Below are 57671 nucleotides of genomic sequence, written 5' to 3' on the forward strand. Positions count from 1 at the left end.
CCGACGCTGCTCTCACCGCACCCGACGAGGCCCGGCACCGGCTCGGCCCCTCTGCGCTGCTCCGGGTCGACGGTGTCGGCTCCTTCATCCGCTGCCTGCTGCCCGTCAGGCTGACGCACGAGACCGAGCTCGTCCTGGGCATGTGGCTGGAGGTTGACGACACCGTCCTCCAGAGGGCCCACGGCCTGTGGGAGGGCAGCGGCTACGCGGATCTCGCCTTCACGGGGAGGGTCGCCAACAAGATCCGACCCTGGGGCGATGACCTGCTGGGTGCCCCGTTCACTGCCCGGGTCGGCGACCCTCAGGAGCTGCCCCACCTCGTCGCCGGCCACAACGCGACGGCCGCCGGAGTCCTGGAACACACATGGGACCGGGACCACGTGCTCAGCCGGTTCCCGCACCAGCTCCCGGTCGATGTGCGAACCAGCCTCGGCGACCACTGGTCCGTCGTCCGCACTGCGGGCCTCACCGCCCGGGTTGCCGACGGAGCGGACCAGTTCGCCGGGCCGGACCGCAGCGCCGCCGTGACCGTGTTCACGGACGACAGCTCGGGGCGTACCCCCGAGGACTTCCTCTCCGCCCTGCTCGCCGGCGCCCCTGACAAGCTTCCCGGGCAGCGGCTCACCGAGCCTCTGCCCGTCGGCCGCCGCCACGCCTTCTGGCTGACCCCCGACGACCACGGCCGGGAACGGCACGAGTTCTACGGCTTCACGGCGCCGGCCTCCGGTACCGCTGCCGGGGTGTTCTGCACCCACGAGGACGCCGCCGACCTCGCCTGGGCGCAGCAGGTCTGGCGGTCCCTCGAATGGTCTGCCCCGTCCTGATCGGAAACGGCCCGGGTCCTGCCACCTGCGAAAACTGGCAGGGGAGAGATTGCCGCCGGGCCGTCCCCGGGCCGCCGGAGGGGGCCCAGGGACGGCCAAGGGCGACCCATGACGGCCACGACCGTCAGGCCCCCTCCGGTCGGTGCCCAGGTCAGGGCGCCGGGACCATACGGGTTTCCCCCCGGGGATGGACGTCAGGCAAGATGGGGTGTATCTGCCCACCCATCGATCTGCCGGACGGTTTCTCTTGGCTGAGTTCATCTACACCATGCGCAAGACGCGCAAGGCGCACGGCGACAAGGTGATTCTTGATGACGTCACCCTGAACTTCCTGCCCGGCGCGAAGATCGGTGTGGTCGGCCCGAACGGCGCCGGTAAGTCCACCGTCCTCAAGATCATGGCGGGGCTGGAGCAGCCGTCCAACGGTGAGGCGTACCTGTCTCCCGGCTTCACCGTCGGCATCCTCATGCAGGAGCCCAAGCTCGACGAGTCCAAGACGGTCCTGGAGAACGTCCAGGACGGCGCCGCCGACGTCATGGCCAAGCTGAAGCGCTTCAACGAGGTCGCCGAGGAAATGGCGACCGACTACACCGACGCGCTGCTGGACGAGATGGGCAAGCTCCAGGAAGTCCTGGACCACGCCAACGCCTGGGACCTCGACGCGCAGCTGGAGCAGGCCATGGACGCCCTGGGCTGCCCGCCCGGCGACTGGCCCGTCACCAACCTCTCCGGTGGCGAGAAGCGCCGCGTCGCGCTCTGCAAGCTGCTGATCGAGGCCCCGGACCTGCTCCTCCTCGACGAGCCCACCAACCACCTCGACGCCGAGTCGGTGAACTGGCTGGAGCAGCACCTTTCGCAGTACAAGGGTGCCGTCGTGGCCGTCACCCACGACCGTTACTTCCTGAACAACGTCGCCGAGTGGATCCTCGAGCTCGACCGCGGCCGCGCCCACCCGTACGAGGGCAACTACTCCACCTACCTGGAGAAGAAGGCCACCCGTCTCAAGGTCGAGGGCCGCAAGGACGAGAAGCGCCAGAAGCGCCTCAAGGAAGAGCTCGAGTGGGTGCGGTCGAACGCCAAGGGGCGCCAGACCAAGTCCAAGGCCCGCCTCGCCCGCTACGAGGAGATGGCCGCCGAGGCGGACAAGATGCGGAAGCTGGACTTCGAGGAGATCCAGATCCCGCCGGGCCCGCGTCTGGGCTCGATCGTGGTCGAGGTCAACAACCTCAACAAGGCGTTCGGCGACAAGGTCCTGGTCGACGACCTGTCCTTCACGCTGCCGCGCAACGGCATCGTGGGCATCATCGGCCCGAACGGCGCCGGCAAGACCACGCTCTTCAAGATGCTCCTGGGTCTGGAGGCGCCGGACTCCGGCTCCGTCAAGATCGGCGAGACCGTCAAGATCTCGTACGTCGACCAGAGCCGCGCCAACATCGACCCCAAGAAGTCCCTGTGGGCCGTCGTGTCGGACGAACTGGACTACATCAACGTCGGCCAGGTCGAGATGCCGTCGCGCGCGTACGTCAGCGCCTTCGGCTTCAAGGGTCCGGACCAGCAGAAGGCCGCCGGCATCCTCTCCGGTGGTGAGCGCAACCGACTGAACCTGGCGCTGACGCTCAAGGAGGGCGGCAACCTGCTGCTCCTCGACGAGCCCACCAACGACCTCGACGTCGAGACCCTGTCCTCGCTCGAGAACGCGCTCCTGGAGTTCCCGGGTGCGGCCGTGGTCATCTCCCACGACCGCTGGTTCCTGGACCGAGTCGCCACGCACATCCTGGCGTACGAGGGCGAATCCAAGTGGTACTGGTTCGAGGGCAACTTCGAGTCGTACGAGAAGAACAAGGTCGAGCGGCTCGGCGCGGACGCGACCCGTCCGCACCGTGCCACCTACAAGAAGCTCACCCGAGGCTGAGGGCCGAGGACACGGGCCATGGCCAGACACCACTACCGATGCCCCCTCCGCTGGGCGGACATGGATGCCTTCGGGCACGTCAACAACGTCGTCTTCCTCCGCTATCTGGAGGAGGCGCGGATCGACTTCATGTTCCGCCTCGCGCCGGGGGAGGGCAGTGAGTCCTTCACGGGCGGTTCCGTCGTGGCCCGTCACGAGATCGACTACAAGCTGCCCCTCGTGCACCGGCACGAGCCGGTGCTCATCGAGTCCTGGGTGACCCGGATAGGCGCCGCGTCCCTGACCATCCGCTACGAGGTCAAGGACGAGGCGACCGAGGACGCGCCCGAGACGGTCTACGTGCGTGCCGAGACCGTGGTCGTGCCCTACAACCTCGCCGAGGGGCGGCCCCGCCGCATCACGGCCGAGGAGAAGCTCTTCCTCCAGGAGTACCTGGACGAGCCGAAGAAGGCACAGGGCATCGCGGCATGAACGAGCAGCTGCACTTCGCCGACTCCGGGGAGGCGGCGGACCTCGCCGCCTTCCTGGGCCGGCTGGTGCACTACGACCGCGCCGCCGCCGTCCGCCTGCAGGCGCAGGCCGGCGGTGGCGCGCTCGCCGTCTTCGGCCGGCCGCCGTCCTTCGACGTACTGGCCGTCCGCACGGTGCGGCTCGCCGCGCCGCTCTCCGCTCCGCTCGACCTGACCGTCTCGGCCGGGGAGCTGCTGGAGTCCGTCGACGAGGGCGAGCGGGCCGGCGCCGTCGTCCCCGCGGCCGTCACCGGACCGCCCTGGGCGGGCGTGCTCCCGCCCCGCGGCGGCTGGGCCCCGGTGGCCGGGCTGCCCGGTCCCGAAGCCATGGCCAAGGCCCTGGCGGCGGCCGTCGCCGAGTTCCGGGCCCGTGACGAGGCCCTGCCCCCGCAGCACCGGACCCGCTCCGAGCGCGACCGCATCGGCCGCGAGATCTGGTCCCGCACGCTGGGGGACACCGAACTTCCGCTGCGCGCCGTGCACGCCGCGCAGTCCCTGGGCTTCCTGCGGCCCGTACGGTCCACCGTGCCCGCGCCGCCCACCGTGCCTGCCGGGGCCGTTGCCCCCGAGCCCGTGGCGCTGTTCGCCTCCGGGGGCTGGCTGCGGCTGCGCACCCCCTACGGTTCCGTGGCCATGCGCCGCCCGGGCGGCCTCGGCACCCTGCTCGTCCGCCCCGTCTAGCCGGCCGCGCCGTACGGGACCCCGCGCGGGATTCCGTACGGGACCCCGTAGTACCGGCTAGCCCGCGGTGTTGATCATCGAGGCGGCGGCGTACGTCAGGTACCGCCACAGCTGCGCCTCGTGCTCCGGCGCGAGGGCGAGCTCGTCCACCGCCACCCGCATGTGGGCCAGCCACGCGTCGTGCGCGGCGGCGTCCACCTGGAACGGCGCGTGCCGCATGCGCAGGCGCGGGTGGCCGCGGTTCTCGCTGTAGGTGTTCGGGCCGCCCCAGTACTGCATCAGGAACAGCGCGAACCGCTCCTCGGCGGGACCGAGGTCCCCCTCCGGGTACATCGGCCGCAGCAGCGGGTCCTCGGCGACCCCCTGGTAGAAGCGGTGGACCAGACGGCGGAAGGTGTCCTCGCCGCCCACCAGTTCGTAGAAGGTCTGCTCCTGGACCGTGCCCCGCGGAATCTCATTCACCCGACCATCGTCTCAGACGCCCGGACGGAGGACCCCGGTCCTAGGACCTCCGCACCGGCACGGTGCGGCCGCACCGCGGTCGCACCCGGGCGGTGTCCGCAGGACAGTGGAGGCATGGGCGCACACGCCGAGGTACGCGACGTGCGGCAGACCGCGCACGCCGCCCAGGTACGGGAGCTGACCGCAGCCGGGGCGCTGGAGGATCCGCGCTGGCGGGCGGCCTTCGCCGCCGTGCCCCGGCACGTGTTCGTCCCGTACTACTACACGGGCCGCGGCGCCGGCCACGAGCGGCTCTGGGCCGATGACCCCGACCCCGAACAGCGGGCCCGCTGGCTGCGCGGGGTCTACACCGACGCCCCGCTCGCCACCCGGCTGCGCGACGGCGAACTGGTCTCCTCCAGCAGTCAGCCCTCGCTGATGGCCAGGATGCTGGAGGCCCTGGACGTGCGCGACGGGGACAGCGTGCTGGAGATCGGCGCGGGCACCGGCTACAACGCGGCCCTGCTGTGCCACCGGCTCGGCGACGGGCTGGTCACCACCGTGGACCTGGACGAGGAGATCACCGAGTCGGCGCGCACGCACCTGGACCGGCTCGGCTACCACCCGGCCGTCGTCACCGGCGACGGGGCGCGCGGCTGCCCCGCCCGCGCCCCCTTCGACCGGATCCTGGTCACCTGCACGATCCCGCTGATCCCGCCCGCCTGGCTGGGCCAGTGCCGGCCCGGGGCGCGGATCCTGGCTCCGCTGTCGACCGGGCTGATCGCGCTCACGGTGCGGGACGCCGCGTTCGCCGAGGGCCGCTTCCTGCACACCCCGGCCTACTTCGTGCCCCTGCGCGGGGCCACGGCCGCGCCGCCGGGCACGTACGGAACGCCGCGGGGGCTCCCGTACGAGCTGGTGGAGAACGAGCGCTTCCAGTTCATGCTCGTGCTCACCTCGGGCGCGCTGCACCCGAGGGAGGCGCTGGACCTGTGGCGGCGCGAGGGCAGGCCGGCGCGGGAGCGCTTCGGGGTGACGGTCGGCGAAGCCGGGCAGTGGTCCTGGCTCGACGATCCCCAGGGTCCCTACGTGTGGCCGCTGGGGGAGGCCGGGGAGTCGTAGGCGGCGTCGTCATGGGCGGCGGCGTCATGGGCGGTGTCACCATAGGTCGGCTATCGACATATGTCGGCTACCGAGCTATGGTGCGGATGTGAATGATCAAGCTCTTCGCGAGCCGACCCTGCTGATCCTCACGGCGATCGCCGATGCCCCGCGGCACGGATACGCGATCGCCCAGGAGGTCGAGAAGATTTCGGAAGGCCGCACCAAGATGCGCACCGGAACGCTCTACGGGGCCCTGGAGCGGCTCCTGGAACAAGAACTCATCGCCGTCCACGAGGAAGAGGTGGTCGACGGACGACGGCGGCGCAGCTACGCGCTCGCCCCGCGCGGCCGTGAGGTCCTGGCCGCCGAGGCGGCCCGGCTCGCGCGCACCGCGCAGGAGGCGACCCGGCGGCTGGGGCTCGGCGGGGCGGGTGCCTCCTTCGGCACCACCCTTCGCACCGGGCTGCTCGGCCGGGCGGTGAGGAACGCGTGACCGCGCTCGTGAGGCTGTATCCCGCTGCCTACCGGCGGGAGTTCGGGGACGAGATCTCCGAGGCGTACCGGGAGGCCACCCGGGAGGCGGGGACGCCCGCCCGGGTGCGCGAGGGCGCCGATGTCCTCGGGCACGCCCTGCGCATGCGGCTCGGGCTGGGCTCCGCCGGGCGGGCCGGGAGACTCCTGGCCGCGCTGGCGCCGTTCGCCCTGGTCGCGATCGGGGCGGCCTCGTTGAGTTGGGCCGGAGTGTTGCGCTACGCGCTCTTCCTCGTGGGACCGGGCGAGGTCGGCCCGAGTTTCCTCGTGCTGGTGGCGGCGTACCTCGTCACCGTGTTCGGCGTGTTCCTCGCACTGGCCGGGCGCTGGTCGGCCGGTAGCTGGACCGTGCTGGCGGGCATGGCCGTGCTGCTCGCGGCCAGTACGGTCCGGCTGGGCATCGGCAGTATCGGGATCTCGGCGCCCTCCACCGGGCCGATGCTCGTCCTCGCCCTGGTGGCGGTGGCGTGCCCGCCGGACCTGAGGCCGGCTCCGCGGATCCGTACCCGGGCCGGGGTGGCCGCCGTGATGGCGTGGACGGGGGTGCTGGTGGGCGCGGTGCTGATGGTCCCGCTGTCGTACCCGTTCACCCAGCTGCGCTTCCTCGTACCGATGGTCGCCGGACTGCTGGTGGCCGGACGTCCTGCGTTCGCCCGGCTGCGCACCGCGCCGGCCGTCCTCCTCGCGGGACTGCCTTTCCTGTTCTTCGGCGCCATGCCCGGGACGCTGCTCCCGCTCGGGCTCGCTGGAATGCTGGCCCTGCTGCTGGTCGCCGCCGTGGTGGTCAGCGTGCGGCGCCGGCGGGGTGCGCGGGACCCCCTGGTCGGCGGCTGAGCATTCCCCGGTCCCCAAGGCGAAGCCCTCCGGTGATCACCGGAGGGCTTCGCCGCGTTCAGGATCGGTGGCCGCGCGGGGTCAGCCGCGCCGGACGGTGATCGTGGTCCAGGCGCCGACGTGGACGCGGTCGCCGTCGGCGAGCGGAACCGGCACGTAGGGCTGGATCGACTCCTCGCCGTTGTTGATCGTGGTGCCGTTGGTGGAGTTCTGGTCCACCACGGCCCAGCTGCCGTCCGGCTGCTGGACGAGCACCGCGTGCTGGTGCGAGACGCCCGGGTCCTCCGGCGGCACCGACAGGTCGATGTCGGGGGACTCGCCCGTCGAGGCGCGGCGGCGGCCGATGGTGATCTGGCCGCCGGCGAGCGGGAGGTGCTGCTCGGGGGAGTACGCGGGCAGGTCGAGCCCGGCCGCCTCGGGGCCGCTGCGCTGCATCATCGCCATGAAGTACGTGCGGTCCGGACCGATGGTCGCGGTCCAGGACCCGCCGCCCTGGGGCTGGTAGGGCTGCTGCTGGTAGGGCGGCTGGGCCTGCGGCGCCTGGTGCTGCTGATGCTGCTGCTGGTGGTGCGGCGGCGGCTGGGGCGGCTGGTACTGCCCGGTCCGGGAGGGCTGCTGCTGGTACGGCGGCGGAGGCTGCTGCGCCTGCGGCTGCTGGTGCTGCTGCTGTGCCTGCGGGTGGTGCTGCTGCGGGGGCGGCGGCTGCTGCTGGTACGGGGGCTGCTGGAAGTCCTGGCGCGCCGGAGGCGGCAGCATCCAGTCGTCCTCGCGCTGCAGCGGCTCGGCCGGGCGGTTGACCCGGGAGGGCCGCGAGCCCTGGTAGTCGAAGTGGTCCTGGGAGTACGCCGGCGGGGCCGCGGGCGCGCCCGGGGAAGGGGGCTGCGGCGGCGGGGGCATGTCCGGGGAGAGCGGTGCGTACGAGGTCGCCGTACGGGTCAGGAAGTTGTACCGGCACTCCTCGCAGAACGGGGCCATGGCCTCGCGCGGGGTCCGGCACTGCGGGCAGAGCTCGGCCTGTGCCGTCGGCTCGCCGGACGGAGGGTAGCCGTAGCCGTAGGAGGGCGCCCCGGGGGTGCCCGTAGGGGCGGCCATGCGGTGGCCGCAGACCTCGCACCAGTCGTCGGAGGCGGACTGGTGCCCGTTCGGGCAGGTCGGCATCGCGGCGCTTCCTCCTTCTTCCTGCGTCAACGAGGCAGGGTCTGCTTCTGCTGCTTCTTCTTCTGTGCGTCCGATCGGCGTCTGGTCTGGTTCGCGTCTGATCAGAGCGTCAAGCTTTACGTCAAGATTTTCGCACTCGAACGGTTTGAGTGGAACGCGTTTCTAGTGTCATCTCGTCCGCGTCGGCGACCTTTGCCTTCAGGCGCACAGTACCCGCCGCCGCATCGACGACATCCACCACCTTGGCGAGCAGCTTGGCGGTGTCGGCGTTGCCCGAGGAGCTCGCCAGCTGCACGGCCCGGCCGAGCTTGGCCGTGGCGCCGCCGACGTCCCCCAGTTTGCGGGCCTCCAGGCCCTGCTGGATGGCCTGGGCGAGCTCCGCCTGTCCGGTGTAGTGGGCCACCTGGGGGTTGATGGCGGTGGAGGCGGCGAGATCGTCCGTCCAGACGGCGCGGACCAGGCCCTGGGCGAGAACGGCCGGGTCCTCGCCGGGGGCCCCGGGCATGACGAGCGCGGCGCGGGCGGCGAGCATCTCCTGGCCGACGGACGCCCCCGGTACCCGTACGCACACGTGGTACTCGCGGGACTCGTCGCCCCAGGAACCCGTCGGATAGTCCCCGGCGCGCGGGGACGCCTCGGTGCGGCGGCCGGTCAGGTCCTGCACGGCGGGAGCGACCTGCTTGACGTACATGACCTCGGCGCCGACCGGGGTCCACAAGCGCAGTGAGACGTCCGCCACTTCCTTGCCCATGACCTTCTCCATCATGGTCGTGAAGTCGGCGCTCAGCCGGGCCGGATCGGCCACGATGTCGGCCGTGCCGAGCAGTGCGCTCGCGATGCCGGTGACCTCCTTGACCTCCCAGTCGGTTCCCACGCCGCGGGCGTCACAGGTGAAACGGCCCGCGCAGGCGTCGAGCGTGGCCCGGAGCACGGCCGGGTCCTCGTGCTCGTTGCGGCCGTCGGTGAGCAGGATCCCGTGCCGGATCGCCGCCGTGGACCCGCGCAGCAGGCCGTCGGCGAGGCGCAGCCAGGTGCCGATGGCGGTGCCGCCGCCGGAGGAGAGGCCGCGCAGGGCCTCCTTGGCCTGGGCGCGGGTGGTCGCGTCGGCGATGGCCAGGTGCCCCCGGCGGGGGAACACCTCCTTGGCCACGTGGGTCCCGGCGATCACGGCGAAGGCGGTGCCGTCGCGGAGGGTGTCGACGGCGGCGGCGGTCGCCTCGCGGGCGCCGCGCATCTTGTCGGGCGGGTACTCCATGGAGCCCGAACAGTCGACCATGATCACCACGGCGGCGCCGCCCGGGGCGACGGCCGTCCGGGTGGCCGTCGCCCCGCCGGTGGAGGTGACCGTGACGATGGCGTGGACGTCGCGGGCGCCCTCGGCGAGGAACTCGTTCTGGTACACCTCCACGCTGAAGCGGGGGGCGCTCGGCTTGGCGAAGTTCGCCATCGGTCGCTACTCCTCGAGGACGGGCATCAGGCCTGGGCCTGCGGGCCGGCGGCGCTTGCGGTGCTTACGGGGCTTGCGGTGCTTGCGGCGGGGTCGCCGCGAAGGGGACGACGGCCACGGTGACGTTGTCGTGCCCGCCGCCGTCGAGGGCGTGCCCCACCAGGACCTGCGCACTGTGCAGGGGCCGGACGGCGGCGTCCTGCGGGAGGACCTGGGCCATGTCGCGCGCGGACTCGGCGTAGTTCCACAGCCCGTCGGTGCAGACCACGACCACGCCGTCGTGGTCGGGCTTGAAGGTGGCGGTGTGCGGTTCCAGGTCGTACGCGTCGGCCCCGAGCCAGCCGGTGATGGCGTGCGCGCGGACGTCGGCGTAGGCCTCGGCCTCGCCCATCAGGCCCGCCGCGACCATCTGGGCGGCCCAGGAGTCGTCCTCGGTGAGGCGGCGGGGCAGGGCGGCGCGGTCGTCGGGGACCCAGTACGCACGGCTGTCGCCGACCCAGCCGATGGTCAGCAGGCCGCGGCTGACCACGGCGCCGACCAGGGTGCAGGCGGGGGCGTTCTGGGCGCCGGGCACCTCGGGGGCCAGCGCGTTCACGGCGGCCGCCGCGGCCAGGATCGCCTCGTGCATGGCCTCCTGGGGGTGGGCGCCGCGGGGGAGGGCGTCGAGCAGCGCCTCGTTGGCGGCTCCGGCGGCGGCCGCGGAGGCCTCGTCGGGGCGGCTGGCGGAGGAGACGCCGTCGCAGACGATGGCCACGGTGGCGGTGGACCCGTCGGGCAGGGCGGTGGCCGCCACGGCGAAGGAGTCCTCGTTGCGGTGGTGGCGCAGCCCGCGGTCACTGACGGCGGCGACGCTCCCGAGCTCCTCTTCGAGGTGGTCCCGCTCCCGGGGCTGCGCGTGGCCGCAGTGCTCGCAGTACCCGTCGGTGTCCACCCGCCCGGCCCGGCAGGCCACGCAGGTCTTCCCCCCGGCGTCCCCCTGCGGGGCGGCCCCTTGTCCTGCGGGGCCGCCGTACGGGGCTTCGCCCTCGGGGTGGTGGCCCTGGCCCACGGGGCCGCCGTACGGGGCTTCGCCGCCGGGGTGCGGGCCCTGCTGGGCGGGGTCGCCGTACGGGGTCTCGCCCTCGGGGTGGTGGCCTTGGGGGGCGGCGTTGCCGTACGGGGCTTCGCCCTCGGGGAAGTGGCCCTGCGGGGCGGCGTTGCCGTACGGGGCTTCGCCGCCGGGGGCGTAGCCCTGTGAGGAGGGGTCTCCGTACGGGGCTTCGTGCCCCGGGCCGGGGCCCTGGGGGGCGGCGGCGGGCCGGGCCGGGTCGGGCCCGCCGTACGGGGTCTCGCCGCCGGGGTGCTGTCCCTGCTGGGCGGGGTGGTCGTAGGGGGAGGCGTGCTCTCCGGGGCCCGGGGTGCCGTACGCGTCGTGGCCGTCGTGGCCGTCGTGGCCGTCGTGGCCGCCGTACGCGGCTCCGCCGGCGGAACCCGTGCCGTGCGTGCTCGCGCCGTAGGGGGCGGTGTCCGCGGGGTGGCGGCCCTGCGGGGGTGCGCCGTACGGGCTCTCCGGGGCGGCGGGCGTGCCGTGGGGGCCTGCCAGGGGGCCGGGGTCCGACCAGCCGGTGGAGCCCGACACCAGGGTGGGCGCGGCGGTGGAGACGCTGCCCCAGCCGGGCGCGGCCTCGCCGGCGTACCCGGGGGCGGCCGGTTCGGCGTAGCCGCCGGAGTGCCGGGGTGCGAGGTCCTCGTCGGACCCGCGCGTGGCCGGGATCCCGGCCGACGGGGTGGTCCGGCCGGTGGCGCCCGCGTGAGCGGCCGCAGCCGGGGCGAACGGCGCCGCCTGGTCCGGCCCTGCCGGGGCCGGGAAGGCGGAGCCCGCCGGGCCGGCCGGCGCGGCCGGACCAGCCGCAGGCGGGGCCGCCGGGGCCGCCGGGGCCGCGTACCCCGAGCCCTCCGGCGCGGCCGGACCGGCCGACGGCGGGGCGTCCGGAGCCGGCGGGGGCGCGTACGCCGAGCCGGCCGGGAACACCGGAGCCGCGTGTGCCGGGTTCACCGGTGCCGCGCCCGCCGGTGGCGCCGTTCGTTCCGGGGCTCCGGGCTCCGTGGGGGCCGGGGCGGTGAGGGCGTAGCCGCAGAGGCCGCAGAAACGGTCACCCTCCTCCAGCGGTTCCGCGCAGCTGGGGCAGCCCGACAGCCGATGCATCGACATCAATCACACCCACGTCCGGGGACGGAAACGGTTTGCCCGCTCCACCAGTTCGATCCTCTCCTCGCCCCGCTGCGCCAGCCGTGCCAGCACGCGGAACGAGCGCTCCAGGCCGAAGCGCAGCCCCCGCTCGTCCAGTTGGCAGCCGAGCAGCGAGGTAGGGCCGGGGTCGGAACCCCGGCTACCCGACAGTACCCAGTCCAGCGCCGAGCCCAGAACTTCCGCCCTGAGCCGCTCGTGGCGCACCGAGTCCAGGCCGAACCGCCCCAGCGCCTCCACCTGCGCCGCGGCCGCCGTCAGATCGGGCAGCAGCGCCTCCTGAGGAGACCGGTCGCGCAGGCGTGCCCGTACGGACGCCACCCGCGCGGCGGTGTGGTGGATCGAGGCCTCCGGTACGGATTCCAGCGTGCGCACGGCTCCGGGCCGGTCCCCGGCGGCCAGTTGCACCCGGGCCAGCCCGAAGGCCGCACCGACGAACCCCGGATCCGTGGCCCACACCAGCCGGTAGTACTCGGCGGCGTTGTCCAGCTGCCCCAGCACCTCCGCGCACAGCCCCAGCGCCAGCTTCGGCGCCGGCTCGCCGGGGAAGGCGTCGTAGACGGCGTCGAAGGACAGGGCCGCCGTCTCGTCCTCCCCGACGGCCAGCGAGGCGATGCCCCGGGCCCACACCACGCGCCAGTCGTCGGGGTGCCGCGCCTCCAGCCGGGCCAGCGCGTCGGCGACGAGCGGCGCGTCGGCGCCGCCCAGTTCGAGCCGCGCCCGCAGCTCCCGCAGCCGCAGCTCCGCGGACTCGGCGGGCGCCGAGCCGAGCGCGGTCAGCAGGTCGGCCGGCGCGGAGGCCAGCAGGCCCGCCAGGAAACCGGCGTTGGGGTCCCCGGCGTCGACCAGCGGCACGGGCAGCGCCAGCGCCGCCTCACGGGTGTCCAGCGTGGACAGCTCCGGCCTTCGCGAGGCGGTGATCCCGACGGGCGGCAGCGGCTCGGCCGCCGGGGCCCGGCGCGGGGCCGGCACGCCGGGACCGGCGGCCCGGTGCGTCGCCGTGGTGACCAGCCCGGTCGTGCCGTACCCGGTGATCGGCGAAGCCGACGGAGGAGCGGCGGGAGCACCCGCCGCAGCGAAGGCCGGATCAGGAGCCGCAGCCGCAGCCGCAGCCGGACCCGCAGCCGGACCCTGACCCGGGACGGCGGCCGGGACCCGCGCCGGGGCCGGACCCCGGCCCGCCCGCCAGCGCTTCACGGCCCGCTCGCCCAGCTGGGACACGTGCCCGCCCGACCTGTCGTCGACGAACAGCCGGTCGTCCGGCACCCGCAGCTCGGGGCCGAAGAGAGTGGAGACCTGCGGCCTCGGGCGGCCCGTCTGGAGCGCGACGACCTCCCGCAGCACCCCCGTCAGCTGGTCCGCCATCTCCTGCGCGGACGCGAACCGCCGTCCCGGATCCGGGTCGGTGGCGCGTACCAGCAGCCGGTAGAAGGACTCGTACCGCCCGAACACCTCGATGTGCTGAGGGTCCGGCAGCGAGTCCACGAACACGTTCGTGTAGCCCTGGAAGTCGAAGGTCAGCACGGCCAGCGTGCGCGCGACCGTGTACAGGTCGGAGGCGACCGACGGGCCGAGCTCCGCCACCTCCGGCGCCTGGTAGCCGACGGTGCCGTAGATGGCCGACTCCTCGTCGTCCATCCGCCGGACCGCGCCCATGTCGATCAGCTTCAGCTGGTCGGCCTGCTGGATGGCGTTGTCGACCTTGAAGTCGCAGTAGAGGAGGTTCCTGCTGTGCAGGTGGCCGAGCGCCTCCAGCGCCTCGATGCCGTACGCGCAGGCCTGCTCCACCGGCAGCGGGTCGCGGCGGCCGTCCGGCCTGCGCCGCTCGTTGGCGATCTCCTTGAGCGATTTCCCGCCGACGTACTCCATGACGATGTACCCGTCCAGCGAACCGGTCCGCTGGTCCAGGTGCTCCACGAAGTTGTAGATCCGCACGATGTTGGAGTGCTCGATCTCCGCGAGGAAGCGCCGCTCCGAGATCGCGGCCGCCATCGCGTCCTGGTCCCCGGTGTCCAGCAGGCCCTTGAGCACCACCCACCGGTCCGACACGGCCCGGTCCACCGCGAGGTAGACCCAGCCCAGCCCGCCGTGCGCGAGGCAGCCCGCGACCTCGTACTGGCCGTGGACGAGATCGCCCGCACGCAGCTTGGGCACGAAGGAGTACGGGTGCCCGCACTTGGTACAGAAACCTTCCGTCCGTCCCGGCCGCTCCCCGCGGGCCCGCCCCACCGGCGCCCCGCAGTCCGACCGCGAGCAGAACCGCTTGCGCTCCGGGACCTCCGGGTTCTCCAGCACCGCCGCCGAAGGATCCGGACGAGGCACCTCCGGTACGTTGACCAGCCCGGCGCCCAGGCGGCTGCGGCCCGAACCCGAGGCGGCCGAACCCGAACTGCGCACCGACACCGAGCGGGTGGACGCGGCCCCCGAGAGGGCGCGCGAGAGCCGGCCCGACACGGAGCGCCGGGACGAGGAGGAACGCGACGAGCGGGAAGCCCGCGAGGCCCGCGAGGAGGAGGACGAGGAGGCGGACCGCCCGGACCCGTGCGAGCCCTGGGATCCGTTCGACCCCTGCGAGTCCCCGTGGCGGGCCGCGCTCGTCATGGCCGTCGGTACGGACACCAGCTCCTCGGCGCCCGCCGCGACGGCGCCGGCCGGCGCCAGCCCGCAGGTGCCGCAGTAGACCTCGCCGCCGCCCATGTCCTCGTACGTCCCCGGGCAGCCGGGGCGCATGCACGCCGTTCCGATCAGACTCACGCGTCCCCCTCCCTCGGCCCGTCGGGCCACTCGCGCACCGGTCGGTGCCCCTGCTGATCCCACTGGTCCCGCTGATCCCGCTGGTCCTGCTGCTGCGTCGGCAGCGCCTCGGCCGTCGCCCACTGGTAGCGCAGCACCGCCTGCTCGGCGGCCCGCAGATCGCAGGGAGCGCTCCACAGCATCCGCCGGGCGGTGTCGTACCGCTCCATCAGCAGCGGATCCTCCGCCATGCCGAGCCGGGCCACCTTCGCCCGGTAGGCGTCGAGCCGTCCGCGCAGCTCCGCGCGCACGGCCAGCGGAGCCGTCACCGCGGTCAACGATTCGCGGGCCCGGCGCAGTTCCTCCTCGGCCCGCTCCTCCAAGGACTCCAGCAGCGGCGACAGCCGGTGCCACTGGGCCCGGCGCCGGTACTCGGCCGCCGCCGAGAGCTGCTCCTGCAACGCCGTCGGCGGGCCGCTCACCGCGGGCACCTCGGACGCCGCGATCTTCGCCAGCACCTCGCCGCGGGCCACCCGGGCCTCCGCCAGGGTCCGGTCGGCCCGCGAGAGCACGTCCCGCAGCCCGATCAGCCGCTGCTCGGCGTCCTGCCGGACGTCCAGGACCGCCTCGACCTCCCGGCGCACGTCCTCCAGCGCGAGCGCGGCCCGGTCGTAGCGCCCGGTGTCCGGACGGCCGCCACCCGGCGCGGAACTCCCGGCCACCGCGCACCAGAACGCCAGCGGGTCCTCGATCACCCGGGCCCGCAGGTCCGCCAGCTCGGCCGTGATGGCCTCCAGGTCGTCCCCCGAAGGGTGTTCCCCCGGCCGGACCCCCACCGAGTGGGCGAGGGCGCGGGTGCGGTTCAGTTCGGCGGAGAGGAGGTCGATCCGGGCCGGCAGCGCCGACCAGACGGAGTCCGCGGCGACCACCACGTCCAGGGAGCTCGCGTACAGCTCGTTCATGCGGGACACCAGCTCGGCGAGGGAGAACCGCTCCGCGAGCGGGGCCCCCTCCACCGCGGCACCGGAGATCAGCACCCCGGGTCCGCGCAGCCGGTCCGTCAGCTCGATCAGATCCTCGCGGCTCGGCCAGCGCCGCCGCTCGCGGATCTCCCGGGCAGCGCCGAGCGCCCCGCTGTAGGCGTCGAAGTACCGCCACAGCCGGGTGATGGCCGCGTCGGCCTCCGCCCACCGCTCCTTGGTGACCCCGGTCAGTGCGGCGCCCTCCAGGAGCCGCCGGCCGGAGTGGTCCTGGAGGGCGAGCAGCGAGGTCTCGACGGCCTCGTGCTCCGCGCCCAGCCGGGCCAGCGCACGGTCCACACCGTCCCGGTCCATCACCGCCGGCTGCGCCCCCAAAGGATGTGCCCCCAAAGGATGTGCCTCCACCGATCCCGCCTCCGGTCTTGTGACATCGGGCTCAGAATCCGACACCGGCCTCAGTCCCGGTACTTGGGAGCGGGCGGGCCGCCCACGCCGGGCAGCACGGGCTCCAGGTGGTCCTTGTAGGCCTTCATCCAGGGGCTGCCGTCGCCGCCCGCGCGGTAGTCCTCCAGCACCTTGTTGACCCGGCGCACCAGGTCGCCGGCGTCCTTGTTCATGGCCACGCCGTAGAACTCCTTGGTGAACGGGGAGCCCACCAGCGCGACCGACGGGTCCTGCGCGGCCTGGCCGGCGGCGAGGGCGTTGTCGGTGATGATGCCGTCCACCTCGCCCAACTGCAGCCGGACCAGGCAGTCGAGCTGGTTGGGCACGCTGACCGGGACGGCGCCGTAGGACTGGGCGCTCAGTGCCGCCTCGGCCGTGGAGCCCGCCGCCGTGCAGATGCGGCGGCCCTTCAGCGAAGCGTCGTAGCCGGTGATCGCGGAACCCTTGGGGGCCAGCACCTGCTGCCCGGCCTCGAAGTACGCCGTCGAGAAGGCGACTTCCTCCAGCCGCTTGCAGTTGACGGTCATCGTGCGCACGACGATGTCGACGGTGCCGTCCTTGAGCGCGGTGATGCGCTGGCTGGTGGGGATGGCCCGGTAGATGACCTTGCCGTCCTCGCCGAATATGTCCTTCGCTATGGCCTTGACCAGGGCGATGTCGAAGCCGTCGAGCTCCCCGGCCGGATTGCGGTAGCCCCATTTGAAGCTGTTCTGGTCCACGCCCGCGACGAGGTGGCCCGCGGTGCGGATCCGCTGGATCGCGGACCCGTCCAGCCCGTTGGGGCGCAGGCTCGCCTCCGGGTTCTCACAGGTGTCCGCCGGTGCCTGCGGAGCGACGGCCATCCTGGCCGGCTCGCGCACCAGCGAGGAGGGTCCCGAGCCGCCCGGGGCCGCCTGGGCCAGGGGCAGCAGCACGGCCGCCGCCGTCAGCGCGCAGGCCGCGGCCATCGCACCGACCCCGCCCCAGCCGCGCAGCCGGCCCGTCAGCCGCCGCAGGCCGCGTACCTCCTGCCGATCGCCCGCGTCGGCGCCCGCCTCGGCGCCCTCGGAGGCCACCGCGGGGGTCGCGGTGCCCTCGGACCCCCCGGAACCCCGGCCCGCGCGCTTCACCCGTCCCGGCATCGCTCTCACCTGTACTCCGAAAGCCTGCGCCCGATGCCGAGCAGGGCGGCCACCGCGCCGACGACCGCCAGGGCCGCCGTACCTGTCACCAAACCGTCGAGCGCCCCGAGCCCGTCCCGCGCCGCCCGGGTGAACTCGCGCTGCTCGTGGACCACGGCCTCTTCCAGCGAGGCGTCCACCGTGTCGAAGGCGGTCCCCGTGGGCTTCGGGTGGTCCTTGTCGCCGATGACCTGCCCGACGGCGCCCTGGTAGTCGCCCGTCAAGTCGGTCTGCCGGGCCGCCGCGTGCAGGCCCTTCCACTGCCGCACGCCCTCCGCGGCGCGGGCCACGGGATCGCGGCCGGCCGTGTCGTCGGCCAGTTTCGCCGCCGTCGCCAGGCCCGCGTCCAGGTCCTTCATGTCGTTCGAGAAGTCCACGTCGTACTTGTCGGACTTCTTGTCCTCGGCCAGTACGGCGCCGCGCGACACCAGCGTGAGGTTCTCGTTGGCCCGCGCCTGGAGCGAGGCGATCCGCGCGTCGTTGAGCACCTTGAGCGACTCCTGCCCGTCCGTGCGGGCCTCGCTCAGCCCCGACCGGGCGACCGTGTGACCCGCGGCCAGCCACAGCAGCAGCACCAGCGAGGCGGCGGTAGCCGCGACGAGCCCGTGGTTGAAGACGCGGTTCGTCCGCCGGTAGTTGCGCCGCTGGGCCCAGAGCAGGGCGGCGAGTGCGAGCAGACCCGCACCGAACGAGGCCAGCGGCAGCGCGCGGGCCTCGTCGTAGTCCGTGTAGAGCCGGCCGGTCTCCGCCTCGTAGAGCCGCTGCGCGGCGGGCAGCAACTGGGTGCTCATCTGCTCGTTCGCGTACCGGAGGTAGGCGCCGCCGAGGGGCAGGCCCTGCTTGTTGGTGGCCCGGGCCTGCTCGATCAGACCGGCGTAGCGGGGGAGCTGCTCGCTCAGCAGGGTGATCTGCTTGCGGGAGTCCTCTCCGGCCGTGGTGCTGGCGGCCGCGTTCACCAGCAGCCGGGACGCGTTGGCTATGTCCTTCTCGTACCGGCTGCGGACCTCGCGGGGTTCGTTGCCGCCCGCGAGGAATCCGCTGGAGGAGGCGGTGTCCGCGTCGGCGAGGGAGCGGTAGATGCTCGCCGCGTCGGCGCTCAGCGGCTGGCTGCGGCCCACGACGTCGTCGGCCGCGGTGACCCGGCCGGAGATTTCCCAGACGGCCACCGCGCCGAACAGCAGGACCAGTGCGGCCAGGGCCGCGCCGACGATCCGCAGCCGGCCGGGCTCGGTGGTGGCGGCCGCGCGCAGCCGCTCCACGCCCTCGGCCCAGGCGGTGCCCCGCCGGGGCAGCGCGTCGGGCGGCGGCGCCGGCGGCCCGGCGGGCGCCGAGACGCCGCCGGGCGCGGGCGCGCGTGATGTGATGGCCACCCTGACCTCCCCCTCGGTCCTTCGTGCTTCGCAGCAGTATGGCCTTAGTGGCGGTCCTCCACAGCACCCGGTCCGGGATCAGGCACGATCCGCCCCGATCCGTCCCCGGTCCTGGCCCGTCCGGTCCCCCCGTCCGCTCCACCCCTTCACCGTCAGTACGCCCCGGGGGCCTCGATGGTTCCGGTGCGGGCGCGGTTCATCCGAAATGGGCACGCAGCTTCCCGTAGGCCTCGGGCCCGGCCCCCAGCGCGTCCAGACCCAGCAGGCCGGCGCCCAGCACCGGCGGGGCCGTCACCACCGAGACCCGGGCGAGCGGGGCCCGTTCGGCCAGCAGGGCCTCCACCCGGCCGTTCAGCTGCGGGTGCCGTGCCGCCAGTACGCTGCCGCCCAGCAGGACGGGCGCCTCCTCGGCCAGCAGCCCGAGCCGCTCCAGCGCCACCGAGGCCAGTGCCACGACCTCCTCGGCCTGCCGCTCGACGAGGGCCGCGGCGACCGGATCCCCGGCCGCGGCCACCGCGAACAGCACTGGCACCAACTCGTGCATCCGTACGGGCTCGACGAGGCCCAGGTGCAGCGCCTCGATCAGCGCGTGCATGGACTCCCGTGCGAAGTGCCCCGGCAGGGCCGCCGCGAGCTGGGTGGGACCGCCGCGCCCGTCCTCGGCGCGCGCCGCCCACCACAGGGCCTCGGCAGCCAGTCCGCCACCGCCGCCCCAGTCGCCGGAGATCTGGCCGAGCGCCGGGAACCGGGCCGTGCGCCCGTCGGGCAGCATGCCCACGCAGTTGATGCCCGCCCCGCACACCACCGCGACCCCGCGCGGCCCCCCGGCGTCCTCGCCGAGTCCGGCCCGCAGGATCGCGAAGGTGTCGTTGCGGACCTCGGTGGCCGTGCCCCAGCCCCGGGCGTCGATGGCCTGCGCGAGCCCGGCCTCCTCCACCGGGAGGTCCGCGTTGGCCAGACAGGCCGAAACCCGGACGGCGTACGGGGCCCCGGCCGTGGGCTCCGGCAGCCCGGCGGCCGCGGCCGCCTCGGCGACGGCCCGCCCGAGGACGTCCACCGCCGCCTCGACCCCGACGCGCGGGGGCTGGAAGCCGCCCGCGCGTCCGGTGCCGAGGACGCGGCCGTCCGCGGCGATCAGCGCCACGTCCGTCTTGCTGTTGCCCGCGTCGACGGCGAGGACCGCCGCGGCCGCGGGCGGGGGAACGGGCCGGCTCACGCCCATGCCAGGTGCTCCTTGTTGTGCGCGAGGAGCCGGTCCGTCAGCCCCTCGGCGAGGTCGAACTGGCCCACCAGCGGGTGCGCCAGCAGCGCCTTGAAGACCCGCTCGCGGCCGCCCCGCAGCGCCGCGTCCAGCGCGAGGTCCTCGTACGCCGTGACGTGGGCGATGAGCCCCGCGTACAGCGGGTCCAGCCGCGGTACGGCCAGCGGCGACGGCCCGGTGCGGTCCACCCGCGCCTGCACCTCGACGACCGCGTCGTCCGGGAGGAACGGCAAGGTGCCGTTGTTCAGCGTGTTGACCACCTGCACGGCGCTCCCGCCGTCGCCCAGCAGGGCCGCGGCCAGGTCCACCGCGGCCTCCGAGTAGAAGGCGCCGCCCCGCTTGGCGAGCAGTTCGGGCTTCTCGTCCAGCGCGGGATCCCCGTACAGGCCGAGCAGTTCCTTCTCCATCGCGGCGACCTCGGCGGCCCGCGAGGGCTTGGTGCCGAGCTCGCGGACCACCTCGTCGTGCGCGTAGAAGTAGCGCAGGTAGTACGAGGGGACGACCCCGAGCCGGTCCAGCACCGCACGCGGCAGGTGCAGGTCCGCGGCGATGGCCTCGCCGTGCCGGGCGAGGAGCTGCGGCAGCAGGTTCTCGCCCTCCGGGCCGCCCTTGCGCACCCCCAGCTCCCAGGTGAGGTGGTTGAGGCCCACGTGGTCGAGGTGGATGTCGGCCGGCGTCAGGTCCAGCAGCGCGGCGAACTTGCGCTGGAAGCCGATGGCCACGTTGCACAGCCCGACCGCCTTGTGCCCGGCCTGCAGCAGGGCGCGGGTGACGATCCCGACCGGGTTGGTGAAGTCGATGATCCACGCGTCCGGGTTGGAGCGCCGGACCCGCTCGGCGATGTCGAGGACCACCGGGACCGTGCGCAGCGCCTTGGCGAGACCGCCGGCCCCGGTGGTCTCCTGGCCCACGCAGCCGCACTCCAGCGGCCAGGTCTCGTCCTGGAGCCGGGCCGCCTGCCCGCCGATGCGCAGCTGCAGCAGGACCGCGTCGGCGTCCGCGACGCCCGCGTCGAGGTCGGAGGTGGTGGTGATCAGGCCGGGGTGCCCCTGCTTGGCGAAGATCCGCCGGGCCAGGCCGCCGATCAGCTCCAGCCGGTCGGCGGCCGGGTCGATCAGCACCAGCTCGCTGATGGGCAGGGTGTCGCGCAGCCGGGCGAACCCGTCGATCAGCTCGGGCGTATAGGTGGAACCGCCGCCCACCACTGCGAGTTTCATGGTCACTAGCCTTTCACTCCGGTCAGGGTGACGCCTTCGACGAACGCCTTCTGGGCGAAGAAGAAGAGGACGATCACCGGGGCCATGACCAGCACGGTCGCCGCCATGGTCAGGTTCCAGTTGGTGTGGTGCGCGCCCTTGAAGGACTCCAGTCCGTAGCTGAGGGTCCAGGCGGCCGGGTTGTCGGAGGCGTAGATCTGCGGGCCGAAGTAGTCGTTCCAGGCGCAGAAGAACTGGAACAGCGCCACGGCCGCGATCCCGGGCTTCGCCATCGGCAGGACCACCCGCAGCAGGGTGCGCAGTTCGCCGCAGCCGTCGACCTTCGCCGCGTCCAGGTACTCGTCGGGGATCGTCAGCAGGAACTGGCGCAGCAGGAAGATGGAGAAGGCGTCGCCGAAGGCCATCGGGATGATCAGCGGCCACAGGGTGCCGGAGAGGTCCAGTTGCTTGGCCCAGAAGAGGTACATCGGGATGACGACCACCTGGGGCGGCAGCATCATCATGGCGATCACGAGCAGCAGCGACAGCCGCCGGCCGCGGAAGCGGAACTTGGCGAGCGCGTAGGCGACGGGCACCGAGGAGACCACGGTCAGCAGGGTGCCGAGGCCCGCGTACAGCAGGGTGTTGCGCCACCAGGTCAGGAAGCCGGGGGTGTCCCACACCTTCGCGTAGTTGCCCCACTCCCAGGTGCGCGGCCACAGGTCGCGGGTCAGCGCCTGCTGGTCGCCCATCACCGAGGTCAGGAAGAGGAACACGAAGGGGAGCACGAAGAAGAGCGCCGCCGCGACGCCGAGGGAGTGCACGGCCACCCAGTGCAGGGCGGCCCGGCGGCGTGCGGTGCGCACCGCGTGCGCGGAGTCCGGTGCGGGGGACGCGGCCGTACGGGGGGTGCGGCGCGGGCCGCGGGTGAGGGTCTGGCTCTGGTTCTGGCCCATGGCCGTCAGTCACCTGCCTGGATCAGGCCGCCGCGCCGCCGCATCAGCAGCGCGGTGAAGGCCATGGAGAGGGCGAACAGCACCAGGGCGACCACGCACGCGGTGCCGTAGTCGAAGCGCTGGAAGCCGACGTTGTAGATGACCTGGGGCAGGGTCAGCGTGGACTTGTCGGGGTACCCGGGCTCGAACTGCTGCCCCGAGCCGCCCATCACGCCCGACGCCACCTTCCCCGCCACCAGGGGCTGTGTGTAGAACTGCATCGCCTGGATGACCCCGGTGACCACCGCGAACAGGATGATCGGGGAGATGTTCGGCAGGGTGATGTGGCGGAAGCGCGCCAGGGCCCCGGCCCCGTCCAGCTCGGCGGCCTCGTACTGCTCGCGCGGTACGTCGAGCAGCGCGGCCATGAAGATGACCATCAGGTCGCCGACCCCCCACACGGCGAGCGCGGTCAGGGCGGGCTTGGACCAGGCGGGGTCCGTGAACCAGCCGGGCGTGGGCAGTCCGACCGCGTCCAGCAGGGTGTTCACCGGGCCGGTCCCCGGGTTGAGCAGGAAGACGAAGGCCAGGGTCGCCGCCACCGGAGGAGCCAGGTAGGGCAGGTAGAACAGGGTGCGGAAGACGCCCGTACCCAGCTTGATCTTGGTGATGAGCAGGCCGATGCCCAGGCCGAAGGCGACCCGGCAGGCGACCATGACCAGGACCAGCCACAGGGTGTTGCGCATGGCCGGCCAGAACATCGGGAGGTCGGAGAAGACGTAGGTCCAGTTGTCCAGCCCGTTGAAGACGGGCGGGCGGAAGCCGTCGTACTTGGTGAAGGAGAAGTAGACGGTGGAGACGAGCGGGTAGGCGAAGAAGACGCTGAACCCGATCAGCCAGGGCGACATGAAGGCCGCCGAGCGCAGCGCCGACCTGCGGCGCCTGGCGCGCAGTTCGGGGGAGAGGGTGCCGTTCATCGGGCTACTTGGCCTTCGCGATGTCCGTGTCGATCTGCTGGTCGGTCTTGGCGAGACCGGCCGGGATGTCCGTTACCTCGCCCTTCTCGACCGCGTACGCGAAGTCGGTGAAGGTCAGCTGGTAGGTGCCGCCGTCCGCCTGCGCCGGGGTGGTGGTGGACTTCGGGTGCTTGGCGATGTCGATGAACGTCTTGAACTCCGGGCTCACCTGGAGGTTCGGGGAGTCCAGGGCGGCCAGCGTGGAGGGCACGTTGTGGATGGCGTTGGCGAACTCCACGACGGCCTCGGTGTCGGTCGTCATGTACTTCGTCAGCTCCCAGGCGGCGTTCTGCTTCTTGCTGCCCGAGGCGATGCCCATGATCGTGCCGGCGAGGTAGCCCTTGCCGTATTCGGCGACCCGGTCGTCGGGGACGGGCATCGGCGCGGTCCCGATCTCGAACTTGACCCCTGCCTCCTTCGCCATGGGCGCCCGCCACTCGCCGTCGATCTGCATGGCCACCAGGCCCAGGTGGAAGGGGTGCTCGGCGCTCCACTCGTCACCGAAGGTGGTGCGGAACTTCTCCAGCTTCTCGTATCCGCCGAGCTTGCCGACCAGGTCCTTCTGCGCCGTCAGCATCTGTGCGAAGCCGGGGTCCTTGGCGAGGTTGGACTTGCCGTCGGCGGTGAAGTACGACGGGCTCCACAGCGCGGCCAGCCGCTGGGGGGCGGTCTCGTAGCCGTGGAAGGTGGGCATGATGCCGAGCTGCTCGTACGAATCCCCCTTGTGGATCGTCAGCTTCTGCGCGGCGGCCTCGAACTGGCTCCAGGTCTTGGGCGGTTCGGTGATCCCGGCGGCCGCGAAGGCGGTCTTGTTGTAGACGAGGCCGTAGGCGTCGTTCAGCAGCGGCAGCGTGCACTGGTTGCCGTTGAACTGGGTGTACTCCAGGAGGGTCTTGGGGAAGACCTTCTCCTTGTCGACCCCGGACTTCTTCAGGAAGGGGTTCAGGTCGGCGAAGGCGCCGGAGTTGCAGAACTTGCCGACGCTGTCGGTGGTGAAGGAGGAGACCACGTCGGGGGCCTTGTCGCCGCCGGCGCGCAGCGCCTGGTTGATCTTGTCGTCCGTCATGTTGCCCGTGACGTTCACCTTGATGTTCGGGTGGGCCTTGGTGAACCGGGCGATGTTGTCCTCGATGGCCTTGATCTCGCTGGGTGCGGACCAGCCGTGCCAGAAGTTGAGGGTGACGTCCTTGTTCGGGTCGTCGGCGGCCGTGTTGGAGGCGGAGCCCGTACACGCGGTGGCGAGTACGGATATCGCGGCGACGGCGGTTGCGGCGACGGTCAGGCGGCGGATTCCGGGCATGGCGGAGTCACTCTCTGCGCGGGGGGACTTCCTGGAGGGGTGGTGGTGCAGGGGAGGCGTGCCGTGGTGCGGGAGGTGCCGGTGGTGCCGGGTGGTGCGGTTCAGTGGCGGGAGGTGCCGGTGGTGCGGGGGGTGCGGTTCAGCGGCGGGAGGTGCCGGTGGCACGGGTGGTGCGGTTCAGCGGCGGGAGGTGTCGAAGACCTCGTCGCGGGTGGCGGCGAGGGCGCTCTCCAGCGCCCCGCGCAGGACGGGCCGTTCCCGTACCTCGCCGGTGACCAGCAGGGGCCGGGACGGGGCGAGGTCGGCGAGCTCGGCTTCGAGGAGCTCGCGCAGCGGCTCCCCGCCCGCGATGGTCAGGGCGCCGGAGAGGATCACGATCTCCGGGTCCAGTACGGCGACCAGCGAGGCGAGACCGGTGGCGAGGGCGGTGGCGTACTCCCGCAGGAGCTCCAGGTGGGCCCCCTCGGGCGCGGCGGCGGCCTGGGCCAGCAGCGCGGCCGCCGCTTCGACCATGGCCCCGGCCTCGGCCCCGTACACGGCGCCGTGCACCGAACCGGTCCCGGCCGCGGCGGCCGGCGGGGCTTCGACGCCGAGCCGGTCCGCCATCGCGGGCAGCACCTGTACGCCGGCCAGTTCCTGGTAGCCGCCGGAGTTGACCCGGGTGACCTGGCGGACCAGGGGGTGCCCGGCGACCGGCAGGAAACCGATCTCCCCGGCGCCGCCGGTCCAGCCGCGGTGCAGCCGGCCGCCGAGCACGAGGGCGGCCCCGAGGCCCTCCTCGTTCCACAGCAGGACGAAGTCCTCGTGGCCGCGGGCGGCGCCGAGCCGCTGTTCGGCGACGGCGGCGAGGTTCACGTCGTTCTCGTACTCGACCGGCATCGGCAGGGCCGCGGCGAGCTCGTCGAGGAGCGTGGGGGACTGCCAGCCCGCCAGGTGGTCGGCGTAGCGCAGGACCCCGGTGCGGGGGTCGAAGGAGCCGGGGGTCGCGATGACCGCCCGGTGGATGTCGGCGAGGTGCAGCCCGGCGTCCTTGACGGCCTCGCCGAGGGCGCGGGTGACCTGCTCGACCGGCCCGGTGCCCTCCGCGTACGGGAGCTCGTGGCTGCCGATCACCTCGCCGGCGAGGTCGGCCACGGAGGCGAGGATCCGGCCCGGGGTGACGTCGAGCCCGGCGACGTGGGCGGCCCGGGCGTTGACGGCGTAGAGCTGCGCGTTGGGGCCGGGGCGGCCGGTGGCGGTGCCGGTGGCGACGACGAGGCCGGCGGCCTCCAGTCGGGCCAGCAGCTGGGAGGCGGTGGGCTTCGAGAGGCCGGTGAGGTGCCCGATCCGGGTCCGGGACAGGGGACCGTGCGTCAGCAGGAGCTCGAGCGCGGCCCGGTCGTTCAGGGCGCGCAACAGGCTGGGCGTACCGGGGGTGGCGGGCATGGGGTGACTTCTCTCTCACCGAGGTGAACTGTTAGGTAAGTTTCCTATTGGTGGGTCGCTCGTGTCAATGGCACTGCGTACACCACTGCCCCCGCAGGGTGGACCTACGGGGGCAGTGGCGTACGGGTACGGGTTCGTGCGCGGCGGGCGCTACTTCGTGATGCGCGGGCCGGAGCCGGAGACCGGGGAGCCGCCCGCGGCCGGCTGCGGGATCTCCGCGGTGGCCAGGGACTGCGGGGAGGCCGGGTTCGCCAGCGCCGACGGCGGGGCGACGGCGGCCGAGGGGTCGGCCGGGGCCGCGTCCTCCTCCGCCGCCGGCAGGCCGCCGACGATCCCGATGCCCGCGGCGTCGAAGGCGTCCTTTATCCGCCAGCGCAGCTCGCGCTCCACGGTGAACTGCTGCCCCGGCATCGTCTTCGCGGACACCGACACCGACATCGAGGCCAGCAGCACCTCGTCCAGGCCCAGCACCTCCACCGGGCCCCACAGCCGCTCGTCCCACGGGGACTCCTTGGCCATGGTGTCGGCGATGTTCTTGATCACCTCGCGGATGCGGGAGAGGCTCTCGGTGGGCTTGACCTGCACCGCGACGCTCGCCGTGGCCCAGCCCTGGCTGAGGTTGCCGATCCGCTTGATCTCGCCGTTGCGGACGTACCAGATCTCGCCGTTGTCGCCGCGCAGCTTGGTGACGCGCAGCCCCACCTCGACGACCTCGCCCGAGGCCACCCCGGCGTCGATCTTGTCACCGACGCCGTACTGGTCCTCAAGGATCATGAACACCCCGGAGAGGAAGTCCGTGACCAGGTTCCGGGCACCGAAACCGATGGCCACACCGGCCACACCGGCGCTCGCCAGCAGCGGCCCCAGGTTGATGTCGAGCGCGCCCAGCACCATCAGGGCCGCCGTGCCGAGGATCAGGAACGAGGCCACCGAGCGCAGCACCGAACCGATGGCCTCGGACCGCTGGCGGCGCCGCTCGGCATTGACCAGCAGACCGCTCAGGGCCGTGCCCTCGACGGCGTCGGCGCCGCGGTTCATCCGGGTGATCAGCTTGGTCAGGGACTTGCGGACCACCGATCGCAGGGCGAAGGCGATGACCAGGATGAGGACGATCCGCAGGCCCAGGTACAGCCATCCGGCCCAGTTCTCCTCGATGAAACTGGCGGCCTGGGTGACGTTCTCGTGCGTCTCTCTGATCGTTTCGGACGCGTCCGGGTTGTCGGCTGCGAGCGGGAGCAGGGCGGCAGGCCAGGGCACGGCGGGAACCTCCAGATGTAGCGTCCTGCCCGCGGAAGGGGTGGGGCGGGCAGACCATCCACCCTAACGGGGCACTTGCCCGGACTTGTTGCCGTGTTCGAGGGAGAGACCAGACTCACGCGGGGAGGAAGCGGGTGTGGTCGAAAACACCTCGGACCCGTTACGGGCGCGTGGTGGCGCTTCGACCAGCCGTAAGGGGAGACTGGAAAGCAGATCGTCCCGGCGCGAGCCACGCGCCGCCGGCGTTATAGGAGGCAGTCCGTGCCGCACGTCCTGGTCCTCAACGCGTCGTACGAGCCCCTCGGCGTCGTACCGCTCCGTCGCGCGCTCGTCCTCGTCCTGGAGAACAAAGCCGTCTCCCTGGAAGAATCCGGCGCCTTTCTGCACAGCGCGACAAGGGCCGTCCCCGCGCCCAGCGTGGTTCGGCTCAAGCGCTTCGTGCGGGTCCCCTACCGGGGGCCCGTTCCACTCACCCGCCGCGCGCTGTTCGCCCGGGACGGCGGCCGCTGCATGTACTGCGGGGCCGTCGCCACCAGTGTCGACCACGTCATCCCGCGCAGCCGGGGAGGGCAGCACGCCTGGGACAACGTCGTCGCCGCGTGCCGTCGCTGCAACCACGTCAAGGCCGACCGGCACCTCGTCGACCTCGGCTGGCGGCTGCGGCACCAGCCGGCTCCGCCGTCGGGGCTGGCCTGGCGGATCATCGGGACCGGACACCGGGATCCGTGCTGGATGCCGTATCTCCAGCCGTACGGGGCGGAGGATGCGCTGGATCGCATCGGGGTCCCGGTCGCTGCCGCGGCGGTCGCGTCCTAGCCCCCTGAGCCGGACCCCGCGCCTCAAACGCCGGCGGGGCCGGATCTGCCGCGCAGCGGCAGATCCGGCCCGTCAGGGTCCGGGCGGAGCCCGGGGAACGGTGGAAGGGCGGGTAGGGGACTGCCCCGCAGGGTTGCCCGGCCCCCTACGGGGCCATCGCGAAGGCTTCCGCGCCCAGCAGGCTGCAGCCGTACTGCGTGGCCCGGGCCTCGCACGTGACCCGGACGAAGCGGGCCGGGGCCGCCGCCGGGTCCAGGTGGACGGAGTCCACCCCGCCGCGGGAGGCGACCGTCGCCGACGGATGCCAGGCGACACCGTCCGCCGAGGTCTCCACCCGGAACCGGGAGGGGTACGCCTCCTGCCACCGCAGGCGCAGCAGCCCGATCCGCGCCGGAGCCGGCAGCTCCGCCTGCCACCAGGCCCCGTCGGCCGCGGGCGAGGACCAGCGGGTGGACGGGGAATCGTCCAGCGCCCCCGACGCGGGGAACGCCGGGGTCTCGTCGGCCGAGGACGAGGCCACGGCGGAGCGCAGCAGGTTCGGGCCGGCCGTGCGCGGATGGGCGCGGACCTTCAGCGTGTGCGTCTCGGAGCCGAAGGTGACCGGGACCTCGTAGGTGCCCGGCGCCGTGCCCGCGGCCACCGTGACCTCGACCGGGACGGTCGCCGTCGTACCGCGCGCCGCCGCGGCCGTCTCCGGCAGGCGTACGGAGATCCCCGGCGGCGCGGTCGCCGACAGGGGCCCGCGGACCTCGCCGGGACGCAGCGCGGACAGCTGCGCCGGGATCCGTTGCGGGGCCCCGCCGATCTCCGCGTCCACGGTCCGCGCCAGCTCGAAGCGGGCCTCCGGGCCGTCCGCCGTCCACGGGACCACGCCGTGCACGGCCGGAGCCGGTCCCGACCAGACGAGCCGGACCGCGTCGGCCCGCAGGCCGCCCACGTCCGCCTGGGTCCAGCCCGACGCCGCCGCCTCCGCGACCTTGCGCCAGCCCTCGCCCGGTACGTGGGCCTCGATCACGGCGCCCCGGCTGCCCGGCGGCAGCGGGTCGGTCATCACGGTCACCACCGACACCGGCCGGGTGTCCGACAGCTGGACCGTCCACGCGTCGGCCTGCCGGGTCACGGTGCCCGGCTCGCGGGCGGCGCCGGTCCACGCGTCGGCCTCGGCCGCGGCCCGCGCCAGGAAGGGGTCCAGCACCGCCTTGTCGACCCGGGCGGCTTCCGCCCCGGACAGCGCCGCACGGGCGGCGGTGAGGGCCTGCGAGGCCTGCCAGGCCGCCGCCCCGTCCCCGCGGGCCTGCGCCTGGAGGACGTCGAGGGCCAGCTCCCCGGCCGCCCCGTAGCGCGCGAGCCGCGACAGCCAGGGCCCCGCCTCCTCCGCGAGCGCGGGCAGCCGGTCCGGGGCCTCGCGCAGCACGCGGAAGGCGGCGCGCAGCCGCTCGCCCGCGGCCGGGTCGCCGGAGCTGCGGGCCCGCCAGAACTCCTCCATCAGCGGGACCAGGTAGGCGGACTCCGGCTGGGCGAGGCCGGAGGAGGCGTTGTTCCCGGCCAGTGCGGCCAGGGCCTCGCGGGCCTTGGGGTCGGGCCCGGCGAGCGAGGCCACCGCCGCCGCCCAGGAGTCGGCGGCCCGGTAGCCGCGCGGGTTCCACGTGAAGTCCGCCGCGGTGAACAGCGGGATGCGCGACAGCGTGCCCTGCGGCATGGCGTTGGCCAGCACGGCGGCCGAACCGCCCGCGACCACCGGGTCGCGTCCCGCGTAGGGTCCGAGGAAGATCCGGCCCGGATCCCAGTCGTTGACCGGGTAGTTGTCCATGGTGACCAGCGGGTGCTGCCCGAGCGCCGAGCGCGCCCCGTTCATCTCCTGCCCGGTGATCGTGCGCGGCACGACGCCGACGCCCGTCCAGGCCACCTCGACCCGGCCGTCCAGGGCCCCGGCCAGCGCGGTCCGGTAGGGCGTCGCGCCCTCCTGGTAGTACTCCGTCGGCAGCAGCGACAGCGCGGGCGCCCCCGGATAGCGCCGGGCCAGGTGCGCGGCCAGTTCGCCCGCCACCTCCGCGTGCGCCTTCGCGGCCGCCGCCGGGCCCTTGCCGTACCGCTCCCGGTCGGCCCGGCAGCCCCACTCGGTGTAGCTGACGTCCTGGAACTGCACCTGGAACGCCCGGAAGCCGAGGTCCCACATGGCGTCCAGCTTGCGGGCGAGTGCCGCCCGGTCGGCCGAGGAGGCCAGGCACATCGACTGCCCGGGCGCCACCGCCCAGGCGAGCACCACCTGGTTGGCGCGCGCCCGGTCGGCCAGCTCCCGCAGCTCCGCCGCCCGCGGCGCCGGGTAGTCGCGGCGCCATTCCGTGGTCCGGTACGGGTCGTCACCGGGCGCCAGCAGCAGCCGGTTCAGCTTGGTGCGGCCCATGAACTCCACCTGCGCGAGCCGCTGGGCGGCCGTCCACGGAGTCCCGTAGAACCCCTCCGTGATCCCGCGCACCGGGGCGGACGGCCAGTCCCGTACGAGGACCCCCGGCACCTTCCCGCCGCCCTGGGCCAGCAGTTGACGCAGCGTCTGGGCCGCGTGGAACAGCCCGTCCTCGCCGGTGCCGGCCAGCGCGACCGTGTCCCGCCCCTCGGCGCGGCCCACGGCCAGCCGGTAGCCCCCGGCCGGCAGGTCGCCGACCGCGTCCGCGCCCAGGGCCCGCAGCGCCCGCTCCGCATCAGGCCCCTGGAGCCGTACGACGGGGACGGCGTCGGGCAGCGGTTCCCCGTCGGCCCGCTCGTGCAGGGTCCGTACGCCCGCCCCGTGCAGGGCGTCGCGGACCACCTGGGCGGCGTACGGGTCCACGCCCGCGGGCAGCACCAGCACGGCCTCGGCGCCCAGCGGCACCGCGCGCGCCGGGTCGGCGGCCATCGACTGCGGCCGGGGCCACACCGCGGGTCCCTCGGCGGTGGCGCGCGCCGGATCGGAGCCGGGGTCGAGCGCGGGGGCCGGTACGGGAACGGGCGCCGGGTCGCGCAGCGCCGCGGGTGCCGCGGGCGCCGCGGGAGCCGCGGGTGCCGCACCCGCGTCCGGCGCGGCGGGAGCGTCCGGTGCGGTCGGCGAAGCGAAGGCGCTGGGAGGGCCCACCACCGCCGAGCCGCCCAGCAGCGCGCCGATGACGGCCACCGCCGCGGCCGTTGCCGTGGCCCGCTTGCTGCCCCAGGTCTGCACGGAGCCACCCCGTCCCGAGTCGTCCCCCGCTCGTACGAATGAGCCAGAGCCCACCATCCGTACGCCCGGGGTGTCAACGCCGGCGGGTGATCTGACCTGGATCGGCCATGAATGCGGTGCCGCCGACTGGGTAGGGCTGGGATGTTCTCCGGACCGCGCGCCGGAGGGTGTTCCCGACGTTCCCGCACGCCAGGGCCGACGGCTCCGTGCGCGTGGTGACCGGCGCGGAGCTCCGCAACACCTCCCGTGCGCGGCGCGAACACAGGCACGTCTGTACGGATTCACGTCCCGCACAGGAGAATTTCCGCTGTCGGTGGTGCGCGGACGGCGCGCGGACCGACACAGTGGGAGCCGTCCACGGGTCCTGACCGATCCTCACGTACGAAGGAGTGCCTGCCGGTGAACACCAAGGCCGTGAAATCCGAGAACGCCATCACCTCCACCACCTCCATATCCACCACGTCCGCCCCGAAACGGCGTCCGCCGCTCGCCCATCTGCCGGCGCAGGCCGGACCCGACGAACGGCCCCTCACCAGCGAGCCGTCGCTCGCCGACGCCGCGCACGCGCCGTTGACCAGTGAGCCCCCGCTCGCCTGCGAGGCCCCGCTGACCAGCGAGCCGACCACCCATGCCGCGGCGGCCGCCGCGGGTGACTAGACGACAAGGAACCTGATGGACGACCTCGCCCGGCTCGCGGCCCTGTACGGAGTCGCCACCACCTACCAGCCCGCCGAGGACGTCACCCTCCGGGTCCCGGAGGCCACCGTCGCCGCCGTACTGCGGCAGCTGGGGGTGAACACGGACACCCCGGAGTCCGTACGGGCGGACCTGGCCGCGGCCGAACACGACGCGGCGCACCGGCTGTTGCCGCGCGTGCTGGTGTGGTGGGCCGGTTCCCGGCCGCCCGTGGAGCTGGGCGCGCTGCCGCCGGGGACCCGGACGCGGCTGGAGGCGGAGACACAGGGGGGCGGGCCGCCCGGGGCGGCGGACGCGGCCCCCCAGGAGCCGCCCGCGGCCTGGAGCGCGGCCGACGTGGGGGAGCCGCCGCTCGGCGTGCACCGGATCCACGTGGAGGCCCCCGACGGCCGCACCGCCACCGCCACCCTGATCGTGGCCCCCGACCGGGCTCCGGCAGCGCCCGAACGCACCCACGGGCTGCTCGTCCAGCTCTACTCGGTGCTCTCCGAGCGCTCCTGGGGCATGGGCGACCTGGGCGACCTCGCGGAGCTGGCGCGCTGGGCGGGCCGTGTCCACGGAGCCGGCTTCGTCCAGGTCAACCCGCTGCACGCGGCCGTCCCCGGCAACCCGACCGACCCCTCCCCCTACCGGCCGTCCTCGCGCCGCTTCCCCGACCCGGTGCACCTGCGGATCGAGGACGTCCCCGAGTACGCCGACTGCCCGGACCGGGCCGCCCTCGCGGAACTGGCCGACCGGGGAGCGGAGTTGCGGCGCGAGGTGCTGGAGAAGGGGGCGCTGATCGACCGGGACGCCGTCTGGACCCTCAAGCGGGCCGCCCTGGAGCTGCTATACGCCGTCCCGCGCGGCCCCGAACGGGAGGCGGCCTACGGGCGGTTCCGCGCCGAGCAGGGCGAGGAGCTGGACCGGCACGCCACCTGGTGCGCCGGGCACGCCGGGGACGACCCGAAGGCACGGGCCGACTTCCACCGCTGGCTGGTCTGGCTGACGGACGCCCAGCTCGCCGCCGCCCAGCGGGCCGCCAAGGAGGCCGGGATGGCGGTCGGCATCGTGCACGACCTGGCCGTCGGGGTGCACCCGGAGGGCTCGGACGCCACCGGAGCCCCCTTCGGAGCCCCCCACTACGCCCGGGCCGTCTCCGTCGGCGCTCCGCCGGACGCCTTCAACGCGCGCGGCCAGGACTGGGGGCTGCCCCCGTGGCGGCCGGACCGACTGGCCGCCACCGGGTACGCGCCGCTGCGTGCCCTGCTGCGGGGGGTGTTCCGGTACGCGGGCGCCCTGCGCATCGACCACGTCATGGGACTCTTCCGGCTCTGGTGGATCCCGGAAGGGGCCCCGCCCGCCGAAGGCGCGTACGTCGCGTACGACGGGGAGGCGATGCTCGCCCTGCTGGTCCTGGAGGCGCACCGGGCGGGGGCCCTGGTCATCGGCGAGGACCTCGGCACGGTGCAGCCGGGGGTCCGTCAGGCGCTGGCCCGGCGCGGGGTGCTGGGCACCTCGGTGCTGTGGTTCGAGCGGGACTGGGGCGGCGACGGCGAGCCGCTGGAGCCGGAGCGCTGGCGGGCCGACTGTCTGGCCACCGTGACCACCCACGATCTGCCGCCCACGGCCGCCAAACTGGCCGGCTCCCACGTGGAACTGCGCGACCGGCTGGGCCTGCTGACCCGCCCGGCCGAGCGGGAGCGCGCCGAGGACGCGGCCGACACCGCGCGCTGGCTGGACGTACTGGAGGACCTCGGGCTCGACACGAAGGGCGAGGAGGCCGCCGTACGGTCCCTGTACGGGTTCCTGGCGCGCACCCCGGCCCGGCTGGTCGGGGTCTGGCTGCCCGACGCGGTGGGGGACCGGCGGCCGCAGAACCTGCCCGGCACCTGGGACCAGTACCCCAACTGGCGGCTCCCGGTCGCCGACGCGGAGGGCAGGCCGCTGACCCTGGAGGCACTGGCCGCCTCGCCGCGGGCGAACGCCCTGCTGGGGGCGGTGCGGGAGGCGGTGGGAACCCGTACGGCACCCCCGGGCGCGCGCGGCGTTTAGGTGTTCGCTACGTTTGCACCGTGGACAAGAAGAACGCTCTGCGCGCCGGCGCCGTCACGGCCGGAACGACGCTGATGATGCTGCTGATGACGTCTCCCGCCCTCGCGGTCACCCGTGACGACGGCGACGACCCGGGTCCGGGCCTGAGCGTCGCCGAGACGCTCGGCCTCTACGTGGCCGCGCCGATCGTGCTGTTCCTGGTCATCGCCGGTCTGGTGATGGTCGGCGACAAGTCGCGCAAGGCGCAGAACGAGAGCTGACCGAAGACTGAACCAAGGCGCCGGGGGTCCCTGAGGACCCCCGGCGCCTTGTCGTACCCGGAGCCGGGTCCTGCCTAGGGGACCCCTGCCATCACCTTGCGCAGGAGGCCGGTGAGCGCCGCGATCTCCGCCGCGTCCAGGCCGGTGAGCGCTTCGCGCTGCACCTCCAGACCCGCCGCGACCGCCTCGTCGATGAGCGCGAGGCCCCGGTCGGTGATCGTCACCCGCAGCCCGCGCCGGTCGTCCGGATCGGGGCTGCGGCGGAGCAGCCCGGCCTTCTCCAGCTTGTCCAGCCGCCCCGTCATGCCGCCCGTGGTGAGCATCAGCGTGGCCGAGAGCTGGCGGGGCGAGAGGGTGTACGGGCTTCCGCTCCGGCGCAGCGTGGCCACGACGTCGAACTCCCCGCGCGAGATTCCGTAGCGCGCGTAGGCCTTGTCCATGGCGTCGCCCATGGCTTTGGAGATCCGGTAGATCCGGCCGAAGACGGCCATGGGCGCGGTGTCCAGATCGGGGCGCACGGCGAACCACTGGTCCGCGATCGCGTCGACGGGGTCCTTGTCGGTCATGGGCGCAGTATCCGGCTTCCGCCGATTCGTTGGCAAGAAAGTTGCTTGCGGGAAAGTAGCTTAGTGCTAAGCTACTTTCAAGTGAGCTACTCGTCCCTGCCGGAGGAGCACCGCCGTGAAGCGCGTCACCGCCCTCGCCCTGACCGCCCTCGCCCCCGTCTCCTGGGGCTCCACCTACTTCGTGGCCTCCGAGCTGCTGCCGCCCGACCGGCCGCTGTTCACCGGGGTGATGCGGGCCCTGCCCGCCGGGCTGCTGCTCACCGCCCTCGCGCGCAAGCTCCCCACGGGGCAGTGGTGGTGGAAGGCCGCCGTCCTCGGCGGGCTCAACATCGGCGCCTTCTTCCCGCTCCTGTTCCTCTCCGCCTACCGCCTGCCCGGTGGGGTCGCGGCCGTACTGGGCTCCGCGGGGCCGCTGTTCGTGGTGGGGCTCGCCGCCCTCCTCCTGGGGGAGCGGGCCCGGCTGCGGACCGTGCTTGCCGCCATCGTGGCGGCCTTCGGTGTCGGCATGGTGGTGCTGACCGCGCAGGCGGAGCTCGACCCGGTCGGGCTGGCGGCCGGCATCGTCTCCTCCGCCTCGATGGCCGCGGGCGTCGTCATGACCAAGCGGTGGGGGCGCCCGGAGGGCGTCGGCCCGCTGGCCATGACCGGCTGGCAGCTCACCGCGGGCGGCCTGATCATCATCCCGATCGCCGCGCTGGTCGAAGGGGCGCCGCCGGCGCTCGACGGCCGGGCCTTCCTCGGGTACGGCTACATGATGCTGATCAACACCGGCATCGCGTACTGGCTCTGGTTCCGCGGCATCGGGCAGCTCAGCGCCACCTCGGTCACCCTGCTCGGCCCGCTCTCGCCGCTCACCGCCGCCGTCATCGGGTGGGCCGCCCTGGGGCAGGCGCTGTCGCCGGTGCAGGTGCTGGGCATGGTGATCGCCTTCGGCGCCACCGTCGCGGGGCAGCTCGCGGCGGGTGCGGCGCGGCCGAAGGCCGAACCGTTCACTTTTCCTGAAGAAACCGATCGAAATGTTTCGATGGACCTGACGGGTGCCCCGGTGCGACGGTAGACCAACGAACCGACACTCCGAACCCCGAGGGGGAGACACACCGTGGCCGTCATGGACCGAGTCCGCACCGTCCCGCAGGAAGCACTGCCCGGCAAGGCGAAGAAGGGGGCCGCCGGTCTCGGCATCCTCCTCGCCCTGCTCGCGACGGTCGTCTGGTCCGGCAGCTTCGTCGCCACCCGCGGCATGGCCGACAGCATCCCGCCCGTCCAGGCCGTCTTCTGGCGCTGGGTGATCGCCACCGTGGCCGTCGCCCCCTTCGCCGTCCGGCAGGCCTGGCAGCAGCGGGCCCTGATCCGCAAGCACTTCGGCTACATCGCCCTGGCCACCCTCTTCGGCGTCACCCTCTACAACACGCTCGTCCACCAGGCCGGACTGACCACCTCCGCCTCCAACATGGGCATGATCATGGCCGCCTCGCCGGTCATCATGGCCCTGTACGCCCGGCTCGGCGGCGAGAAGCTCGGCGCCCGGCGGACCTTCGGCCTGGCCCTCGCCGCGCTCGGGGTGCTCCTCCTGGTCGGCAAGGGATCGATCCGCTTCGACTTCGCCGCCGGCGACCTGTGGATGTTCGGCGCCGCCCTGTCCTTCGCCACGTACAGCGCGCTCCTCAAGCGCAAGCCCGCCGAACTGGGCGGACTCGCCTTCCTGCTCACCACCTTCGTCCTCGGCGCCCTGATGCTCGCCCCCGTCCACGCCGTGTCCGTCGGCGTCCAGGGCGGCTTCCAGGTCACCCCCTCCACCGCCGGAATGCTCCTGTACGTCGGCGTCTTCTCCTCCGCCGTCGCCTTCTTCGCCTGGAACAAGGCCGTCTCGATGATCGGCGCCGCCCGCGCCGGAGTCGTCTACTACCTCCAGCCGGTCTGCGTCGCGGGACTCGGACTGCTGCTCCTCGGCGAGACCACCGGCCCGACGCAGCTCCTCTGCATGGCGCTGATCCTGGGCGGCGTGGGTCTGGGTGCCCGGCGGTAGGTTCGGTCCCATGATCGAGTGGGACATCAAGAAGCTGCGGATCCTGCGGACCCTCGCCGAACAGGGCACCGTGACCGCCACGGCCGAGGCGCTGCACATGACGCCCTCGGCCGTTTCGCAGCAGCTGACCAACCTGGCCAGGATGCTGGGGGTCCCGCTCCTGGAGGCCCAGGGCCGCCGGGTCCGGCTCACCGACGCCGCCCACCTCGTACTGCGGCACGCGGAGGCGGTGTTCGCGCAGCTGGAGCGGGCCGACGCGGAGCTGACCGGGTACCTCGCGGGGGAGGCGGGGGAGGTGCGGATCGGCGCCTTCTCCACCGCCGTACCGGTCCTCGTGGTCCCGGCGGTCGCCGCCCTGAGGCGCTCGCACCCCGGCGTGGAGGTCCGCGTACGGGAGACCGAGGCGGCCGAGTCCTACGAGCTGCTGTCCGCCGGGGTCGTCGACCTCGCGCTCTCCCTCGCCGCGCACGCCCCGACCGCGCGCGATCCCCGCTTCACCCGCAGGACCCTGCTGGAGGATCCCCTCGACGTGGCCCTGCCCCCGGACCACCCGCTGGCCGGGGCCACGGAGCTGCGGCTCGCGGACCTGTCCGGGGACCCGTGGATCTACGGCGGCTCCGGGCCCTGGTCGGAGATCACCCGCAACGCGTGCGAGGCGGCCGGGTTCGTGCCCGAGCAGGCGCACTCGGCGTCCGGCTGGACCGCGATCCTCGCCATGGTCGAGGCGGGCATGGGGGTGGCCCTGGTCCCCCGGATGGTGGCGAGCCGCGCCGCGGGCGTCGCCGTCCGGGTCCTGTCCCACGACCGCCCCGCCCGGCACGTCATCGCGGCCCTCCGCAGGGGCTCGGAGTCGGCCCCGGCCGTGGCCCATGTCCTGGCGGCCCTGAGGGCCGTCGCCGTGGCTCGGCCGTAGCCGCGGCTGCGGGCGGGGCAGCCCTGCGGGGCCGTCCCCTACCCGCCCTTCCACCGTTCCCGGGCTCCGCCCGGACCCGGTCCTCAAACGCCGGACGGGCTGGATCTGGCTGGCGTCGGCCCGCACGTGAACGCCGGCGGGGCTGGAAAATCCAGCCCCGCCGGCGTTTGAGGCGCGGGGTTCGGGGCGGAGCCCCGGCGGTGGCGCGAGCCGGTCAGACCCGGGCGTCGGCGGCCTGGGCCGCCAGCGCGCGCTCGATGCCCGCGCGGGACTCCGAGACCAGGCGGCGCAGGGCCGCGTTCGGCTCGGCCGAGGCCAGCCAGGCGTCCGTCGCCGCGAGGGTCTCCGCGGAGACCTGGAGGGACGGGTAGAGCCCCACCGCGATCTGCTGGGCGATCTCGTGGCTGCGGGTCTCCCAGACCTCCTTGACCGCCGCGAAGTACTTCGCCGTGTACGGGGCGAGGAGCTCGCGCTGGTCGGTCTGGACGAAGCCCCCGATCACCGCTTCCTGCACCGCGTTCGGGAGCGCGTCGCCCTCGACGACCGAGGCCCACGCCTTCGCCTTGGCCTCCGCCGTCGGACGCGCCGCGCGGGCGGTCGCCGCGTGCCGCTCGCCCGCCGCGGTCTTGTCCCGCTCCAGCTCGGCCGCGATGGCCGGCTCGTCGGCGATGCCCGTGGCGACCAGGCGCTCCAGGAACGCCCAGCGCAGCTCGGTGTCCACGGCCAGGCCCTTGACCTCGGCCGAGCCGTCCAGCAGCGCCGACAGGTAGGTCAGCTGCTCCTCGGTGCGGGCCGTCGCCGCGAAGGCGCGGGCCCACGCCAGCTGGTGGTCGCTGCCCGGCTCGGCCGCGCGCAGGTGCTCCAGCGTGGCCTCCGTCCAGACGGCCAGGCCTTGGCCCCGCCACGCCGGGTCGGCGTACAGCTCCACGGCCAGCTTGACCTGGCGGTGCAGCGACTGGACGACGCCGATGTCCGACTCCTTGCCGATGCCCGACAGGACGAGGGCGAGGTAGTCGCGGGTGGCCAGTTCGCCGTCGCGGGTCATGTCCCAGGCCGAGGCCCAGCACAGTGCGCGCGGCAGCGACTCGGTGAAGTCGCCCAGGTGCGCGGTGACGTTGGCGAGGGACACCTCGTCCAGACGGACCTTGGCGTACGACAGGTCGTCGTCGTTCAGCAGGATCACGGCCGGACGGGTCCGGCCGATCAGCTCCGGTACGGCGGTGAGGTCGCCGTCGATGTCCAGCTCGATCCGCTCGCCGCGCACCAGCTTGCCGTCGGCCAGGTCGTACAGGCCGACCGCGATGCGGTGCGGGCGCAGCACCGGCTCGCCCTTGGCGCCGGCGGGCAGCGCCGGGGCCTCCTGGCGGACGGCGAAGGCGGTGATGGCGCCGTTCTCGTCGGTCTCGATCTCCGGGCGCAGGATGTTGATGCCGGCCGTCTCCAGCCACGCCTTCGACCAGGGGGTCAGATCGCGGCCGGAGGTCTCCTCCAGCGCGCCCAGCAGGTCCGACAGGCGCGTGTTCCCGAAGGCGTGCGCCTTGAAATAGGCCTGCACGCCCTTGAAGAAGGCGTCCTGGCCGACGTAGGCCACGAGCTGCTTGAGCACCGAGGCGCCCTTGGCGTACGTGATGCCGTCGAAGTTGACCAGGACGTCGTCCAGGTCACGGATCTCGGCCATGATCGGGTGCGTGGAGGGCAGCTGGTCCTGCCGGTACGCCCAGGTCTTCATGGAGTTGGCGAAGGAGGTCCAGGCGTGCGGCCACTTCGAGCCCTCCGCGTCCGCCTGGCAGGCGATGGAGGTGTAGGTGGCGAACGACTCGTTCAGCCACAGGTCGTTCCACCACTCCATGGTGACGAGGTCGCCGAACCACATGTGCGCGAGCTCGTGGAGGATCGTCTCGGCGCGCGTCTCGTACGCCGCGTCCGTCACCTTCGAGCGGAAGACGTACTGGTCGCGGATGGTGACCGCGCCCGCGTTCTCCATGGCGCCCGCGTTGAACTCCGGCACGAAGAGCTGGTCGTACTTCGCGAAGGGGTAGTCGTACGCGAACTTCTCCTGGAACCAGGTGAAGCCCTTCCGGGTCACGTCGAAGATCGCGTCGGCGTCGAGGAACTCCGCGAGCGAGGGCCGGCAGTAGATGCCGAGCGGCACGGACTGCCCGTTCGCGCCCTCGTAGGAGCTGTGCACCGCGTGGTACGGGCCGACGATCAGGGCCGTGATGTACGTGGAGATGCGCGGGGTGGGCTCGAAGCGCCAGACGTTGTCGGCCGGAGCGTCCGCCCCCTGCGGAATGTCGCGTGGGGAGTTCGAGATGACCGTCCAGCCCGCGGGGGCCGTCACGGTGAACCGGAACGTCGCCTTCAGGTCGGGCTGCTCGAAGCTCGCGAACACCCGGCGCGCGTCCGGGACCTCGAACTGGGTGTACAGATACGCCTGATCGTCGACCGGGTCGACGAAGCGGTGCAGACCCTCACCGGTGTTGGTGTAGGCGCAGTCGGCGACGACGCGGAGCTCGTTGGCCCCGGCGGCGAGGTGCGCGAGCGCGATCCGGGAGTCGCGGAAGACGGCGGCCACGTCGAGGGACTTGCCGTTGAGGACGACCTCGTGCACGGCCGGAGCGACCAGGTCGATGAAGGTCTCGGCGCCGGCCTCGGCGGACTGGAAGCGCACGGTGGTCACGGAGGGGTACGTGCCGCCCTCTTGCGCGCCGCTGAGATCGAGCTCGATCTCGTACGAGTCGACACTGAGCAGCTTTGCCCGCTGCTGAGCCTCTTCACGGGTCAGATTCGTGCCTGGCACGCGGTCATCTCCTTCGATGGTGACGTTCCGCCCATCCTTCCACGCGGGCCGCGCCACCGCGGCGGAGTAATCCGCAGGCGAAACTCGATCGCGCGGGCCGGCTCGGTGGCGCAGCTTTTCCTACCCCGGTAGCATTCAGGGTATGAAGATCAGTGTGAGCCTGCCGCAGGAGGACGTTGCCTTCGTCGACGAGTACGCGACGAGAACGGACGCGGACTCGCGCTCGGCCGTCATACACGAGGCGATCGACCTGCTGCGCGCCGCAAAGCTGGAAGCCGAGTACGCGGCGGCCTTCGCCGAGTGGGACACGTCCGAGGACTCGGCCCTCTGGGACCGGACGGCTGGGGACGGGGTCACCGATGCGGCGTGGTGACATCTACCTCGTGGACCTCGACCCCGCGCGGGGGAGCGAGGCCAACAAGGTACGGCCGGCCGTGATCGTGTCGCACAACGCCGCCAACGAGTCGGTGGTGCGCAACGGCCGGGGGGTCGTCACCGTGGTGCCCCTGACTTCGAACACTGACCGCGTCTTCACGTTCCAGGTGCTCCTGCCGGCAGCCGAATGCGGCATGCCCAAGGACTCGAAGGCACAGTGCGAACAGGTCCGCGCGGTCGCCGCGGAGCGCCTGCGCCAGAGGGTCGGCGTGGTGCCGCGCCAACGCATGACGGAGATCGACGTCGCGCTGCGAAGGCATCTCGCGCTCTGAGCAACACGAAGGGGCGGCACCGTGACGGTGCCGCCCCTCACAGGTGCCCGACCGGCGTCAGCCCTGGCGCAGCTCCTCCGCGACCAGCTCCGCGATCTGGACCGCGTTCAGCGCGGCGCCCTTGCGGAGGTTGTCGTTCGAGAGGAACAGCGCGAGGCCGTTCTCGGTGGTCTCGTCGACACGGATGCGGCCCACGTAGGAGGCGTCCTTGCCGGCGGCCTGCAGCGGGGTCGGGATCTCCGAGAGCTCGACGCCCGGGGCGTCCTTCAGCAGCTCGTAGGCGCGCTCGACGCTCAGCGGGCGGTCGAAGCGGACGTTGACCTGGAGGGAGTGGCCGGCGAAGACCGGCACGCGCACGCAGGTGCCCGAGACCTTGAGCTCCGGGATCTCGAGGATCTTGCGGGACTCGTTGCGGAGCTTCTGCTCCTCGTCGGTCTCGAAGGAGCCGTCGTCGACGATCGAGCCCGCGAGCGGGATCACGTTGTAGGCGATGGGACGCTTGTAGACGGCGGGCTCGGGGAACTCCACCGCGCCGCCGTCGAAGGTCAGCTGGTCGGCGGCCTCGGAGACCGCGCAGGCCTGGCCCTTGAGCTCGGCGACGCCCGCCAGGCCCGAGCCGGACACGGCCTGGTAGGTGGTGGCGATCAGCGCGGTCAGACCGGCCTCGTCGTGCAGGGGGCGCAGCACCGGCATCGCGGCCATCGTGGTGCAGTTCGGGTTCGCGATGATGCCCTTGGGGCGGTTCCGAATCGCGTGCGGGTTGACCTCGGAGACGACGAGGGGGACCTCGGGGTCGCGGCGCCAGGCGGAGGAGTTGTCGATCACGACGGCGCCCTGCGAGGCGACCTTCTCGGCGAGGGCCTTGGAGGTGGCGCCGCCCGCGGAGAAGAGCACGATGTCCAGGCCGGAGTAGTCGGCCGTGGAGGCGTCCTCGATGGTGATCTCGCGGCCCTCCCATTCGAGGGTGGAGCCGGCCGACCGGGCCGAAGCGAACAGCCGCAGCTCGTCCACCGGGAACTTGCGCTCGGCCAGGATGCCGCGCATGACTCCGCCGACCTGTCCGGTGGCTCCGACGATTCCGACCCTCACGGTGACTCCTCTTGTACGTACGACGCGGGCGCGCGTGAAGCCATCATGCGTTCGACCCCACGAGCCTTGTCCAATCCATTGTCCGAGGAGCGGACGGTGTTCTCCGTGTGAACCCCGGTGACAACTCCGTGGCGGCCGTGTTTCACCCCCGCCCACCGCCCGTTTTGCCTGGTCGCAGCCGGTTAGCGTCCGGTCTGTCGTGTCCGCACTCCGGACGCGCGTTCCGTACTTCGAACTCGGGGAGACACCACCGTGCGCGCCACCCGCCACCGACGCCGGTCCATACCGGCCCTCGCCGCCCTCGCGGCCGCCGCCGTCGCGGCACCCGTCCTGCTCGCCGCCACCCCGGCGGCCGCCCACCCGCGCGAGGGCCGGCTGGCCAGGGAACTGGTGTCGGAGGTCACCGCCCGCGGCGCCTACCGCCACCTGGCGAAGTTCCAGCAGATCGCCGACGCCAACGGCGGCAACCGCGCCGCCGGCACCCCCGGCCACGCGGCCTCGGCCGCCTACGTCCACGACACGCTGAAGAAGGCCTGGTACGAGGTCTCGTACCAGGACTTCGACATCTACGAGGCGCACACGAAGACGGAGAAGACCACCGTCCTGAGCGGCGCGGACCCCCGTGAGCTGGCCACCGCCGCCTTCACCTTCACCACGTCCACCCCGGCCGGCGGGCTGACCGCCCCGCTCGCCCTCGCCCGGGTCGACGAGAGCCCCGGCTGCACGCCGGACGACTACGCGGCCGGCGCCTTCACCGGGAAGATCGCCCTGGTCAAGCGCGGCACCTGCACCTTCGTGGAGAAGCAGCGGGCCGCCGCCGCGGCCGGCGCGATCGGCGTGATCGTCTACAACCACAGCGGGACCACCCCGGTGCGCGGCACGTTCTCCTCGCCCGCCGAGGGGATCATCCCGAGCGCCGGGATCACCCTCGCCGACGGGGAGGAGCTGACCGCGGCCGCGGCGAAGGGCGAAGTGACCGTACGCCTGGACCTGGACCAGGAGCACGTGAGGAAGACCACCCGCAACGTGATCGCCGAGACCCGCGGCGGCCGCGCCGACCGCGTGGTCACGGTCGGCTCCCACCTGGACTCGGTCCCCGAGGGGCCGGGCATCAACGACAACGGCTCGGGCTCGGCCGGCCTGCTGGAGGTGGCCCTCGAACTCGCGGACGAGGGCGCCAACAAGAAGGGCAAGGGCAAGCGGACCGCCAACAAGGTCCGCTTCGCCTGGTGGTCGGCGGAGGAGCTCGGCCTGCTGGGCTCCGAGCACTACGTGGCGCAGCTGTCCGAGAAGCAGAAGAAGGACATCGCGCTCTACCTGAACTTCGACATGATCGCCTCGCCGAACCCGGTGCAGTTCGTCTACGACGGCGACGACTCGGACAGGACCGGCGAGGGCGCCGGACCGGCCGGCTCGGCGCAGATCGAGGCGCTGATCAACGGCTTCCTCGACAAGAAGGCCAAGCCGCACGAGGGCAGCGACTTCGACGGCCGCTCCGACTACGGCCCCTTCATCGCGAACGGCATCCCGGCAGGCGGCACCTTCACCGGGGCCGAGGGCATCAAGACGCCGGAGCAGGCGAAGCGGTACGGCGGCACGGCCGGGGCCCCGTACGACCCGAACTACCACGGGGCGGGGGACACCCTGAAGAACATCGACCTGAAGGCCTTCGACACCAACCTGGACGTGATCGCCCACGCGGTGGGCACGTACGCGCAGGACCTGAGCTCGCTGGGGAAGTAGTCCGCACCCGAGGGGGAAGCAGGGGGGAACCGGCGGGGGAAGGGCGGGGGAAACAGGCGGGGGCGGTGCTCTGACGAGCACCGCCCCCGCTGCGTTCAGGCTCCTACCGGATTACGGCAGGACCTTCTCGATCTGCACGCTGCCGGTGCCGGCGGCGGTGCCGCGGGCGTTGAGCAGCTTGACCTCGCCGAAGAACTGGCGGCCTTCCGGAGCGGCGCTGTTGACCAGCACGTTCGCGGAGACGGTCGCCGAGGCGCCGTTGGCGAGGTTGACCGCGGCGGCCTCGTCGACCTGGACGGTGCCCAGGGCGGCCGAGTAGTAGACGTCGCGGTAGTCGTACGCGGTGGAGCCGGACGGGATCGCGTAGCCGAACACCTCGATGGTGTAGGTGCCCGCGGCCGGGTTGACGAGGCTCACGGCCTCCTCGGAGTCGCCGTCGGCGGAGGAGCCGACCTTGACGCCGTCCTTGTACACGTCCAGGTCGAGGTCGGCGGCGGTGTCGGACACCTTGCCGATCGCGATGTCGAGGCGGGAGACGCCCTCGCCGATCGTGACCTCGGTGGTGTGGGTCTCACCAGCGGCGATGGTCGGCTTGGCGACCTTCGCGGAACCGAGCGGACCACCCTGGAGCTTGCCGCCGGAGATGGCGGCCCCGTCGTTCTTCACGGTCCACTGGACCGGCGCCGGGGTGCCCTGCTTGACCTCGGGCAGGACCTTGACCGCGGGGTCGAAGGCCGCGCCGAGCACGGAGACGTCCAGCTTGAACGGGTTGTCGAGCAGCGGCGACGTACGGCGCGACTCGACCTCGATCTCCCAGACGCCCGGCTGCGGGTTCGGGTACGAACGCAGGTCGGGGCGGCACTGGTTGGCCGGGTTGTCGTAGTTCGGGTAGCACTGGGTCGTCGCGCTGTCCTCGACGCCCACGCCGTACGGGTGGATCGAGATGAAGCGCGTCTGGCTGCCCGAGGCGAGTCCGCCGAGGGCGACCTCGAGGGTCTTCGCGCCCGCCGGGACGGTCACGAAGTACGACTTGTGGCTGTTGCGCTGCACGGAGGAGGTGTCCGAGTAGCTGTACGAGGGCTTCGCCAGCGGGGTGGAGACGACGACCGTGGAGAGGATCTGCTTGTCGATGCCCTCGGTGAAGGGGTCGTCGAGCTGCAGGATGCCGCTGTGGACGCCGGCCGTCTTGGCCTTGGCCTCGACCTTGATGGTGACCGGCTTGTTCAGCGGCAGGGTGACGTAGCCGTAGTCGCTGAGGACCTTGAACGTGCCGTCGTTGTTGCGCCAGCTCAGCTGGTGCGGGGTGCCGTACTTGACGCCCGTGGTGCGGGTGACGACGACGTCGTAGACCTTCTTCTGGCCGACCTTCAGGCCGCCCTCGCGGTCGTAGACGCCGGTGCCGGAGCCCGGGGTCTTCAGGAACTGGTCGATCGCGGTGTCGACCGGGGCCTTGACGGTGAAGTCGTTGGCCTTCGCGCCGCGCTGGATGGACTCCCACGCGCCGGGGATGTTGATGAGGCCCGCGCCCTGGGCGTGCGCCGGAACGTCCTCGATCTTCTTCGCGCTGCTGGTGAGCGCGATGCGCAGGTTCGCCGGGGTGAGCGCGATCTTCTGCTGCTTGGCGGCCGAGATCAGCAGGGCGCTGGCGCCCGCCGCCTGCGGCGAGGACATCGAGGTGCCCTGGAGCATGCCGTAACCGGCCGGCAGGGTGTAGCCGGCCTCCTTCACCGGTGCGCCGGGCAGCCAGGTCTGGATGGTGTTGATCGACGCGCCGGGGGCGGTGATCGTCGGCGTGAAGCCGCCGTCCTCACGCGGACCGCGGGAGGAGAAGGGGAACATGTTGTACTTCTTGGCCACGCCGGAGCCGTAGTTGGCCGCCCAGGTCTCCTTGGAGACCGCCGCACCCACGGAGATGACCTTGTCCGCGAGACCGGGGTCGCCGATGGTGTTGATGCCGGGGCCCTCGTTGCCCGCCGAGATGACGAGCTGGACACCGTAGGTGTCGATGAGGTTCTTGTAGAGCTCGGCGCGCGCGTTGTTGCCGTCGTTCAGGGCCGGCAGGCCGCCGATCGACATGTTGACGATGTCCACGCCGCGGTTGACGACGAGGTCGATCATGCCCTCGGTCAGCGCGATGTTGGTGCAGCCGCCGGACCAGGAGCAGGCGCGCGAGGAGACGAGCTTGGCGCCGGGCGCCTCGCCGTTCATCGCGCCGCCGAACAGGCCGTTGGCGGCGGTGATGCCCGCGACGTGCGTGCCGTGCTCGGACTCGATGATGCCGACGTTGACGAAGTCGGCCTTCTTGCCGACCCAGTCACCGCCCAGCGGGTCCATCGGGACGTCCTTGCGGATCTCGATCACGAACGGGATGCGCTCGGCGACCTCGGTCGCCGGGTTGTCCGTGCCGAAGTAGCCGATCTGGTAGCCGTCCTTGTACGGCTTCATCGGTTCGTTGTTCGTGAAGTCGTTGTCCTGGTCGGTGTCGACGCGGACGGTCCCGGCGACCGGGTCGTAGAGCAGGCCGAACCGGTCGGTGGTGTCCCCGTCCCGGTTGACGTCGCCCTTCATGTCGCCGTTGGCGGTGATCGACTCGGTGAAACGGCTCCACTGGAAGGAGCCCTCCGGGGCCTTCCAGCTGCCGCCGCCCGCGGTGAAGGTGCCACCGGCGACCGGGGTGATCTGCGCCCGCCAGGTGGCGTCGGAGTCCGTGATCGGGTCGGTCGCGGTGACCCAGTCGACGATCTTGCGCTCGCCGGTGGTGGTCTTCTGGAGCGCCGGGTGACCGAGGTCGACACCCGAGTCCATGATGCCGATGGTCACGCCGCGGCCGTCGGCCGTCGGGTTCTTCTTGAGGAAGTCCAGCGCACCCGTCTCGAAGGACGGGTTGTACGGGTTCTTCGCCGGGGTGGTCTTGCCCGGCCCGGGGTAGGTCTCGGCGGCGGTCCGCTTCACCGTCCCCGTCTCGCGGTCCGCGTCCGGACGGGGGTCCGGCAGCTGGATCTCGTGGCGCAGGTCGATGCCGTGCACGGAGGACAGCTTGGCGGCCGCCTTCAGCGCGGCCTCCGCCTTGTCGATCGGCAGGGTGGCGCGCACGTAGCCGAGCTTGTCGTACGTCTGGCCCACCGAGGCGCCCTGGACGTCGTCGAGCTGCTTGGCCACCTGCTGGGTCTCGCCGGGGGCCGTCGCGACCATGACCGTGACGGTCTTCTCGCCCTTGGTCTTGGCTTCCTGGAGCAGTTCGGCGTCGGCCGATCCGAGCTTCTCGTCGGCCGACTTCACCGCGGGGTTGGGCGCGGGGGTATTCGTGCCGGTCGCCGCGAAGACGGGCATGGCGCCGGTGGCCGCGAGGGCGGCAACCAGGCCGGCCGCGGCCGCGACGCGCGCGGCGCGTCGGGCCCCGGGTATGGAGCTGGGGGAGTCGAGGGTCATCAGCATCCCTGGCTAAGTGAAAGGTACGGTCCGGATTTCGGTGCCGGATGACCGGTCAGCCTCGCGTAAGTGACAGCTCTTTGGGGAGAGTTGTCACGGACCGATACCTACCGTGGCGGACTCCCGCCAGCTCGGGGCATACGCCAGAAGGCCCGTACCGGACCGAACCGGTGCGAACCTTCGGGGTGGAACATGGATTTGTAGACTTCCCGACCGTGCGTCAGGGGTCGGGCGGAGCCCGGTCTCAGATCGGGTGTGACAACTTCCGGGTGTTCAGCGCACGCGCGTGCGCGCGTAGTGGCGGGATGCTTTCGCCCGGTTTCCGCAGGCCGACATCGAGCACCAGCGCCGGGTGCCGTTGCGCGAGGTGTCGTGGAAGCGCAGTACGCAGGTCTCGGAGGCGCACTTGCGGATCCGGCCGGGGTCGGAGCCCAGCAGCTCCAGGTAGTCCCGGGCGGCCGTCCAGGCCGGACCCCAGGTCGGGTCGTCGAACTCCGTCCGCTCGCCCGGTCCGTCGGCGGTCAGCGTCGCCCGGATCCGCCCGTGCTCCAGGACCGCGTCGACCAGGGTGCGGGCGCTCTCGTCGGCCGGGTCCGCGACCGCGCGGGCCAGTGCCTCGCGGGCGGTCAGCAGGTGGACCAGGGTCGCGGCGTCGGCGCGGAAGCGGCCGGCCAGGCCGGTGCTCTCCAGCCAGAGCGCGAGCCCTTCGACGCGGGTGAGCCCGAAGGCCCCGGCGAAGAGGTCGACGGGTTCACCCTCCTGGACCCACCGGGTGTTCACCAGGTCCAGGGCCACCGGTTCCCCGGTCAGGGGTCGTCGGTCCGCCGTCGTCATGTCCGCCTCCTCGTGGTACTAACCCCTCAAGAGTACGTGAGCGGTTGACTCCCTAGGTTCTAACCTCTAATCTCAATTTAGAAGGTTAGAAATTAAGCAGTTCCTAGGCAGTTCTGGGGAAGGAACCGTTGTGACCACCGTCATCAGCAAGCTGCGCACCGGCCACGTGGGCCTGAACGTCACGGACCTCGACCGGTCGCTCGTCTTCTACCGGGACGGCCTCGGCTTCGAGCTGCTCGGCGAGGGCAAGGAGGAGGGCCGGCGCTTCGCCTTCCTCGGCCAGGACGGCGAGCTCGTGCTCACCTTGTGGCAGCAGGCGGAGGGGGCCTACGCACCCGGCGCGGCCGGACTGCACCACCTCGCGCTCTCCGCGGACGCCATCGAGGAGGTCAGGGCGTACGAGGAGCGGCTGCGTGCTCTGGGCGTCGATTTCGCCTACGAAGGGGTCGTCGCCCACGGCGAAGGGGCTGCTTCCGGCGGGATCTTCTTCCACGACCCCGACGGGACCCGTCTGGAGATCTCCGTGCCGAGCGGCGCCGAGGGCGCCGAGGCTCCCACCTCAGGGGCCCCGACCTGCGGGTTCTTCTAATGTCCGGGTACCACTGGGGCTCGCTGGCGATCCAGGAGCGGGTCGGTGTCCGCGAGCACGCCGTGCACGTCGGCCAGTCCATCACCCCGTACATCAAGGACGTGGCGGCGGCCTTCCTGGGGCTGCAGCCGCACCTGGTCGTCGGAGCGGCCGATCCCGGAGGTCTGCTCTGGGCCTCACTGCTGACCGGCGCCCCCGGGTTCGTACGGGCCACCGGGCCGGACCGGATCGCCGTCAAGGGCGGGATCCCCGAAGGCGATCCGCTCACCGAGGCGCTGGCCACCGCCGGCACCCGGGTCGGGACCATCTCCCTCGACCCGCGCACCCGGCGCCGGATGCGGCTGGGCGGAACCCTGGAGGTGACCCCCGGCGGGTTCGCGCTGTCGGCCGAACGGGTCTTCGCCAACTGCCCCAAGTACCTCCAGAAGCGGCAGCCTGTCCAGCTCGTCGCCGAAGGAGCCGGTGTCGTGCGGCGCGGGGACGCGCTCACCCCCGACCAGGAACGGGCCGTCCGCGCCGCCGACACCTTCTTCGTCGCCACCTCCGCGGGGGCGGACGGGGCCGACGCGAGCCACCGGGGCGGAATGCCGGGCTTCGTCGAGGTGCTGTCCCCGACCGAACTGGCCTGGCCGGACTACGCGGGCAACGCCATGTTCCTCACGTTGGGGAACCTGCTGGCGGACCCGCGGGCCGGACTGCTGTTCCCGGACTGGGAGAGCGGGGCGCTGCTCCAGCTCAGCGGGCGGGCGGAGCCCGAGTTCGGGCCGGGCGGGGACCGGCGGGTCCGGTTCCGGATCGAGTCGGTGGTTCAGAGCCTGCACCCGGGGCGGCTGGTGTGGAGCGCCCCGGAGTACTCGCCGGCGAATCCTCCGCTGTAGGGCGCTCACCTGGGCAGGACGACGAGGTAGGCGGCGGGCTCGCGGTCGGCGGACGCGGTCAGGGCGGTCCGTACGACCGCCGCCTGCTGCTCGGGCCAGTCGCGGAGCTTGCGCGGGGTGATGAACAGGACGGTCACCCCGCACCGCTCCAGGGTCTCCCGCTTGCGGACGGACTCCGACCACGCCTCGTCCTCGCCCTGGCGCGGGGCCCGGGTGTCGATCTCCACGGCCACCGCCTGCTCCGGCCAGTACGCGTCGACCCCGCCCAGGTGCGGGCCGCCGGGCAGCCGCAGGTCCACGTTCCAGACGGGCTCGGGGAGTTCGAAGCCCCGTACGAGCTGGTACAGCCGGTCCTCGGCGATGGCCCGGCCCTCGGCGAGCAGCGATTCGACGGCGTCCACCACGTGCGGGCGGTTCAGCAGCCGGGCCACCGTCAGCTCCCGCACCACGGCGGCCGGTTCGCAGTGCCCGCCGCGGACGGCTTCGCTGAGCAGACGGCGGACCGTACCGGCGTCGGAGAGGTGGGCGACGGCGTCGGCGACGGCGCGGGCCACGGGGGCGACGGGCAGCCCGGTGACCTCCAGGGGCCGGGGCGGGGTGTGCGTCCGGACGATGCGGACCTGTCCGGCGGAGCGCAGCCGGCGGGTGTTCGGGACGAGCACGTCGATCTGGGGGAGGCCGAGCAGGGCGGGGGCGGAGGAGAACCGGTACAGCGCGAGGGCGGCCAGCCCGGTGATCATGACTTCGTCCCCGCGGCGCCCCGCGTACAGGAGCGCCGCGTGCAGCCGCTCCTCGCTCGTCGCGGGACCGGAGTGGAGCAGGAACACCCCCGGCAGGATCTGCTGCCAGGACCGCTCGGCGGCGTCGGAGGCGGAGACCCCGTGCTCGCGGAGCTGGGCCAGCGACAGCACGCGGGGGCGGTTGTCGGTGAGGTGGGCGAGGGGGAGGGGTGCGTTGTGGTTCATGACGCTGAGATTCCCTCAGGCCATGGCCTCGCTAACCCCTGTTACACATCCGTCGGCAAATCGGGACAAGCCGGGGCTAAAGTACGGACGTTCGACTGCCGATGGCACGCCCCGCTGACCAGGCCGGGCACCGCTTCCGGGAACCAAAACGCCGGCGGGACTGGAAAATCCAGCCCCGCCGGCGTTTGAGCCGCGGGTCCGGAAAGTCCAGCCCCTCCGGCGGTAGAGCCGCGGGTCCGGAAAGTCCAGCCCCTCCGGCGTTTGAGGAGCGGGGTCTGGGGCGGAGCCCCAGGGAACGGTGGAAGGGCGGGTAGGGGAAGGCCCCGCAGGGTCAGCCCGCCGCCACGTCGCAGGCCTGCGCACGCAGCGCACGGGCCAGGTCGTCACGGGACTCCAGCACCAGGCGGCGCAGCGCCGGCGCGGCATCCGCATGGGCATCGAGCCACGCGTCCGTCGCGTCCAGCGTCTCCTGGGAGTCCTGCAGCGACGGGTACAGCCCCCGCACCACGTCCATGCCGATCTGGATCGACCGGTCGGCCCAGACCCGCTCGATGACGTCGAAGTACCGGCCGGTGTACGGCGCGAGCAGGGCTCGCTGCGAAGACCGCTGCATCCCCGCGATCGTCGCCTCGACCAGCGCGTTCGACAGCGCGTCCGACTCGACGACCGCGGCCCACGCCTGGTCCTTGACCGCCGCCGACGGCCGCGCCGCCAGGCACCGGACCTGGTGCCGCTTGCCCGACGCCGTGTCGTCCCGCGCCAGTTCGGCCGCGAGGACCTCCTCGCCGATCGCCCCGTGCGCGGCCAGCGGCAGCAGGAAGTCCCAGCGCAGCTCCTGGTCCACCTCCAGCCCGTCGATCCGCGCCGATCCTTCCAGCAGCCCCAGCAGCAGCTGGAAGTCACCCTCGGTCGCCGCGCCCGCCGCGAAGAAGCGGGCCCAGGTGAGCTGGTGCTCCGAGCCCGGCTCCGCGAACCGCAGTTCCTGCAGCGCGCACGCCGCCAGCACCTTGCCGCCCTGCTCCCGCCAGTCGGGCGCCGCGTAGTGGGTGACCGCGGTCAGCGCCTGCGCGTGCAGCATCTGGAGGACGCCGACGTCCGTCTCCCGGCCCGCGTGGGCCAGTACGAGCGAGATGAAGTCCCGCGCCGGCATCAGCCCGTCGCGCGTCAGGTTCCACAGCGCCGACCAGCACAGCGCGCGGCTCAGCGGGTCCGTCACCGAGCCCAGGTGCGAGCGCAGCGCGGCCAGCGACCCCTCGTCGAAGCGGATCTTGCAGTACGTCAGGTCCTCGTCGTTGACGAGCACCAGCGCCGGCTTCTCCTGGCCGGTCAGCTCGGTGACGACCGTCCGGGCCCCGGCGACGTCCGCCTCGGCCCGCGCGTAGCGGACGAGCGCGCCGTCCGGGTCCAGCCGGTACAGGCCCACCGCGACCCGGTGCGGGCGCAGCTCGTCGCCGTCCTGGACCACCGCCAGCTCGGTCACCCGGCCGCCCGCGTCGCAGGTCACCACCGGGGTCAGCGCGTTCACGCCGGCCGTCTGCAGCCAGGTCCGCGACCACTCGGCCATGTCCCGTCCGGACACCTCCGCGAGCACCGACAGCAGGTCGTCCAGGGTGGTGTTCCCGTAGGCGTTCGCCTTGAAGTAGCGCCGCGCGCCCTCCAGGAAGGCGTCCCGGCCCACGTACGCCACGAGCTGCTTGAGCACCGCCGCGCCCTTGGCGTAGGTGATGCCGTCGAAGTTCAGCTTCGCGTCCTCCAGGTCACGGATGTCGGCCGTGATCGGGTGCGTGGAGGGCAGCTGGTCGGCCCGGTAGGCCCACGCCTTGCGGCTGTTGGCGAAGGTGACCCAGGCCTGGTCGAAGCGGGTGGCCTCGACCAGCGCGAAGGAGCCCATGAAGTCCGCGAAGGACTCCTTCAGCCACAGGTCGTCCCACCACTTCATGGTGACGAGGTCGCCGAACCACATGTGCGCCATCTCGTGCAGGATCGTGTTCGCGCGCCGCTCGTACGAGGCCTGCGTGACCTTCCCGCGGAAGATGTACTCCTCCCGGAAGGTCACCATCCCCGGGTTCTCCATCGCGCCCAGGTTGTACTCGGGCACGAAGGCCTGGTCGTACTTCCCGAAGGGGTACGGGTAGTCGAAGATCTCGTGGAAGAGGTCGAAGCCCTGCTTCGTGACGAGGAACACCTCGTCCGCGTCGAAGTGCTTCGCCAGCCCCTTGCGGCAGATCGCGCCGAGCGGGATCGTCAGCTCCCCGCGCGTGTAGGAGTCCGTGACGTAGTGGTACGGCCCCGCCACCACGCACGTGATGTACGTGGAGATCGGCGCGGTCTCGGCGAAGCGCCGGGTCTGCCCCTCGCGGGACTCCTCGACACCGTTGCTCCAGACCTGCCAGCCCTCGGGCGCGGTCACCTCGAAGCGGTACGGGGCCTTGAGGTCGGGCTGCTCGAAGTTCGCGTACACCCGCCGGGCGTCGGCCGGCTCGTACTGGGTGTAGAGGTAGACCTCGCCGTCCTCCGGGTCCACGAAGCGGTGCATGCCCTCGCCGGTCCGGCTGTACGCGCAGTCGGCGTCGACCACGAGCACGTTCTCGGAGGCCAGTGCGTCCAGGGCGATCCGCGCGCCGTCGAAGACGACGGCCGGGTCCAGCTCGCGCCCGTTGAGGGTCACGGCGTTCACCCTGGGTGCGATGAGGTCCGCGAAGCTCGCGGCGCCCGGAGCGGCGGCCCGGAAGCGGACGGTGGTCACCGACCGGAACGTCCTGGGGCCGTCGGCCGGTTCGGCCTCGTCCACCGCGGACCTCAAGTCGAGGACCACCTCGTACCCGTCGACGGACAGCAGCTCGGCCCGTTCGCGGGCCTCGTCACGGGACAGATTCTCTCCGGGCACGTGCACTCCTTCGTGCGTGATCGCGATACCTGACCGAATCCTCCCACGGGGGAATGCGTGTGCGGTCGGAGCGGTTGGGCAGGGAGGAACGTTCCGATCTGAGGAGAGACATGGCTGACACCCAGGTGCGCGAGAAGACCGCTGTCGACTTCTGGTTCGACCCGCTCTGCCCCTGGGCCTGGATGACGTCCCGCTGGATGCTGGAGGTCGAGAAGGTCCGTGACGTAGAGGTCCGCTGGCACGTGATGAGCCTCGCGGTCCTGAACGAGAACAAGCTCGACGAACTGCCCGAGCGCTACCGCGAACTGCTCGGCCCCAAGGGCTGGGCTCCCGTGCGCGTGGTCGTGGCCGCCCAGCAGAAGTTCGGCGACGAGGTGACGGGCAAGCTCTACACCGCGCTGGGCACCCGCTTCCACAACGAGGGAACGGGCCCGACCCGCGAGGCGATCGCCGAGGCCCTGGACGAGGTGGGCCTGCCCGCCGAGCTGCTCCACTACGCGGACTCCGACGAGTACGACGAGGTCCTGCGCGACTCCCACAACGACGGCATCAACCGCGTCGGCCAGGAGGTCGGCACCCCGGTCATCTCCGTGCCCGGCGCCGACGGCGAAGAGGTCGCCTTCTTCGGACCGGTCGTCACCCCCGCCCCGCGCGGCGAGGCCGCGGCCCGCCTGTGGGACGGCACCCTGCTCGTCGCCTCCACCCCCGGCTTCTACGAGATCAAGCGCACCCGCACCCAGGGCCCGATCTTCGACTGACCCGACCGGCTTCGACTAGCAGGGGTCCGGTTCCTCCCTTAACGTCCCCCTATGGGGACTAGCCCGACACGGGAGGAGCCGATCGGCCGCAGCGGCGGCCGGGCGGAGCCCGCGATACCGAACGACAACGCCGCGCACGCCAGCCTGCCCGCACGCCCCCGAGACCGGGTGCTGCGGGCAGCCTGCGTTGCGGTGCCCCCGCTGTGGACGGCCCTCGGGGTCCGCCAGGCCGCCGGCACCCTGCGCCACTACCTCCGGGGCACGGGCCGCCCGTACCGGGTCGACGCCCGGGCGCTGCTCGCCGTGCCCGCCGTACGGGCGGACGTGGACCGGCGGCTGCGCGAGTGGCGCCGGGCCGCGCGGGTGCTCGGCGAGCCCGGCGCGTACGCGGCGGACAGCGGCTGGCGCGGGGTGCTGATCACCCGGCGCGCCCGCGAGGGGGGCAGCGCGGACTGGTGGCTGGCGCTGCGCGGGGCCCAGTACCGGATCAGCGGCACGGTACGGGTCCACGGGGACGGCTCCGTGGTCAGCGACTACCGCTTCCAGGTGCACAAGAGCTGGAACTTCGACCGGGGGGAGTCGGAGTTCGGCGTCCCCTTCACCCCCTTCGCACGCCTCCACGAGACCGGGCTGGCGCGGGAGTTCACGGTGGTCGGCGAGGTGGACGGACTCGTCGACCAGGAGGCCGGTGCGGGCAACGAGGGCACCGCGGACATCGGGGACGCCGCGGAAGGCGCAGAAGGCCCCCGCGAGTCACGTCCTCGCGAGGGCCTTCTGGTGGACACGCCCGCGAGTGAAGGCTGAGAAGACGATCACGAGGCGGACGGGCTGGTGGGGCTGATCAGCCCTTGGCGGGGATCAGCAGCGGGGTGTTCGCCTTGGCGTCGGCGTAGCGCTTGGCCACGTCCTGCCAGTTGACGACGTTCCACATGGCCTCGATGAAGTCCACCTTCTGGTTCTTGTACTGAAGGTAGAAGGCGTGCTCCCAGGCGTCGAACACGAGGACCGGGGTGCTGGCCACGCCGACGTTGCCCTGGTGGTCGTAGATCTGCTCGACGATCAGGCGGCCGCTGACGGGCTCGTACGCGAGCACGCCCCAGCCGGAGCCCTGGGTCGCGGAGGACGCGAAGGTCAGCTGCTTCTTGAACTTTGCGAAGGAGCCGAAGGAAGCGGTGATCGCGTCGGCCAGCTCGCCCAGACCGTCGGTCGCGGTGGGCTCGCCGCCGCCCTCGCCGGTCTTCGGGCTGGCCATGTTGTGCCAGTAGATGCTGTGCAGGATGTGGCCGGAGAGGTGGAACGCGAGGTTCTTCTCCAGGCCGTTCAGCGCGCCCCAGTTCTCCTTCTCGCGCGCCTCCTCCAGCTGCTCCAGCGTGTTGTTGGCGCCCGTGACGTAGGCCGCGTGGTGCTTGTCGTGGTGCAGCTCGATGATCTGCGGGTTGATCACCGGCTCGAGAGCCGCGTAGTCGTAAGGAAGCTCAGGAAGCGTGTAAATGGCCATGCGTGTATCCGGTCCCCTCGGCGTGCCAACTGCTTATTGCAATCAATGCGCAACTGCACGCTAGCAGTATCTATTCCTCGATTCTCATAAGGGTCACCTCACTTGGGGGACCTCCGGAACGCCGAAGGCCGGGCCCATGCGATCGCATGAGTCCGGCCTTCGGGACCGCCGTCCGGCGGGGCGTTACGCGGCTTCGCGCGCCGCCGCCCGGCGCTGGAGGACGTAGCCGGTGGCGGCCAGGGCCACGGTCAGGCCGCCGGTGAAGACGAGCTGGATGCGGGTGTCGTCGCCCATGGCCATCAGGACCAGGACCCCGGCGAGTCCGGCCAGCGCGACCCAGGTCAGATAGGGGAAGCCCCACATCTTCACGACCAGCTTCTCGGGGGCCTCGCGCTCCATGCGGCGCCGCAGCAGGAACTGCGAGACGGCGATGAAGCCCCAGACGACGAGGATGACGCCGCCGACCATGTTCAGCAGCCAGGCGAAGAGGGTGTCGGGGTACCAGTACGACAGCAGCACGGTGACGAAGCCGAAGCCGGAGGAGGCCAGCACCGCCCGGCGCGGCACCCGGCCGGAGAGCTTGCCCAGTGCCTGGGGGCCCTGGCCGCGGGAGACCAGGGAGTAGGCCATGCGGGAGGAGCCGTAGATGTTCGCGTTCATCGCGGACAGCAGGGCGATCAGGATGACCACGTTCATGACCTGGCCGGCGTGCGGGATGCCCAGGTGGTCCAGGGTGGCCGCGTACGGGCCGTCGGTGGTGACCGCCGGGTCGTTCCACGGCAGCAGCGTGACGATGACCAGCATCGAGCCGACGTAGACGATCGCGATCCGCCACATGGTGGTCTTCACGGCCTTGGCGACGCCGCGGACCGGGTTGTCGGACTCGGCGGCCGCGATGGTCACCGTCTCCAGCCCGCCGTACGCGACCACGGAGGCGAGCAGGCCGACCAGCAGCCCGTCCACGCCGTTGGGCAGGAAGCCGCCGTCGTGCAGCAGGTTGGCGGTGCCGGGGGAGCCGGTGCCGGGCAGCAGGCCCAGGACGGCCAGCACGCCCAGGCCCAGGAAGAGGGCGATCGCGCCGATCTTCAGGGCGGCGAACCAGAACTCGAACTCGCCGAAGTTGGAGACGGCGGCCAGGTTGGAGCCGCAGAACATCGCCATGAAGACCAGCACCCACATCCACGAGGGGGTGCCCGGGAACCAGCCCGTCATGATGTGCGCCGCGCCGATGGCCTCGATGGCCACGCCCACGCACAGCAGGGTCCAGAACATCCAGCCGGCGGTGAAACCGGCCCACGGGCCGATGGCCCGCTCCGCGTGCACCGAGAAGGAGCCGGAGGCCGGGTTCGCGGCGGACATCTCGCCGAGCATCCGCATCACGAACATCACGAGCAGCCCGGAAGCGGCGTAGGCGAGCACGATCGAGGGACCGGCGGCCGCGATGCCGGCGCCGGAACCGACGAAGAGGCCCGCACCGATGACCCCGCCGAGGGCGATCATCGAGAGGTGGCGCTGCTTGAGTCCGTTGCCGAGGGGCGATCCTGCGTCGCCGGCGGGCGGCGCGTCCTGTGCGCGGGGGGCGGCGGTCGTGTGGCTCATGGGTGGTGCCTGTCCGTTGTGCGGGGGGACGGGGTGGACCGCCCCAGTCTCGACCGTGTCCGATCATCGGACACTCTTCGTCCGATATTCGGACAGTCGGATGACCGGCCGTGATCATCCCCGTACGCTGACGAACGGACCCGAACGTACGACGGAGGCTCGAATGGACCACGGCATACGGGAATTGGCCGCGACGGGCCGGGGAGTGCTGGTCACCGGAGCCTCCCGGGGCATCGGACGGGCGATCGCCACCGCGTTCGCCGAGCAGGGCGACCGGGTCGCGGTGCACAGCACGGCCGGCGGGCCCGACGCCGAGCGGACCCTCGCGGACCTGCCGGGCGAGGGCCACGTCCTCGTCGCCGGCGACCTCACCGACCCGGCGCGCGTGGAAGCCCTCGCCGCCGAGGCCGAGGAGGCGCTCGGCGGGATCGACGTGCTCGTGAACAACGCCGCCGTGATGGTCGCGCACCCGCTGCCCACCACCTCCTACGCCGACTGGCAGGCCGCCTGGCAGCACACGGCCGCGGTCAACCTGTTCGGTACGGCCAACCTGGCCTACTGCGCGGCCCGCCGCATGATCGACGGCGGCCGCGAGGGGCGCATCGTCACCATCGGCTCGCGCGGAGCCTTCCGCGGAGAGCCCGAC

General features: G+C 72.7%; 47 protein-coding genes (2 of these 47 cut by a window edge). 22 read left to right on the forward strand and 25 right to left on the reverse strand.

Annotation, left to right across the window (positions count from 1 at the left end; all coding sequences use genetic code 11):
- From AC3IX6_RS24925 to AC3IX6_RS24940, 4 genes are all read left to right on the forward strand, one after another.
- Positions 1 to 824, forward strand: partial view of a DUF2199 domain-containing protein gene (locus tag AC3IX6_RS24925; RefSeq protein ID WP_489364750.1) — the 3' portion only. The gene continues 82 nt to the left of window position 1, outside the view; only the last 824 of its 906 coding nucleotides appear in the window; the start codon falls outside the window, past its left edge; it ends in the stop codon at positions 822 to 824.
- Between the two features lie 247 nt (positions 825 to 1071).
- Positions 1072 to 2736, forward strand: a complete 1665-nt coding sequence (ettA, locus tag AC3IX6_RS24930) for an energy-dependent translational throttle protein EttA (RefSeq protein WP_489364751.1) — start codon at positions 1072 to 1074, stop codon at positions 2734 to 2736.
- Between the two features lie 18 nt (positions 2737 to 2754).
- A complete protein-coding gene (locus AC3IX6_RS24935) occupies positions 2755 to 3207 on the forward strand; it encodes an acyl-CoA thioesterase (protein ID WP_388500277.1) in 453 nt (150 codons plus the stop codon).
- The gene (locus tag AC3IX6_RS24940; RefSeq protein WP_489364753.1) at positions 3204 to 3926 is read left to right on the forward strand and encodes a DUF8010 domain-containing protein; all 723 of its coding nucleotides are present in this window, start codon (positions 3204 to 3206) and stop codon (positions 3924 to 3926) included. Before AC3IX6_RS24935 ends, AC3IX6_RS24940 begins: the two co-directional genes overlap by 4 nt.
- 57 nt (positions 3927 to 3983) lie before the next feature.
- Here AC3IX6_RS24940 and AC3IX6_RS24945 read toward each other — a convergent pair whose 3' ends face one another.
- Positions 3984 to 4388 carry a globin gene (locus AC3IX6_RS24945; protein WP_243334938.1) on the reverse strand — a complete coding sequence of 135 codons (405 nt, stop codon included), beginning with the start codon at positions 4386 to 4388 and terminating at the stop codon, positions 3984 to 3986.
- Positions 4389 to 4502: 114 nt separating this feature from the next.
- On the opposite strand from AC3IX6_RS24945, the gene AC3IX6_RS24950 reads away from it, so the two are divergent.
- The 3 genes from AC3IX6_RS24950 (at position 4503) to AC3IX6_RS24960 (ending at position 6836) form a co-directional block, all read left to right on the forward strand.
- Positions 4503 to 5489: a methyltransferase domain-containing protein gene (locus AC3IX6_RS24950; protein ID WP_489364755.1), complete on the forward strand. Its 987-nt coding sequence runs from the start codon at positions 4503 to 4505 to the stop codon at positions 5487 to 5489.
- An 88-nt stretch (positions 5490 to 5577) separates the two neighbouring features.
- The gene (locus AC3IX6_RS24955) at positions 5578 to 5964 is read left to right on the forward strand and encodes a PadR family transcriptional regulator (protein WP_489364757.1); all 387 of its coding nucleotides are present in this window, start codon (positions 5578 to 5580) and stop codon (positions 5962 to 5964) included.
- Positions 5961 to 6836: a hypothetical protein gene (locus tag AC3IX6_RS24960; protein WP_489364759.1), complete on the forward strand. Its 876-nt coding sequence runs from the start codon at positions 5961 to 5963 to the stop codon at positions 6834 to 6836. The genes AC3IX6_RS24955 and AC3IX6_RS24960 overlap by 4 nt, the downstream gene beginning before the upstream one ends.
- 81 nt (positions 6837 to 6917) lie before the next feature.
- On the opposite strand, the gene AC3IX6_RS24965 is transcribed toward AC3IX6_RS24960, so the two are convergent.
- From AC3IX6_RS24965 to AC3IX6_RS25030, 14 genes are all read right to left on the reverse strand, one after another.
- A complete protein-coding gene (locus tag AC3IX6_RS24965) occupies positions 6918 to 7994 on the reverse strand; it encodes an FHA domain-containing protein (protein WP_489364761.1) in 1077 nt (358 codons plus the stop codon).
- 121 nt (positions 7995 to 8115) lie between these two features.
- Positions 8116 to 9441 carry a vWA domain-containing protein gene (locus tag AC3IX6_RS24970; RefSeq protein WP_489364763.1) on the reverse strand — a complete coding sequence of 442 codons (1326 nt, stop codon included), beginning with the start codon at positions 9439 to 9441 and terminating at the stop codon, positions 8116 to 8118.
- Between the two features lie 64 nt (positions 9442 to 9505).
- A complete protein-coding gene (locus AC3IX6_RS24975) occupies positions 9506 to 11062 on the reverse strand; it encodes a PP2C family protein-serine/threonine phosphatase (protein WP_489371553.1) in 1557 nt (518 codons plus the stop codon).
- 573 nt (positions 11063 to 11635) lie between these two features.
- Entirely contained in the window at positions 11636 to 14413 is a 2778-nt protein-coding gene (locus AC3IX6_RS24980) for a serine/threonine-protein kinase (protein ID WP_489371554.1), read from the reverse strand.
- Positions 14414 to 14418: 5 nt separating this feature from the next.
- On the reverse strand, positions 14419 to 15735 hold the full coding sequence (locus tag AC3IX6_RS24985; protein ID WP_489364765.1) for a hypothetical protein: 1317 nt from the start codon (positions 15733 to 15735) through the stop codon (positions 14419 to 14421).
- A gap of 101 nt (positions 15736 to 15836) precedes the next feature.
- Positions 15837 to 16772, reverse strand: a complete 936-nt coding sequence (locus AC3IX6_RS24990) for a glutamate ABC transporter substrate-binding protein (RefSeq protein ID WP_489371555.1) — start codon at positions 16770 to 16772, stop codon at positions 15837 to 15839.
- Positions 16773 to 16951: 179 nt separating this feature from the next.
- Positions 16952 to 18355, reverse strand: coding sequence for a hypothetical protein (locus AC3IX6_RS24995; protein ID WP_489364767.1), 1404 nt, complete (start codon positions 18353 to 18355; stop codon positions 16952 to 16954).
- A 196-nt stretch (positions 18356 to 18551) separates the two neighbouring features.
- On the reverse strand, positions 18552 to 19577 hold the full coding sequence (locus AC3IX6_RS25000) for an N-acetylglucosamine kinase (RefSeq protein WP_489364769.1): 1026 nt from the start codon (positions 19575 to 19577) through the stop codon (positions 18552 to 18554).
- Positions 19568 to 20833, reverse strand: a complete 1266-nt coding sequence (locus tag AC3IX6_RS25005) for a 6-phospho-beta-glucosidase (protein ID WP_489364771.1) — start codon at positions 20831 to 20833, stop codon at positions 19568 to 19570. The genes AC3IX6_RS25000 and AC3IX6_RS25005 overlap by 10 nt, the downstream gene beginning before the upstream one ends.
- Before the next feature lie 5 nt (positions 20834 to 20838).
- Positions 20839 to 21768: a carbohydrate ABC transporter permease gene (locus tag AC3IX6_RS25010; protein WP_489364773.1), complete on the reverse strand. Its 930-nt coding sequence runs from the start codon at positions 21766 to 21768 to the stop codon at positions 20839 to 20841.
- 5 nt (positions 21769 to 21773) lie between these two features.
- Positions 21774 to 22724, reverse strand: coding sequence for a carbohydrate ABC transporter permease (locus AC3IX6_RS25015; protein ID WP_489364775.1), 951 nt, complete (start codon positions 22722 to 22724; stop codon positions 21774 to 21776).
- Positions 22725 to 22728: 4 nt separating this feature from the next.
- Positions 22729 to 24063, reverse strand: a complete 1335-nt coding sequence (locus tag AC3IX6_RS25020; RefSeq protein WP_489364777.1) for an ABC transporter substrate-binding protein — start codon at positions 24061 to 24063, stop codon at positions 22729 to 22731.
- Positions 24064 to 24240: 177 nt separating this feature from the next.
- A complete protein-coding gene (locus AC3IX6_RS25025; RefSeq protein ID WP_489364779.1) occupies positions 24241 to 25488 on the reverse strand; it encodes an ROK family transcriptional regulator in 1248 nt (415 codons plus the stop codon).
- A gap of 150 nt (positions 25489 to 25638) precedes the next feature.
- Positions 25639 to 26745 (reverse strand): mechanosensitive ion channel family protein, encoded by a 1107-nt coding sequence (locus AC3IX6_RS25030; RefSeq protein WP_489364781.1) that lies wholly within the window; start codon positions 26743 to 26745, stop codon positions 25639 to 25641.
- Positions 26746 to 27006: 261 nt separating this feature from the next.
- Between AC3IX6_RS25030 and AC3IX6_RS25035 the strand changes: the two genes are divergently transcribed.
- Positions 27007 to 27561 (forward strand): HNH endonuclease, encoded by a 555-nt coding sequence (locus AC3IX6_RS25035; protein ID WP_266877654.1) that lies wholly within the window; start codon positions 27007 to 27009, stop codon positions 27559 to 27561.
- Between the two features lie 145 nt (positions 27562 to 27706).
- Here the strand turns inward: AC3IX6_RS25035 and AC3IX6_RS25040 are convergent, their stop codons facing one another.
- Entirely contained in the window at positions 27707 to 30754 is a 3048-nt protein-coding gene (locus tag AC3IX6_RS25040) for a beta-N-acetylglucosaminidase domain-containing protein (protein WP_489364783.1), read from the reverse strand.
- A 432-nt stretch (positions 30755 to 31186) separates the two neighbouring features.
- On the opposite strand from AC3IX6_RS25040, the gene AC3IX6_RS25045 reads away from it, so the two are divergent.
- Genes AC3IX6_RS25045 through AC3IX6_RS25055 form a run of 3 tightly spaced genes read left to right on the forward strand, consistent with a single transcriptional unit; the run spans position 31187 to position 33744 of the window.
- On the forward strand, positions 31187 to 31411 hold the full coding sequence (locus AC3IX6_RS25045) for a hypothetical protein (protein ID WP_489371556.1): 225 nt from the start codon (positions 31187 to 31189) through the stop codon (positions 31409 to 31411).
- 15 nt (positions 31412 to 31426) lie between these two features.
- Positions 31427 to 33484, forward strand: a complete 2058-nt coding sequence (locus AC3IX6_RS25050) for a 4-alpha-glucanotransferase (protein WP_489364785.1) — start codon at positions 31427 to 31429, stop codon at positions 33482 to 33484.
- A gap of 20 nt (positions 33485 to 33504) precedes the next feature.
- A complete protein-coding gene (locus AC3IX6_RS25055) occupies positions 33505 to 33744 on the forward strand; it encodes a hypothetical protein (protein WP_489364787.1) in 240 nt (79 codons plus the stop codon).
- A gap of 74 nt (positions 33745 to 33818) precedes the next feature.
- Here the strand turns inward: AC3IX6_RS25055 and AC3IX6_RS25060 are convergent, their stop codons facing one another.
- The gene (locus AC3IX6_RS25060; protein WP_489364789.1) at positions 33819 to 34310 is read right to left on the reverse strand and encodes a MarR family winged helix-turn-helix transcriptional regulator; all 492 of its coding nucleotides are present in this window, start codon (positions 34308 to 34310) and stop codon (positions 33819 to 33821) included.
- 115 nt (positions 34311 to 34425) lie between these two features.
- Between AC3IX6_RS25060 and AC3IX6_RS25065 the strand changes: the two genes are divergently transcribed.
- From AC3IX6_RS25065 to AC3IX6_RS25075, 3 genes are read left to right on the forward strand one after another with little or no spacing between them, the layout of a single operon-like run.
- On the forward strand, positions 34426 to 35367 hold the full coding sequence (locus AC3IX6_RS25065; protein ID WP_489364791.1) for an EamA family transporter: 942 nt from the start codon (positions 34426 to 34428) through the stop codon (positions 35365 to 35367).
- 51 nt (positions 35368 to 35418) lie between these two features.
- Complete coding sequence (locus tag AC3IX6_RS25070) at positions 35419 to 36336, forward strand: DMT family transporter (protein WP_489364793.1); 918 nt, start codon at positions 35419 to 35421, stop codon at positions 36334 to 36336.
- A 10-nt stretch (positions 36337 to 36346) separates the two neighbouring features.
- On the forward strand, positions 36347 to 37249 hold the full coding sequence (locus AC3IX6_RS25075) for a LysR family transcriptional regulator (RefSeq protein WP_489364794.1): 903 nt from the start codon (positions 36347 to 36349) through the stop codon (positions 37247 to 37249).
- A gap of 214 nt (positions 37250 to 37463) precedes the next feature.
- Here AC3IX6_RS25075 and pepN (AC3IX6_RS25080) read toward each other — a convergent pair whose 3' ends face one another.
- A complete protein-coding gene (gene pepN / locus AC3IX6_RS25080; RefSeq protein WP_489364796.1) occupies positions 37464 to 40049 on the reverse strand; it encodes an aminopeptidase N in 2586 nt (861 codons plus the stop codon).
- A 142-nt stretch (positions 40050 to 40191) separates the two neighbouring features.
- Here pepN (AC3IX6_RS25080) and AC3IX6_RS25085 point away from each other — a divergent pair, with 142 nt between their 5' ends.
- On the forward strand, positions 40192 to 40422 hold the full coding sequence (locus AC3IX6_RS25085; RefSeq protein WP_489364798.1) for a ribbon-helix-helix domain-containing protein: 231 nt from the start codon (positions 40192 to 40194) through the stop codon (positions 40420 to 40422).
- A complete protein-coding gene (locus AC3IX6_RS25090) occupies positions 40409 to 40756 on the forward strand; it encodes a type II toxin-antitoxin system PemK/MazF family toxin (protein ID WP_489364799.1) in 348 nt (115 codons plus the stop codon). The genes AC3IX6_RS25085 and AC3IX6_RS25090 overlap by 14 nt, the downstream gene beginning before the upstream one ends.
- A 57-nt stretch (positions 40757 to 40813) precedes the next feature.
- Here AC3IX6_RS25090 and AC3IX6_RS25095 read toward each other — a convergent pair whose 3' ends face one another.
- On the reverse strand, positions 40814 to 41845 hold the full coding sequence (locus AC3IX6_RS25095) for an aspartate-semialdehyde dehydrogenase (RefSeq protein WP_489364801.1): 1032 nt from the start codon (positions 41843 to 41845) through the stop codon (positions 40814 to 40816).
- A 252-nt stretch (positions 41846 to 42097) separates the two neighbouring features.
- Here AC3IX6_RS25095 and AC3IX6_RS25100 point away from each other — a divergent pair, with 252 nt between their 5' ends.
- Positions 42098 to 43588: a M28 family metallopeptidase gene (locus AC3IX6_RS25100; RefSeq protein WP_489364803.1), complete on the forward strand. Its 1491-nt coding sequence runs from the start codon at positions 42098 to 42100 to the stop codon at positions 43586 to 43588.
- Positions 43589 to 43699: 111 nt separating this feature from the next.
- Here the strand turns inward: AC3IX6_RS25100 and AC3IX6_RS25105 are convergent, their stop codons facing one another.
- On the reverse strand, positions 43700 to 47017 hold the full coding sequence (locus AC3IX6_RS25105; RefSeq protein WP_489364805.1) for a S8 family serine peptidase: 3318 nt from the start codon (positions 47015 to 47017) through the stop codon (positions 43700 to 43702).
- 273 nt (positions 47018 to 47290) lie between these two features.
- Positions 47291 to 47851 (reverse strand): CGNR zinc finger domain-containing protein, encoded by a 561-nt coding sequence (locus AC3IX6_RS25110; RefSeq protein WP_489364807.1) that lies wholly within the window; start codon positions 47849 to 47851, stop codon positions 47291 to 47293.
- 130 nt (positions 47852 to 47981) lie between these two features.
- Here AC3IX6_RS25110 and AC3IX6_RS25115 point away from each other — a divergent pair, with 130 nt between their 5' ends.
- Positions 47982 to 48440, forward strand: coding sequence for a VOC family protein (locus tag AC3IX6_RS25115; protein ID WP_489364809.1), 459 nt, complete (start codon positions 47982 to 47984; stop codon positions 48438 to 48440).
- Positions 48440 to 49318: a pyridoxamine 5'-phosphate oxidase family protein gene (locus tag AC3IX6_RS25120; protein ID WP_489364811.1), complete on the forward strand. Its 879-nt coding sequence runs from the start codon at positions 48440 to 48442 to the stop codon at positions 49316 to 49318. Before AC3IX6_RS25115 ends, AC3IX6_RS25120 begins: the two co-directional genes overlap by 1 nt.
- Before the next feature lie 5 nt (positions 49319 to 49323).
- On the opposite strand, the gene AC3IX6_RS25125 is transcribed toward AC3IX6_RS25120, so the two are convergent.
- Both AC3IX6_RS25125 and pepN (AC3IX6_RS25130) read right to left on the reverse strand, forming a co-directional pair.
- Positions 49324 to 50283, reverse strand: coding sequence for a hypothetical protein (locus AC3IX6_RS25125; protein WP_489364813.1), 960 nt, complete (start codon positions 50281 to 50283; stop codon positions 49324 to 49326).
- 331 nt (positions 50284 to 50614) lie between these two features.
- The gene (gene pepN, locus AC3IX6_RS25130) at positions 50615 to 53170 is read right to left on the reverse strand and encodes an aminopeptidase N (protein WP_489364815.1); all 2556 of its coding nucleotides are present in this window, start codon (positions 53168 to 53170) and stop codon (positions 50615 to 50617) included.
- 110 nt (positions 53171 to 53280) lie between these two features.
- Between pepN (AC3IX6_RS25130) and AC3IX6_RS25135 the strand changes: the two genes are divergently transcribed.
- Positions 53281 to 53928 (forward strand): mycothiol-dependent nitroreductase Rv2466c family protein, encoded by a 648-nt coding sequence (locus AC3IX6_RS25135; protein WP_274553302.1) that lies wholly within the window; start codon positions 53281 to 53283, stop codon positions 53926 to 53928.
- A gap of 51 nt (positions 53929 to 53979) precedes the next feature.
- Complete coding sequence (locus AC3IX6_RS25140) at positions 53980 to 54732, forward strand: hypothetical protein (RefSeq protein WP_489364817.1); 753 nt, start codon at positions 53980 to 53982, stop codon at positions 54730 to 54732.
- A 37-nt stretch (positions 54733 to 54769) separates the two neighbouring features.
- Here AC3IX6_RS25140 and AC3IX6_RS25145 read toward each other — a convergent pair whose 3' ends face one another.
- Together AC3IX6_RS25145 and AC3IX6_RS25150 are read right to left on the reverse strand one after the other, a co-directional pair.
- Complete coding sequence (locus AC3IX6_RS25145) at positions 54770 to 55426, reverse strand: superoxide dismutase (protein ID WP_489364819.1); 657 nt, start codon at positions 55424 to 55426, stop codon at positions 54770 to 54772.
- Between the two features lie 183 nt (positions 55427 to 55609).
- Positions 55610 to 57025, reverse strand: a complete 1416-nt coding sequence (locus tag AC3IX6_RS25150; protein WP_489364821.1) for an amino acid permease — start codon at positions 57023 to 57025, stop codon at positions 55610 to 55612.
- A gap of 163 nt (positions 57026 to 57188) precedes the next feature.
- On the opposite strand from AC3IX6_RS25150, the gene AC3IX6_RS25155 reads away from it, so the two are divergent.
- Positions 57189 to 57671: the 5' portion of an SDR family NAD(P)-dependent oxidoreductase gene (locus AC3IX6_RS25155; protein ID WP_489364823.1), read on the forward strand. It continues 300 nt past the right edge of the window; only the first 483 of its 783 coding nucleotides appear in the window; its start codon is at positions 57189 to 57191; the stop codon falls past the right edge of the window.

It is taken from the genome of Streptomyces sp. GL_141 (genome assembly GCF_057834385.1).

Bases quoted from the DNA above. Each gene is read 5' to 3' on its own strand.
- AC3IX6_RS24935 (WP_388500277.1), top strand. From the start codon at position 2,755: ATGGCCAGACACCACTACCGATGCCCCCTCCGCTGGGCGGACATGGAT.
- AC3IX6_RS25020 (WP_489364777.1), bottom strand. From the start codon at position 24,063: ATGCCCGGAATCCGCCGCCTGACCGTCGCCGCAACCGCCGTCGCCGCG.
- AC3IX6_RS24950 (WP_489364755.1), top strand. From the start codon at position 4,503: ATGGGCGCACACGCCGAGGTACGCGACGTGCGGCAGACCGCGCACGCC.
- AC3IX6_RS25000 (WP_489364769.1), bottom strand. From the start codon at position 19,577: ATGGGCGTGAGCCGGCCCGTTCCCCCGCCCGCGGCCGCGGCGGTCCTC.
- AC3IX6_RS25070 (WP_489364793.1), top strand. From the start codon at position 35,419: ATGGACCGAGTCCGCACCGTCCCGCAGGAAGCACTGCCCGGCAAGGCG.
- AC3IX6_RS25005 (WP_489364771.1), bottom strand. From the start codon at position 20,833: ATGAAACTCGCAGTGGTGGGCGGCGGTTCCACCTATACGCCCGAGCTG.
- AC3IX6_RS25010 (WP_489364773.1), bottom strand. From the start codon at position 21,768: ATGGGCCAGAACCAGAGCCAGACCCTCACCCGCGGCCCGCGCCGCACC.
- AC3IX6_RS25140 (WP_489364817.1), top strand. From the start codon at position 53,980: ATGGGGACTAGCCCGACACGGGAGGAGCCGATCGGCCGCAGCGGCGGC.
- AC3IX6_RS25025 (WP_489364779.1), bottom strand. From the start codon at position 25,488: ATGCCCGCCACCCCCGGTACGCCCAGCCTGTTGCGCGCCCTGAACGAC.
- AC3IX6_RS25060 (WP_489364789.1), bottom strand. From the start codon at position 34,310: ATGACCGACAAGGACCCCGTCGACGCGATCGCGGACCAGTGGTTCGCC.
- AC3IX6_RS25135 (WP_274553302.1), top strand. From the start codon at position 53,281: ATGGCTGACACCCAGGTGCGCGAGAAGACCGCTGTCGACTTCTGGTTC.
- AC3IX6_RS24985 (WP_489364765.1), bottom strand. From the start codon at position 15,735: ATGGACCGGGACGGTGTGGACCGTGCGCTGGCCCGGCTGGGCGCGGAG.
- AC3IX6_RS25110 (WP_489364807.1), bottom strand. From the start codon at position 47,851: ATGACGACGGCGGACCGACGACCCCTGACCGGGGAACCGGTGGCCCTG.
- AC3IX6_RS25120 (WP_489364811.1), top strand. From the start codon at position 48,440: ATGTCCGGGTACCACTGGGGCTCGCTGGCGATCCAGGAGCGGGTCGGT.
- AC3IX6_RS25090 (WP_489364799.1), top strand. From the start codon at position 40,409: ATGCGGCGTGGTGACATCTACCTCGTGGACCTCGACCCCGCGCGGGGG.
- AC3IX6_RS25075 (WP_489364794.1), top strand. From the start codon at position 36,347: ATGATCGAGTGGGACATCAAGAAGCTGCGGATCCTGCGGACCCTCGCC.
- AC3IX6_RS25050 (WP_489364785.1), top strand. From the start codon at position 31,427: ATGGACGACCTCGCCCGGCTCGCGGCCCTGTACGGAGTCGCCACCACC.
- AC3IX6_RS25085 (WP_489364798.1), top strand. From the start codon at position 40,192: ATGAAGATCAGTGTGAGCCTGCCGCAGGAGGACGTTGCCTTCGTCGAC.
- AC3IX6_RS25145 (WP_489364819.1), bottom strand. From the start codon at position 55,426: ATGGCCATTTACACGCTTCCTGAGCTTCCTTACGACTACGCGGCTCTC.
- AC3IX6_RS24970 (WP_489364763.1), bottom strand. From the start codon at position 9,441: ATGGCGAACTTCGCCAAGCCGAGCGCCCCCCGCTTCAGCGTGGAGGTG.
- AC3IX6_RS25150 (WP_489364821.1), bottom strand. From the start codon at position 57,025: ATGAGCCACACGACCGCCGCCCCCCGCGCACAGGACGCGCCGCCCGCC.
- AC3IX6_RS25125 (WP_489364813.1), bottom strand. From the start codon at position 50,283: ATGAACCACAACGCACCCCTCCCCCTCGCCCACCTCACCGACAACCGC.
- AC3IX6_RS24990 (WP_489371555.1), bottom strand. From the start codon at position 16,772: ATGGCCGCGGCCTGCGCGCTGACGGCGGCGGCCGTGCTGCTGCCCCTG.
- AC3IX6_RS25105 (WP_489364805.1), bottom strand. From the start codon at position 47,017: ATGACCCTCGACTCCCCCAGCTCCATACCCGGGGCCCGACGCGCCGCG.
- AC3IX6_RS24940 (WP_489364753.1), top strand. From the start codon at position 3,204: ATGAACGAGCAGCTGCACTTCGCCGACTCCGGGGAGGCGGCGGACCTC.
- AC3IX6_RS24965 (WP_489364761.1), bottom strand. From the start codon at position 7,994: ATGCCGACCTGCCCGAACGGGCACCAGTCCGCCTCCGACGACTGGTGC.
- AC3IX6_RS25015 (WP_489364775.1), bottom strand. From the start codon at position 22,724: ATGAACGGCACCCTCTCCCCCGAACTGCGCGCCAGGCGCCGCAGGTCG.